The sequence below is a fragment of the Phenylobacterium sp. genome (assembly GCF_036502675.1).
Lineage (GTDB): Bacteria > Pseudomonadota > Alphaproteobacteria > Caulobacterales > Caulobacteraceae > Phenylobacterium.
The window spans coordinates 1-54,541 of the sequence record NZ_DASXYF010000022.1 but is presented as its reverse complement, the minus strand read 5'-3'; the positions used below and the strand labels follow the sequence as shown (position 1 = coordinate 54,541).

Below are 54,541 nucleotides of genomic sequence, written 5' to 3'. Positions count from 1 at the left end.
TCACCTTGCTTTCGCTCGGCCATCGAACAGGTCTCCTGACGGACGCTAGGGCGCCGCCCTTGGGGGATTAGATATGGAAAAGATGCCCGTTTGGAAGGGTCGATTTGTCGCGCCGCCTCGTATTAACGACGACGGGGCGATTTTGATGCACCGCCGCCCCAGGCCGCAACCCTCATTCGGGCGGTGCGGTGCGCGCCCGGAGCGCCCGGCCGGACGTGACCGCGTCCGGGCCGAATCGCGCCCTCAGGGCGTCCACGCTGCGTTCGCCGGCCAGCGCCCGCCGTTCGGCGCCTGCGAACAGGTCGTCCTCCACGGCGCCGGCGTCGAGGAGCTCGGCGATGCCGACGCCGATCAGCCGCCAGCGGCGCGCGCCCACCTCCGGCGCCAGCAGCTCGCGGCCGACGGCGAACAGGGTCCTGGCCGTCTGGGTGGGGGCCGGCAGGGCGCGCCTGCGGGTGATGATGCGGAAATCGTCGGTCTTCAGCTTCAGCGTCACCACCCGCCCCGCCACCCCGCCGGCCCGGGCCTGGCGCGCCACCCGCTCGCACAGCGGGGCCAGCCGGTCTTCCAGGTCGCTCAGGCCCGCCAGGTCCTCGCCGAAGGTGGTCTCCGCGCTGATGCCCTTGCGCGCCTGCCGCGGGTCCACCGGGCGGTTGTCGCGGCCGTGCGCCAGGTCCCATAGGCGCAGGCCGTGGGCGCCGAAGCGGCCGGCCAGGTCGCGCGGCGCGGCGCGGGCCAGGTCGCCGACCGTCGCGAGGCCCGCCACCGCCATGGATTTCACCGTGGCCGGGCCGACGCCGGGCAGGATCGAGACCGGCCGCGGGGCCAGGAAGGCTTGCGCCTCCGCCTGGCCGATCACCGAGAAGCCGCGGGGCTTGTCGAGGTCCGAGGCGATCTTGGCCAGGAACTTGTTGGGCGCCAGGCCGATGGAGACGGTGATTCCCACCTCGGCCTCGATCCTGGCCTGCAGGCGGGCGAGGGTGGCGGCGGGGGCGGCGCCGTGCAGCCGCTCGGTGCCGGAAAGGTCCATCCAGGCCTCGTCCAGCGACAGGGGCTGGATCAGCGGGGTGAGCTCGGCTGCGAAGCCCAGGATGCGCTTGCTCTCCGCGCGGTACTTCGAAAAGTCCGGCTTGATCACCACCGCCTGCGGGCAGGCGCGCAGGGCCTTGAACATCGGCATGGCCGAGCGCACCCCGAAGATGCGGGCGATGTAGCAGCAGGTGGTCACCACCCCCCGCTTGCCGCCGCCCACGATCACCGGCTGGTCGCGCAGCTCCGGCCGGTCGCGCTTCTCCACCGAGGCGTAGAAGGCGTCGCAGTCCATGTGGGCGATGGTGAGCCGGTCGAGCTCCGGGTGGGCGACCACGCGCGGCGAGCCGCAGGCGGCGCAGCGGCGCACCGCCTCCTGGTGGCGCGCGAGGCAGTCGCGGCACAGCGCGCTCATTCCGCCGGCTCCAGCGGCCAGAGCCGCGCCGCGCCGCGCACGCCGGACGAATCGCCGTGCCGCGCCGGGCGCACCGGCGTGGTGAACAGGTCGGAGAAGACGTGCGTCCCGATCGCCGCCGGAAGCCTTTCGTAGAGCGCCTGCACGTTGGACATGCCGCCGCCCAGGACGACAACGTCGGGATCGACCACGTCGCAGATCACCGCCAGGCCGCGGGCGAGGCGGCTCACGTAGCGGTCGAGCGATGCGGCTGCCGCCGCGTCGCCCGTCTCCGCGGCCCGGGCGACGGCCTCGCCGGTCAGGCCGCGCCCGTGGTCGCGGGCGAAGCCCGGGCCGGATATCCACAGCTCCAGGCAGTTGCGCCGTCCGCACCAGCAGCGCGGCCCGGGATATTCGTGGGCGTCGGGCCAGGGCAGAGGCGTGTGGCCCCATTCGCCGCCGATGGCGTTGCGGCCGCTCTGCAGCCGGCCGCGCACCACCAGCCCGCCGCCGCAGCCCGTGCCCAGGATGGCGGCGAACACCACCTCCGCGTCTTCGCCGGCGCCGTCCTGCGCTTCGGAGAGCGCCAGGCAGTCGGCGTCGTTGGCCAGCCGCACCGGCCGTCCCAGGACGGCCTCCAGGTCGCGCCGGAAGGGCTTGCCGTTGAGCTGGTTGGAATTGGCGTTGCGGATCAGCCCGTCCCGCGGCGAGGCCGAGCCCGGGCCGCCGACCCCCACCGGCGCGCCCTCCGCGCCGGCCTCGGCCTCCGCCCGGGCGACGAGGCCGCGCACCGTCGCCAGCGCCTCCGCGTAGTCCGGCGGCGACGGCGCGCGCACCCGGGCCAGGAACCGGCCGTCGGCGCCCAGCGCCGCGGCTTCGATCTTGGTCCCGCCGAAATCCACCCCGATCCGGATCATCAGGCGAGCATACCCGATTTGTTCCGGCCTTGGACCTCACCTCTCCGCCAGCGACGCCGCCACGGCCTCGCCCAGCTCCGTCCAGTCGTCGATGCGCCGGTGGCGGTCGGGCGCGGCGGGGGCCAGGGGCTGCAGGCGCACGTCGGCCACATGCTGGAACCGCGCCACGCCGGGATCGGCCTCGGCCACCGAATCGAGGTTGGAGACCAGGTCGTCCACGAACGCGCAGCGCCGGGTGGTGCGGGCGGCCATGGCGGCGGCCGGCGGTCCCTTGGGCCCGCTGCTCAGCATCAGCGGATAGTCGAGCCCGTGCCGGCCCAGCCAGCGGGCTCGGCCCAGCCGGGCGGGCGCTGGCGCGTTGGACAGCACGACCACCGTGGCCTGGCGCGAGATCCGCCGCAGGGCCTCGGCGGCGCCGGGCGCCGGCTCCATGTCGGCGCAGCCTCGGCGGAAGAACTCGTCGAACAGCCGCCGTCCCTCGGCAAGGTCCAGGTGCTCCGCCGCGCCCGGCGCATAGATGTTCTGGAAGAGGGCGTAGCGGTCGAGGCGTAGCTCCAGGCCGTGGCCCTGTAAAAAGACGCCGAAGCTGGCCATGAACAGTCCCAACACCTCGTCGACGTCGACGATGAACAGGGGCCGCTCGCGATCTATGCCTAGACGCCCCATCTCTATGCGACGGACGTCATCGAGAGGGACGGATATGTGGCCCAGTGGAGCCTCCTTCGCGGCTAACGAAGTTTAAGGATATCCGTGTGATGACTCAGCCACGGGTGGGTGTTGGCGAGTGATTCTCGCCGGCAAATGAAAGATCGTCGAGACGACAATGGCCAAGAAGGTCCTCATCGTCGAGGATAACGAGCTGAATATGAAGCTCTTTCATGACCTGCTCGATGCGCAGGGCTATGAGACCCTTCAGACGCGCGAGGGCCTGCAGGCGCTCGCGCTGGCCCGTGAGCACCGCCCCGACCTGATTCTGATGGACATCCAGTTGCCGGAGATCTCCGGCCTGGAAGTCACCAAGTGGCTGAAGGAAGACGACGACCTGGCGCACATCCCGGTGGTCGCCGTGACGGCCTTCGCCATGAAGGGCGACGAGGAACGCATCCGTGAGGGCGGTTGCGAGGCCTACATCTCAAAGCCCATCTCCGTGACGCATTTCCTCGAAACCATCCGTCGATTGTTGGGTTAGCCCCGCCATGTCCGCGCGTATCCTGGTCGTCGACGACATCGAAGCCAACGTCCGGCTGCTGGAAGCCAAGCTCACCGCGGAATACTACGAGGTGCTGACGGCGAACGACGGGCCGACCGCCCTGGCCATCGCCGCGTCCGAGAAGCCGGACATCGTGCTCCTCGACGTGATGATGCCGGGCATGGACGGCTTCCAGGTCTGCCGCCGGCTGAAGGACGATCCCGAGACGCGCCACATGCCGGTGGTGCTGGTCACGGCCCTGGACGGCCGGGCCGACCGGATCGCCGGGCTGGAGGCGGGCGCCGACGAGTTCCTGACCAAACCCATCGACGACATGATGCTGTTCGCCCGGGTGCGCAGCCTCACGCGCCTGAAGACGGTGATCGACGAGCTGCGCGAGCGCGAGGCCTCCGGCCGGCGCATGGGGGTGATCGCCGGCGCGGCGTCGCGCCTGGGCGGCTCCGGCGGGCGGGTGCTGATCATCGACGACCACGAGCGCCAGGCCGCCCGGGTATGCAGCGAGCTGGCCGTCGAGCACCGGCCGGTGGTGGAATCCGATCCCGAGAAAGCCCTGGTCACCGCCAAGGGGCCGGTCGACCTGGTGATCATCAACGCCGCCGCCCGCGGCTTCGACGGCCTCAGGCTCGCCGCCCAGATCCGCTCGGACGAGGCCACCCGGCACCTCCCGATCCTGGCGATCGTCGACTTCGACGAGCGGCCGCGGCTGGTGAAGGCGCTGGAGATCGGCGTCAACGACATCCTGGCCAGGCCGATCGACCCGCAGGAGCTGGCCGCGCGCGCCCGCACCCAGATCCGCCGCAAGCGCTACACCGACTACCTGCGCGACAACCTCGACCATTCGCTGGAGCTGGCGGTCACCGACCAGCTCACCGGCCTGCACAACCGGCGCTACATGTCCGGCCAGCTCGACGCGCTGGTGAAGCGGGCGGGCCTGGGCGGCGACCCGGTCGCGACCCTGTTGATCGACATCGACCACTTCAAGAAGATCAACGACGGCTTCGGCCACGACGTGGGCGACGAGGTGCTGCGCGAGTTCGCCGTGCGCCTGGCCTCCAACGTGCGCGCCATCGACCTGCCGTGCCGCTACGGCGGCGAGGAGTTCGTGGTGGTCATGCCCGACACGTCCCTGGAGGACGCCCACCGCATCGCCGAGCGCATCCGCCTGCACGTCGCCGGCTCGCCGTTCCGGGTGATGGGCGGGGCGGAACTGCTGACCGTCACCATCTCCATCGGCGTCGCCGCCAGCATCGGCGAACTCGACCGGCCCGACGCCCTGCTCAAGCGCGCCGACGAGGCGGTCTACGAGGCCAAGGCCTCCGGCCGCAACAAGGTCATCGCCCGGGCGGCGTAGGGGGCGGGGCTTCCTTCATTGTGACGTCATGGCCGGCCTTGTGCCGGCCACCCATGATCTCCGCGGTCCAAGGCGGCCCGCCGCATGGCCGCGCGCGCCCGGCGTCCGCCGTGGGCATGGGTCATCGGGACAGGCCCGATGACGACGTCCGCTGTGGTGAACGGCGCCCCCAAAAAATAAAACGCCCGGATATTTCCGGGCGTTCTCAAATCAAATCAGACGTGTAAGCGCCCTACTTGATCTTGCCTTCGCGGAATTCCACATGCTTGCGGACCACGGGGTCGTACTTCTTGACGACCATCTTCTCGGTCTTGGTGCGGGCGTTCTTCTTGGTGACGTAGAAGTAGCCGGTGTCCGCCGAGGAGTTCAGGCGGATCTTGATGGAGGCGGGCTTCGCCATGGTCGGTCCCTAGCGGTCAGGCGGCGCTGAGGCCGGCGGTCGAAAATGAGGCGCGGACAATACGAATCGCGCCCGCAAAGTCAATGCGCCGGCGCGTCGAACATCGGCCAGGCCGCTTGGACGACGAAAGTCCGACGCTATATTGCCGTTTCGCCCCGCGGGTTTCGCGACCACCGCGGGGTCGGCGCCGAGCTGCGCATCCCGCCCGAGGGGCTGCGCCGCCTGGGGGCCGCGCCGAAGACATGAACGCCCCCCCTCGGGAGGGAAGGGCTTCGACTAGAGATGCGTCACCGTCAGCGCCCTGCGGCCCGCGCGCACGAACGGCACGTTGCGGTCGGGAGCCTCCAGCCTCGCCTCCAGCTCCTGCAGTATGAAGCGGGTGACGTTCGGCAGGTCCAGTTTCATCGCCTCCTGCAGGTTCACCCAGGCGATCTCGTCCAGCTCACCGCAGTCGGGCTGGCGCTCCAGGGTGAGCAGCCGTTCCGCGTCGGCCATGAAGAAGCGGGCGTCGAAGCGCTTGGGCAGCGCCGGGGGGGTGATGGCGCGGGCCACCAGGTCCAGGGCGTCCAGGTCGGGCAGGGCGCCCTGGGCCAGGAACTCGCGCCAGGGGCCGGCGGCGCTGCGGGCCGGCGCCGGACGGGCCAGCAACAGCCCCGCCTCCTCGAAGGTCTCGCGCACGGCGGCCAGCGCCACCGCGCGGGCGCGGGCTTCCGGCGTCCTGGCGCGCAGCATGGCGGCCACCTCCGGCCGCAGGTCGGTGGCGTAGGGCGCGCGGGCGTCGCCCGGGTCGACCCGGCCGCCCGGGAACACCCACTTGTCGGGCATGAAGCTGTGGCCGCGGTTGCGGCGGCCCATCAGCACCTGCGGGCGCGCTCCGTCCCGGCGCACCAGGATCAGGGCGCCGGCGTCTTTCGGCCGCACGGCGCGTGTGCCCGCCGGCCGGGTCACGGACGGGTCGTCGATTTGCGGCGGGTCGAAGATCTGCTCGGTCATGCCCGTCCTAATGCACGATCATCCCGTCCCGCGCACCCGCCTCCGGCCCTCCTTCCGGCCCTGTCCCGCAGAGGCCGGGAGGAAAGGGAGTCTACCGCCGCCGCGGCGGGCCGCCCCGGCGCGAATCCGGCCGGGGCGGCGGACCCCGGCGGCGCATGCCGGGCCGCGGGCGCACGCCCCGGGGGTCCGGCGGGGCCGGGTCGCTCAGCATGTCGAACAACAGGCCGCCGGTGATCGGCGTGGCCTCCGCCAGCCGCACCTGCACGGTCATGCCCAGCGGCCAGCGCTGGCCGGTGCGCTCGCCCACCAGGGCGTGGGCGGCCTCGTCGTGCACGAAATACTCCGACCCCAGCCGCGAGACCGGGACCAGGCCGTCGGCCCCGGTCTCCGCCAGCCGCACGAACAGGCCGAAGCGGGTGACGCCGGTGATCCGCCCCTCGAACTCCGCCCCCACCCGGTCGGACAGGAAGGCCGCCACGTAGCGGTCGGTGGCGTCGCGCTCGGCGGCCATGGCGCGGCGCTCGGCGGCGGTGATGCTCTCGGCGGTGTCCTTCAGCCGGGCGATCTCGCGGTCGGTCAGCCCGTCGTCGCCCAGGCCCAGGGCGCGGATCAGCGCCCGGTGGACGATCAGGTCGGCGTAACGGCGGATCGGCGAGGTGAAGTGGGCGTAACGGCCGAGGTTCAGCCCGAAGTGGCCGATGTTGTCGGCGGAATAGACCGCCTGCATCTGGCTGCGCAGCACCACCTCGTTGATGATCTCGCGGTGCGGCCCTTCCCGGGTGTCGGCCAGCAGGCGGTTGAAGCGGTCGGTGCGCGGCGCCTCGCCCTTCGACCACGGCACCCCCAGGGTGGCCAGGAACTCCACCAGCGACTGGATCTTCTCGGGGCTGGGCGTGTCGTGGATGCGGTAGATCAGCGGCGTTTGCTTGCCTTCCAGGGTTTCCGCCGCAGCCACGTTGGCCTGGATCATCATCTCCTCGATCAGCCGGTGCGCCTCCAGCGAGGCGCGCGGCGTGATCGAGGCCACCTTGCCGTCCTCGCCGATGACGATCTTTCGCTCGGGGCTGTCGATGGCCAGCGGCGAGCGGGCGTCGCGGCCCTGCTTCATCACCGCATAGGCCGCATAGAGCGGCTTCAGGATCGGCTCCAGCAGCGGTCGCGTCTGGTCATCCGGCGTCCCGTCGACGGCGGCCTGCGCCTGTTCGTAGGCCAGCTTGGCGGCCGAGCGCATCAGGCCGCGGACGAAGCGGTGCGAACGCTTGCGCCCATCGGCGCCGAACACCATCCGCACCGCCAGGCAGGCGCGGTTCTCGCCTTCGCGCAGGGAACAGAGCCCGTTGGAGAGCCGCTCGGGCAGCATCGGCTCCACCCGGTCGGGGAAGTAGACGCTGTTGCCCTTCTCGCGCGCCTCCTCGTCGAGGGCCGAGCCCGGTCGGACGTAGGCGGCCACGTCGGCGATGGCCACCCAGACGGTCCAGCCGCCCGGGTTCTTCGCGTCGTCGTCGGGGGCGGCGTAGACTGCGTCGTCGTGGTCGCGGGCGTCGGCCGGGTCGATGGTGACGAAGGGGACGTCGCGCAGGTCCTCGCGGTCGGCCAGGGTCGGTGGCTGGGCGGCTTCGGCTTCGGCCTCCGCGGCGGGGGTGAAGCCCATGGGGATCCCATGGGTGTGGATGGCGATCAGCGAGGCGGCGCGAGGCTCGTCCTCCCGGCCCACCACTTCCAGCACCTTGCCGCGGTGCGGACCGAAGCGGCGCTCGGCCGCGCCCACCTGGGCCAGCACCAGGTCGCCGTCGCGCAGGTCGCGGGCGCCCGGATCGGTGAGCACCAGGCTCTGCTTGGAGCGGCGGTCCACCGGCTCCACCCGCACCTCGCGGTTGGATTTCCGCACCACCCCCAGCACCCGGTGGGCGCTCTGGCCCAGGCGCTTGATCAGCCGGGCTTCGAGGTCGCCGCTCTCCGAGCGCTCAAACCGCACCAGCAGGCGGTCGCCCAGGCCCGGCGCGCCGGCGGCCGGCTCATTCCGGTCGGGGACCAGGCGGGCGTTCGGCGTATCCTCGCCCTGGGTCAGGCGCACCCACAGCTCGCCGTCGGCGTCGCGCTCGACCACGTCGGCCACGCCCACCGGGGGCAGGGCGCCGGCCTCCGAAACCCGGCGGCCGCCGCGGCGCACCAGGGCCCCGCTCTCCTCCAGCTCGCGCAGCATCTCCCGCAGGGCGCGCCGGTCGGCGCCCTTCAGCCCGAACGCCTGGGCGATCTCGGCCCGGGCGGCGTCGGGATGCCGCCGCACGTACTCCAGCAGGGCGTCGCGCTCAGGCAACCCCTGCGCCGGGCGGGCGGACTTGAAGCGGGACGCCTTCGGGGCGCGGGTTCTGGCCATGGGTCATCTAACGCGGAATCGGGGGTCTGGGGACGGATACGCCCGCTCATCCGGCGAAAGCGCTATAGGCGCTAACTTTGAGCGCGGCCCTATTTCCTCCCCTGTCCCGCAGAGGACGGGGAAGGGGGACCGCCCGCCGAAGATCGGGTGGTGGAGGGGGCGTAGACTTGGCGCAGTGCGTCGGCTCGCCCCCACCGTCACGTCCTCTGCGGGGCGCGCCTCCTCCCCCGTCCTCTGCGGGACAGGGGAGGAAAAAGGCGTTGGGACGAGTGGAGAAGGCGTCAGCCCGCCGCGGCCTTCTTCTTCGCGGGAGCCTTTCTGGCGGCGGGCTTCTTGGCGGCCGCCTTCTTGGGAGCCGCCGCCTTCGCCGCCGCCGGCTTCTTCGCCCCACGCTTGGGTTTGCCGCCGCCCTTGGCCTCGCGCTCGGCCAGCAGCTTCACCGCCTCCTCCAGCGTCAGGGCCTTGGGGTCGCTGTTGCGCGGCACGTTGGCGTTGGTCGAGCCGTGCTTGACGTAGGGCCCGTAGCGGCCGGGCATCACGCGGACCGGCTGCCCGTCGGCGGGGTGGGCGCCCAGCTCGGCCAGCGGCTGGGCCTCGCCGCGGCCGCGTCCCGGGCCGCCGGCGCGCTTCTCCGCCAGCAGCGCCACGGCGCGGTTCAGCCCCACCTCGAACACCTCGTCCACCGACGGCAGGTTGGCGTAGGTGCCGTTGTGCTGCACGAAGGGGCCGTAGCGGCCGATGCCGGCCAGGATCGCCTGGCCGTCCTCGGGGTGCGCCCCCACCTCGCGCGGCAGGCGCAGCAGGCGCAGGGCCTTCTCCAGGTCCATGACCGCCGGCGACCAGGTCTTGGGCAGGCTGCCGCGCTTGGGCTTCTCGCCTTCGCCCAGCTGCACGTAGGGCCCGAAGCGGCCGGCCTTCAGATAGACCGTCAGGCCGGTCTCCGCATCGACCCCCAGCTCGCGCTCGCCGCTGGCGGTTTCGGCCTCGTCGCCTTCCGATTGGGCCAGCGGGCGGGTGTAGCGGCACTCGGGATAATTGGAGCAGCCGATGAAGGCGCCGAACTTGCCGGTCTTCAGCGACAGCCGCCCCGTCCCGCAGGTCTGGCAGGTCCGGGGGTCGCTTCCGTCGCCTCGGTCGGGGAAGATGTGCGGGCCCAGCGCCTCGTTCAGCGCCTCCAGCACCTGGCCCACCCGAAGGTCGCCGATCTCGCCCACGGCGCCGGAGAAATCCGTCCAGAACTCGCGTAGTAGCACCTTCCAGTCGAGCTCGCCGGCTGAGACCAGGTCGAGCTTCTCCTCCAGTGCGGCGGTGAAGTCGTACTCGACGTACTTGAGGAAGAACTCCTCCAGGAAGGCGGTGACCAGCCGGCCCTTGTCCTCCGGGATGAAGCGGTTCTTGTCCATGCGGACGTATTCGCGGTCGCGCAGCACGGTGAGGATCGAGGCGTAGGTGGAGGGCCGGCCGATGCTCAGCTCCTCCATCTTCTTGACCAGGCTGGCTTCCGAATAGCGCGGCGGCGGTTCGGTGAAGTGCTGGTCGGCGCGGGCGGCGAGCACCCGGGCGTCGGCGCCGTCCCTCACCGCCGGCAAGCGGCCGCCCTCCTCGTCGTCCGGGTCGTCGCGGCCTTCCTCGTAGACGGCCAGGTAGCCGTCGAACAGCACCACCTGGCCGGTGGCGCGCAGGCCGGTCTTCCCGTCGGCGGACTCCAGGTCGATGGTGGTCCGCTCGATGCGGGCGGACTCCATCTGCGAGGCGATCATCCGCTTCCAGATCAGTTCGTAGAGCCGGCCCAGGTCGGCGTCCAGGCGCAGGGAGCCGGGGTTGCGGGCCAGGGCGGTGGGACGGATCGCCTCGTGCGCCTCCTGGGCGTTTTTGGCCTTGGTCTTGTAGATCCGGCCGCTCTCCGGGACATATTCGCGCCCATAGAGGCCGGCGATCACCTCGCGCGTCTCGGCCACCGCCTCGGGCGCCGACTGCACGCCGTCGGTCCGCATGTAGGTGATCAGGCCCACCGTCTCGCCGCCGATGTCGACGCCCTCATAGAGGCGCTGGGCGGCCTGCATGGTGCGCTGGGCGGAGAAGCCCAGCTTGCGGGCGGCCTCCTGCTGCAGGGTGGAGGTGGTGAAGGGGGGGGGCGGGGCCCGGCGGCCGGGCTTCTTCTCGACCGAGGCGACGCGGAAATCGGCGGCCTCGACGGCGGCGCGCGCGGCGTGCGCGGCGGCCTCGTCCGGCAGGTCGAACTTGGTGAGCTTCCGGCCCTGGTGCTTGTTCAGCCGGGCCAGGAACGGCTCGGCGCCGGCCGAGACGTCCGCCTCGACGGTCCAGTACTCCTGGGTGCGGAACCGCTCGATCTCCAGCTCGCGGTCGACGATCAGCCGCAGGGCCACCGACTGCACCCGGCCGGCCGAGCGCGCGCCCGGCAGCTTGCGCCACAGCACCGGCGAGAGGGTGAAGCCCACCAGGTAGTCCAGCGCCCGGCGGGCCAGGTAGGCGTCCACCAGCTCCATGTCGATGTCGCGCGGGTGCTTCATCGCCTCGGTGACGGCGGACTTGGTGATGGCGTTGAACACCACCCGCTGCACGGCGGCGCCCTTCAGGGCGCGCTTCTTCGACAGCACCTCCAGCACGTGCCAGGAGATCGCCTCCCCCTCGCGGTCGGGGTCGGTGGCCAGGATGATGGTCCTGGCACCCTTGGCGGCCTCGGCGATCTCGTTGAGCCGCTTGGCGGACTTGGCGTCCACGTCCCAGCTCATGGCGAAGTCTTCGTCGGGCCGCACCGAGCCGTTCTTCGCCGGCAGGTCGCGAACGTGCCCGTAGGAGGCCAGGACTATATAGTCCGACCCCAGGTACTTGTTGATGGTCTTGGCCTTCGCGGGGCTTTCGACGACGACGACGTTCATGGGGAGGTGACAGCCTGTCCCGGGTGGGAGACCCGTACTTTGTGAAGCCGCGGAAGTTGGGTCGTCGCCTCTGGCATGTCAACGGCGCACGGCTTTGGCTTGTCCCGCGACGGCCAGGCCGCCCGGCAGAAGCTCGGCCCGGCCGGCCAGCGCCAGCTCCACCAGCGCCGCGGAAACCTGCGGCGTCGAGGCGCCCGTCGCACGCACCAGTTCGTCGCGCGACACCGGCGTCGGCGAGAGCAGTCCGGCGATTCGCCGCCGCAGCGCCTCCGCGCCGGGATCGTCCCCGGCGTCGTTCGTCGCCGGCGGGCCGGTGAGGCGCTCCGTCCCCGGCTCGCGGAAGCCTGAGAAGCCGGCCAGGGCGCGCAGCACGTCCTCCGCGCCCTCGCACAGCGCCGCGCCCTGGCGGATGAGGTCGTTGGCGCCGCGGGCGCGAGGATCCAGCGGCGAGCCCGGCACGGCCAGCACCTCGCGGCCCTGCTCGGCGGCGAGCCGGGCGGTGATCAGCGAGCCCGAGCGGATCTCCGCCTCCACCACCACCACGGCGCGCGACAGGCCGGAGATGATCCGGTTGCGTCGCGGGAAGTCGCGGGCCTGGGCCGTGCGGCCCGGCGGATGCTCGGCCACCGCCAGCCCCTGCGCGACGATGCGTTCGTAGAGGCCGCGGTGCTCCGGCGGATAGACGTCGTCGATCCCGCCCGCCAGGACGGCGACCGTGCCGGTGGCGAGGCTTCCCTCGTGGCCGGCCGAATCGATCCCCCGCGCCAGGCCGGAGACGATCACCTGGCCCGCCGCGCCCAGCTCGGCGGCCAGGCCGCGGGCGAAGCGCTGGCCCGCGGCGGAGGCGACCCGCGCGCCGACGATGGCCACGGTGGAGCGTTGCAGCAGCGCCAGGTTCCCGCGGGTCCAGATCAGCGGCGGCGGCGGATCGAGCGCGGCCAGCATCTGCGGAAACTCCGGCTCGCAGGCGGCGATCAGCCGCGCGCCCAGGGCCTCGCCCGCGGCCAGCTCGCGCTCCATCTCGGCGCGGGGCGGGGAGGTCAACGCCTGTCCCCGTCCGCCCCGCCGGGCGAGGTCGGGAATCGCCGCCAGGGCCACGCCGGCGGTTCCGAAGCGGGCGAGCAGCTGGTCGAAGGTGACGGGACCGACGTTCTCGGTGCGGGCCAGCCGCAGCCAGTCCAGCCGCTCGTCGGGCGTCAGCCGGTGGATCACGCGGGCGGGTCCGCCTTGCCGGCGCCGATCCGGGGCTCCCGGCCCCTGACCAGCCGGCGGATGTTCTCCTGGTGGCGCACGAACACCAGGATCGCCATGAACAGCGCCATCAGCGTGATGGGCCGCGGCCCGTGGACCGCGAACACGAACAGCGGCGCCAGCGCCGCGGCGACCAGGGCGGCCAGCGAGGAGATCCGGAACAGGAAGGCGACGGCGATCCACGTCCCCGCCGCCAGCAGGCCCGCCGGCCAGGCCGCGGCCAGCAGGGCGCCCAGGAAGATGGCCACCCCCTTGCCGCCCCTGAACTTCAGCCAGACCGGGAACAGGTGGCCCAGGAACGCCGCCCCGCCGGCCAGGGCGGTCAGCAGCGTCTGGGTCGAGGCCGGCGACCCTCGCGAGGTCAGCCACGCCAGCAGCACCGCCAGCGCCCCCTTGCCGCCGTCGCCGACCAGGGTGATCAGCGCCAGGTCCTTGCGCCCGGTGCGCAGCACGTTGGTGGCCCCGATGTTGCCCGAGCCGATGGCCCGCAGGTCGCCCGCGCCGCCCAGCCGGGTGACGATCACCCCGAAAGGCACGGAGCCTAGCAGATAGCCGCCGACCACCGCGGCGGCGATCTGCGTCGGGCTGATGACGTCCAGCATCGATAGTCCCCCTCGCGCCACCTCCTAGCGTCCGGCGGGCTGCGCGTCACGCGTCGGCGCTGAAGACCGTCCGCCCGTCCACCACCGTGCGCAGTATGCGGCCCTGCAGCCTTCGCCCGTCGAATGGCGAGTTCTTCGACTTCGACACCAGCTTGTCGGCGTCGATCACCTGCGGCGCGTCGAGGTCGCAGAGCACCAGGTCGGCCGGGGCGCCCCTGGCCAGCCGGCCGGCGGGCAGGCCCAGCAGGTCGGCCGGCGCGCAGGTCACCGTGCGGATCAGGTCGATCAGCGGGATACGCCCCTCGTGGTGGAAGGCCAGCAGCGCCGGCAGCAGGGTCTGCAGGCCCACCGCGCCCGGCGCGGCCTCGTCGTAGGGCAGCCGCTTGTCCTCGGCCGGCGCCGGCGCGTGGGCGGAGACCACGATCTTCACCAGGCCGGTGGCCAGGGCCTCGATCAGCGCCTGCCGGTCGTCCTCGTGCCGCAGCGGCGGGTCCAGCTTGCAGAAGGTGCGGTAGTCGCCGATGTCGATCTCGTTGAACGACAGGTGGTTGATCGAAGCGGTGGCGGTCACCGGCAGCCCGCGGGACAGGCCGCGCTGCAGGCTTTCCAGCGCCAGCGCTGTGGTCACCTGATCGACGATCAGCCGCGCGCCGGTCAGCTCGACCAGGGCCAGGTCGCGCTCCAGCATGATCTTCTCGGCCGCGGCCGGCGCGCTGGGCAGGCCCAGGCGGCCGGCGAACTCGCCCTCGCTGGCGGCGGCGCCTGCGGTCAGCCAGGGATCGGCCGGCCGGTGCGCCACCTGCATGCCGAAGCCGGCGGCGTAGGCCAGCACCCGCCGCAGCACCTTGGAATCCACGATCGGCCGGTCGGCGTCGGTGACGTAGACGCAGCCCGCCTCGGCCATCAGGCCGATCTCCGCCATCCGCTCGCCCTTGCAGCCCTTGGTGGCGGCGCCGGCGGGGTAGACGTGGACCAGGTGGATGTCGCGCGCCCGGCGCAGGATGAAGTCGGCCACCGAGGGCTCGTCCACCACCGGGCTGGTGTCCGGCTGCACGACGATGGAGGTGACGCCGCCGGCCGCCGCCGCCAGGGCCGCGGACTTCAGCGTCTCCTTGGTCTCCGCGCCCGGCTCGCCGGTCTTGACCCGCAGGTCCACCAGGCCGGGCAGCAGCATCGCGCCGGCCGCGTCCACCACCTCCACGTCGTCGGACAGCGCGCCCAGGCCGGCGCCCTGCGCCGCCTCGACGATGACGCCGTCGCGCACCAGCACCGCGCCCGGCCCGTCCCAGCCGCTGGCCGGGTCCACCAACCGCGCGTTCACGAAGGCCTGCGGCCGGCTCACCGGTCGTTGTCCAGCCGCGCCGCCAGCGAGGCCAGCACCGCCATGCGCGCGGCCACGCCCATCTCCACCTGGTCCTGGATCAGGCTGACGGCCGGGTCGTCGGCCACGTCGGAATCGATCTCCACCCCGCGGTTCATCGGGCCGGGATGCATCACCCGGGCGTGCGGCGCGGCGTGGGCCAGCTTCTCGCGGTCGAGGCCGTAGAAGCGGAAATACTCCCGCTGCGATGGCGCCATCACCCCGTCCATCCGCTCGAGCTGCAGGCGCAGCGCCATCACCACGTCGCAGCCGGCGATGCCTTCGCGCATGTGGTGATGCACCGCCACGCCCCACCGCTCGGCCTCGGCCGGCATCAGGGTGGCCGGCCCCACCAGCCGCACCTCGGCCCCCAGCATCTGCAGGAGGGCGACGTTGGAGCGGGCGACGCGGCTGTGCAGCACGTCGCCGCAGATCGCCACCTTCAGCCCGGCGATGCGCCCGAAGGCGCGGCGCATGGACAGCGCGTCCAGCAGCGCCTGGGTCGGGTGCTCGTGCTGGCCGTCACCGGCGTTGATCACCGAGCAGCCCACCTTCTGGCTGAGCAGCGAGGCCGCCCCCGACGAGGCGTGCCGCACCACCAATATGTCCGGCTGCATGGCGTTCAGCGTCACCGCCGTGTCGATCAGGGTCTCGCCCTTGGACATCGCCGAGGACCGCGGGCTCATGTTGACCACGTCGGCGCCCAGCCGCTTGCCGGCCAGCTCGAAGGAGCTCTGCGTCCGCGTCGAGTTCTCGAAGAACAGGTTCATCAGCGTGCGACCCTTCAGGAGGTCGAGCTTCTTCGAGGTCTGGCGGTTGAGGCCGACGAAGCCGTCGGCCAGGTCCAGCAGGGCGCCCACCTCGACGACGTTCAGGTCGGTGACGGACAGGAAATGCCGCCGGGGGAAGGGGAATCGCCTTCCGATGACCTCGTCGAGACCTGCCAGCGTCGTCATTAAAGCGCGGTCATAGGCAGGTTCCGCCGCTTAGCCAAGCGCCGATCTGATCCGGTCGAGCGCGCCCTGCAGGATCCAGGCGGCGGCGGCCTTGTCCACCAGTTCCGCCCGCCGCGCCCGGGTCACGTCCGCCTCGTCGATCAGCATGCGGTTGACCGCCATCGAGCTCATCCGCTCGTCCCAGAACGCCACCGGCATCTCGCGCAGCCGCAGCAGGTTGCGCCCGAACGCCCGCACCGACTGGCACCGCGGCCCCTCGCTCCCGTCCATGTTCACCGGCAGGCCGATCACCACCCCGGCCGCCCCGCGCCCGTCCATCAGCTTGAACAGCGCTCCCGCGTCGTCGGTGAACTTCACCCTGCGGATCAGCTCCAGCGGCGTGGCCACCGACAGGCCGATGTCGGAGACCGCCACGCCGATGGTCTTCTCGCCGAGGTCCAGGCCCATGACCGGCGCGTGGCGGGGGAGGAGGGCGGGGAGGGCGAGGAGGTCGACGACGGGCATGAGGGGGTCATAGCAGGAGACGGGCGCGTGCGGGGCATGGTCGGTTTTTGGCTCTTCCGAGACGTCGGAGACGTCCGCTTTCTGGCGCAGAGGTGACCAGAACGACGCCGGGGTAGGTGTCAGACGCCGCGCCGGCCAAACGCGCGCGCGGATCCGGTCTCGAACCCCGGAGGTTGATTGACTGAGGCGGCGGCCGCTGGCGCGGTCGCTCCCGGTGCGGCGGTCCTCGGACTTGCCGGATCGAGCGGCCGGGCCGGTTGCGACGCCCCCGGAGGCGCCGCGGATGCGATCGGCGGGGGTGGGACTCCGCGACCGGCCTGCGCGGCCGCGAGCTCGATCACCAGACCTTCGAGCGTCCGGCCCTCCAGGTCGAGCAGGGCGGACGAAACGCCTACCCGCCCGCCGAACAAGCCGCCCCTCGCCAGGCGCACCATAAGGGAGCGCTGCGTGGCGACCTTCAGCAGGCCGTAGAAGGCGTAGGTGTTGACCCGCTGGATGTCGATGCTGGCCACCTGCGACCAGGCCAGTTCGCGCTGGGAGAACAGGGTCCGGACGCTCAGCCCCCGACTGTCCCAGCGTAGCGCCGTCAGGTCGCCGAAAGCGCGGCGCGCGGCGCCCAGGGACATGAGCGCAAAGACCGGGATCAGGACGGTCATGATGATCCGCAGCGGCCCGCCCAGATGGCCGACGCCCCAGACCGCAAACAGCACGGCGAATAGGCCGAAGCCTGCATGTGCCAGGAGCTTGCCGCGCGAATAGGCGAGGGCGGTGACGGGACCCGCAGCAGCGGGGACGAAGCGGGGGCCGGCGGTCGGGCGGGCGGGCGTCGCACCATCCAGGGCGCGAGGCCCACGCATGATTCGCAGCCCCACGGCGATGGTCAGGAGGCCAAGCCCGCCCGCGCCGATCAGGGTGGGGAGGCTGCCGGAGAGACCGGCGGCGAGTCCCGCGAAGGTCCAAAGGCCGCCAACGGCGCAGAGGCCGAGCCCGCGAACGGCGCGGCCGCCGGTGACGACCACATCCTTCCCGCGGGCCGCAGCGGTGCGCACCGTTGCGACGGCGGCGCTTTCGCGCCCCCAGCCTTCGGCCGGCTTGCGGATCATCAGGCCGCCGCCCCGGCCTTCAAGGCGGCCAGCCGCTCGGCCACCGACGCGCTCTTCTGAAGGCCATCGATCTCGGCCACGCGATTGATGGTTTCGGCGTCGGCGCGGGTGAAGCCCACGCCGCCTGCGCCGCTCATGGCGCGGTCGAAGGCCTGCTCGGCGGCGTCGACCTTCTTCTCGGCCGAGCGTTCGGGGCGGCTCGGGCCGTCGCCGCCCAGCGCGGCGTCGCGCCGCGCGATGGCGTAGGCTGAGAGCGCGTCCTCCATCTGCGCCTTGCGCGCCTTCAGCGAAGCCTGGCCGTCTTCGAGCCGGGCCTCCTCCTCGCGCGCCTGGGCCTGGATTTCGTCGAGCTTCCCAGCCTGTCCTTCCATGTCGATCTGGCGCGACAGGGCGGCCTCCGCGAGGTCATCGCGGCCTTCCTTCAGGGCGAACTTCGCCTTTTCGGTCAGTTCCTCGAGCCGCTGGGCCAGCATCTGCCTCTGCCGGGCGGCCTGCAGCCGCCGAGCCATGACAGCCTCGAGTTGGGCCTTCACCTGGTCGATGGCGCGATCGGCCTCGCGAACCGCCTCCCGCATGACGACCTCGCCGCCCGCCTCCTCCATGCGGTCGACTCCGTCTTCGACGTGAGCCGAAACAATGCGTGAAACGCGGGCGAAGATCGACTCGGCCATCGCCTGTCTCCAGATCTGTTGTCGTGTAATCCTGCGACGCCTCCACTTAAGCACAAGTTAAGCGGTGAAGTTTCGATTCTACATTTAATCTTCTTCAATCCTGGGCGGCTATAATTGTAGTTAACAGCTCGTGGATGGTGAGTTAGATGACTTTGATCTTGGTGATTGTCGGCTTCGTGGCATTGGCGGCGCTGACGCCCGTCGTCGTGTTCCTGGCGACGGGCAACCGCCTTGTGGCGCTTGACCAGCGCTGCGATACGGCCTTCTCCGACATCGACGTGCATCTGAAGCACCGTCACAACCTGATCCCCGGGCTGGTGGAGACCGTCCGCGGCGTCGCAAGCCACGAGCGCGACATCCTGCTCGGGATCACCGAGGCTCGCGCCGAAGCGATGCGCGCGTCCACGCCCGACATCCGCTTGGAAGCCGAGAAGAACATCAGCCAGCAGATCAACGCGCTGATGAGCTTGGCCGAGCGCTATCCCGAGCTGCAGGCGTCCAGCCACTTTGCCGACCTGCGCGCCGAGCTGGTCGCGGCCGAGAACCGGATCACCGCCTCGCGCCGCTTCTACAACCTCGCCGTCGGCGAGTACGGCGCGACTCTGCGGCAGTTCCCCGGCAGCCTCGTCGGCAAGATCCGGCGGATGAACCTGCGCCTGCCGTTCGACCTGGGCTTCGAGCGGGTGCTGATCGACGAGCCGGCGGCTTTCAAGTTCTGATCCGCCGCAAGAGCCGCCACGCATGCTCGCCGTCAACGGCCTGTTCGGCTGGATCCAGGCCAACGACCGACGCTCGATCGCGCTGTTCGGCGGGTTCGCCCTTGCCCTGCAGCTGGCGGCGGCGCTCACCCTTTATCTGCCGCTCGCGGGATTCGACGAGACGCACGCACCGTTCCTGAACTGGGACGGCTATGCGGTGCGGTACGTTCCGCTTGTCGCCCTGGCGGCGGCCGCGATCTTCGCTCTGCAGATGGCTTGGCACGTCCATTCGGTGCGCAGGGTGGCGGCGTTCGACTTCGTCGACCACCAAGAGGAGCCCAGGCTGTGCGACATCGTCGAAGCGCTGGCGATCGCGCGCGGCCTTCCGACCCCTTACGTCGGCGTGATCGACTCCGCGGCGCTGAACGCCTTCGCCTGCGGGATCCGCCAGGGTGACGCCGTCGTGGTGGTCACGCGCGGCCTGATCGCCGGGCTCGACGACGAGGAACTGGCGGCGGTCGTCGCCCACGAGCTCGCCCACATCGGCAACGGCGACATCCGGTTGATGGCGGCGGCGAACATCTGCCTGTCCATACTGCGCCGGCTGATGCTGCCCCGGCGGCCCAAGCCGGTGAATCCGCTCATCGAGCTGATCGGGCTGCCGCTCGTGATCTTCGTGGCGCCGCCGCTGTTCGTGGCGGTGATGATCCTGGCCTTCCTGTCGCAATGCGCGGTGCGCGCGGGCCATGGGGTGAGGGCGCTGATCGGCGCCTCGCGCGAGTTCGTGGCCGACGCGGCGGCGGTCGAGGCGACGCAAAATCCGGCGGCGCTGGTCTCGGCGCTGAAGAAGATCGAGGGCCGCAGCCGGATCGCCGGCCTGCCGGCCCTCCATGAGTCCATGATGATCGACGGGGCGGCGGCCGGGCCGTACGCCACCCATCCCTCGATCGGCCAGCGTGTGAAGGCCTTGATCGCGGTGACCGGCTCGATGGCCCTGATCGCGCCGTCACGCCGCGACACGCGCCGGACGGACGTGCGCGGGCAAGGGTTCGGCCGACGCTCTCCAGGACATCCGGCCCAGGAGGCGCCCGCGCACGACGGACGCTTCGACGTGGGCGACGGGCGCAACTGGCTGGGCCTGAGCCGCATGGCCACGCTCGGCGCGGCGGTGGGTCTCATTGCTTTCGTCGGCTGGCGCGGCGCGCAGCTGCACGATCCCCGACGGCTGCTCGCCGAGTTCGATCCCCGTCCGGCCACGGCGGTGGGGGTGGTGGTCAGTCGCAACGCCGTCTGCGGCCTCGGCCAGATGGTCGGCCGTCCGATGTGCGCGCCGGACGAGATGGACCGGCTGACCCGCCGCTATGCGAGCCAGCCGGGGGCGCTCGGGCGCATGTTCGCCAGCATGGCGTCCGAAGCCGACATGCGATACCGCGGCTACGACGGGACGCTGCGGGACAGCGCGCCCGCCGAGATGGTCGTCGCCGAGGAGAAGGCCAAGCGCTGCTTCGTCACCGACAGCTATGTCGTCGGCCAGTTCGGCCTGCATCCGGTTGTTCCCGGCGACCACCCGGACGACAAGTTCGCCATCGACCATTGGATCGACGCGGGCGACGTCCGGGCGCAGGCGGTGGTCCGGACCGCGGACCATCCGGACGTCGCGCTGGCCGGCTATCTCGCCGAACGCAAAGAGCGGCTGCGCATGGTCCACGCCTACTTCGCAGCGCCGGGCCTGACCTATGCCCTCAGCCACTTTGACGGCGGCGACCACCCGGCGGCGGTTGCTGTGCTGCGGCGGCGGCTTCAGGATCCAGCCTACGTCGCCGCCCTGGCGCCGATCGCCCGGGCGGAGATGCAATTGCTGGCTGAGGCCCCTGACGCCTTCGTCCCTTGCCGCGCCCGCGTCGGCGCGGGCGGGCCGGTCGCCCGAACCTCGACCGGTTCACCTGATCCCTCGAACGTGAAGTGAAGCGAACCTGTTCGCTCATCGGCGCCGCCTAGCGCTTGCGGAACCGTTTGGCGTCGGCCTCCAGCTTGGAGACCCAGGCTTCCGGCTCGCGGCTCTCGGCCTGGAAGGGCAGGGTCCCGGCCACGCCGCGCACGGCCAACCACAGCGGCGCGCTGAAATGGCCCAGCACCCGCAGCGGCCGGCGCTTGTCGTCGGTGACGTCCCAGCCCTCGGCCTCGAACGCGGCGACCTGCACGGCCGGGGCCTTGCATTCGATGTCGTCCCACCCCTGCGGCCGCGGCGCCGCCTCGGCCTCGTCGGCCGTCAGCCCGAACAGGGCGGCGGCGCACGCGTCGATCTCCGGAAACTCGGCCCGGGCCTCCGGCTCCGCGAAATCCCGCTTCAGGATCGCCCGGTACTCCAGGTCGTTCACGCCGGGCAGGTCAATCAGGCGCCGCAGCGCGTCAGGCTTGCTTGTCATGCGCCCGGCCTATCGCGTATCGCCCACGCTGGCGAGGCTTGCGGGCGTGGTCTTCGGCCGCACACGCGAACGTCATGGGGAGCAGGCCGCCGCTTCGGGCGCCGGAAAATGTTCCCCATTCGTTCCAATCGTGGTAGTCTTCGCAGTTCCTGCTCATGCCACCGAAACCGCTGTTTACGACCCCCCGAAACCGCTAATGATGTTCACCCCTCTAAGCGCTTCCGCCCTGCCGCCGCCGCTCCCGCACGCCACTCCGCTTGCCAGACGCGCCCCCGCGCTGCAAACCCCTGCGCCAGCAGATCAAGGAGCCTCCCCATGGCCATCGACGTGGCGACCGTGCGCAAGGTCGCCAGGCTGGCGCGCATCGCCGAGCCCGAGGAACGGCTGGCCTCGCTGGCCCAGGAGCTGAACGGCATCATCGCCTGGATCGAGCAGCTTGGGGAGGTGGACACCGACGGCGTCGAGCCGATGACCTCGGCGGTGCGCGCCACCCTGCCGATGCGCGACGACGTGGTCACCGAGGGGGGCGATCCCGAGAAGGTGCTGTCCAACGCGCCGAAGCGGGCCGGGGACTTCTTCGTGGCGCCGAAGGTGGTGGAGTGATGGCCGGCCTCACCGACCTGACCCTGAAGGCGGCCCTGGACGGCCTGGCCGCCAAGGCCTTCTCCTCCGAGGAAATCACCCGCGCCCACCTGGAGGCCGTGGAGGCGGCCCGGCCGCTGAACGCCTTCGTGCTGGAGACGCCGGAGCGGGCCCTCGACATGGCCCGCGCCGCCGACGCCCGCCGCGCTCGCGGCGAGGCGGGGCCGCTGGAGGGCGCGCCCATCGGGATCAAGGACCTGTTCTGCACCGAGGGCGTGCGGACGACGGCCTGCTCCGACATCCTGGCCGACTTCACGCCGACCTATGAGTCCACCGTCACCGCCAACCTGTTCCGGGACGGGGCGGTGATGCTGGGCAAGCTCAACATGGACCAGTTCGCCATGGGCTCGTCCAACGAGACCTCGTCCTTCGGGCCGGTGGTCAATCCCTGGCGGCGCGCCGGCGGCGGCCCCGACCTGACGCCGGGCGGTTCCTCCGGCGGCTCGGCCGCGGCGGTGGCGGCCCGGCTGTGCCTCGGCGCCACGGCTACCGACACCGGCGGCTCGATCCGCCAGCCGGCCGCCTTCACCGGCACGGTCGGCATCAAGCCCACCTACGGCCGCTGCTCCCGCTGGGGGATCGTGGCCTTCGCCTCGTCCCTCGACCAGGCCGGGCCGATCGCGCGCACGGTGGAGGACGCGGCGATCCTGCTCACCTCCATGGCCGGCCACGACCCGCGCGATTCCACCAGCCTGCCGGTGGAGACCCCGGACTTCGCCGGCTTCGTCGGCAAGTCGGTCAAGGGCCTGCGCATCGGCGTGCCGAAGGAATACCGGGTCGACGGCATGCCCGCCGAGATCGATGCCCTGTGGGAACAGGGCATCGCCTGGCTGAAGGACGCCGGCTGCGAGATCGTCGAGGTGGCCCTGCCGCACACCAGATACGCCCTGCCGGCCTACTACATCGTGGCCCCGGCGGAGGCCTCGTCGAACCTCGCCCGTTACGACGGCATGCGCTACGGCCTGCGGGTCGAGGGCGCCAACCTGCTGGAAACCTACGAGCAGACCCGCGCCAGGGGCTTCGGGGAGGAGGTCAAGCGCCGGATACTCATCGGCGCCTATGTGCTCTCGGCCGGCTATTACGACGCCTATTACCTGAAGGCGCTGAAGGTCCGCCGGCGCATCGCCGAGGACTTCGACCGGGCGTTCGAGAAGGTCGACGCCCTCTTGACCCCCACGGCTCCCAGCGCCGCCTTCGCCCTGGGCGAGAACGCGTCCGATCCAGTGGCCATGTACCTCAACGACATCTTCACGGTGACGGTGAACCTGGCGGGCCTGCCGGGCATGAGCCTGCCGGCGGGCGTCGACGCCGCCGGCCTGCCGCTCGGCCTGCAGCTGATCGGCCGCGCCCTCGACGAGGGTACGCTGTTCTCGCTGGGCGGCGCGCTGGAGAAGGCGGCCGACTTCCGGGGGCGTCCCGAACGCTGGTGGTGACTTGGGTGCGGGGACAGGATTTGAACCTGTGTGTCTCGGGTTATGAGCTTACGGCGCGAACGTCGGCGTCGTGTTGGGCGCGGGCGCCGGCTCGGGCGCGGCGTCCAGGGGCAGGATCTCGCCATACACCGGCAGGGCGGGCCCGATCCACAGCGCGTGCTGCAGGTGGTCGGCTCGCGGGTGGCCGGTGTCGGGATGCACCAGCACGCTGAGCGGCCCGTGGTTCAGCATCAGCCAGGGCGTCAGCGCCGGGAACACCTCGGGCGCGAACGCCACCTGGTACATGGCCCGGTCGTGCGGGCCGACCTTGGTTTCATGCCAGCGGCCCAGGGTCACGGGGAACCGCTCGCCGATCGCGGCGCGCAGCCGTTCGGCGTGGTCGCGCGTCGCTGCGGAGTCGAAATAGATGTGGGCGTGGTAGCTGGCGATCTCGGCGATCGGCCGTGGCGCGTCGGGCATTGCGGGACTCCGGCGGGAGGGCGTCCGGGACATCTGGCGACGCCGGCCGGAAAGGTAAAGCCGGCGGTCCGGGCGGCGCGGGGCCGGGCGTCGCAGATTTTTCGCGCTCGGCGGGTGCTTTCCCATTTTCGAGCGGGCCGGAAGGCGCCAAGATATGGGCATGAGCCTTTCCCTCGGATCGACGGTCGAAATCCTCTGGTGGGCGTTCTTCGCGACGCTGCTGGCGGCGTTCGCCCTGCGGTCGCTGCGGGACGGGCTGGCGCGCCGCGCCCGCCGGCGCCGCGCGAAGAACGAATCGTCGATCGCCCCGGTGGTCCGGCGCTTCGAGGAAGAGCAGCTGGCGCGCATGGAGGCCGACGGGGTGACCCTCTGGCGGCCCGACCCGGCCAAGCTGAAGCGGATTTCTGAACGCCAGGACTGAGCGGCGCCGTTCCTGCAGTCGGATCTTTCACCTGCCTCTTCATTCCAGTGTGGGACAGGTACGCAGGCCTGGGCTGGATCTCCGGATCGCGTCGGCCCGGGCCTGCGGCGTACCGCTTTCCGGACGCGCGGATCTCCGACCCCGGCGGGGGCTTCCAGCCGGCGGCGGTGTGTGGTTGTCTCCCCGCCCGAGGGACAGGTGCGAGGAAACACACGATGAAGTTTGCGGCGATCTTGACGGCGGGCGCGATGCTCGGTTTGGCCGGGCCGGCTCTGGCGGATGCGGCCTGCACGCGGCCCGAGGCGCCGGCGCCGGTGGACGGGACGACCGCCACCATGGAGCAGCTCCTGGCCGCGAAGGCCGCCGTCACCACCTTCATCACCGCGTCCGACGCCTACCAGACCTGCGTGCTCGACGACCTGGAGGCGCGGAAGAAGGCGGCCAAGGCGGCCAGGGCCAAGCTCGATCCGGCCGTCGCCAAGGCGGCTGACGCCGGCGTGAGCGAAAACCAGGTCGACAAGGAACGTGTGGGCCAGGCGTTCAACACCGCCGCCAAGGCCTACAAGGCCGCGCACCCCTCCTGACCGGAGGGGTGGGGCCGCAAGGCCAGGCTCCATTTCAAAGACATGCCCTAGGTCCGGCGGCCCTCGAAGGTCTCGCAGGTGGCGAGGTTGCCCTTCAGGGGCGCGCCGTGCGACCAGGCGCCGCCGGTGTTGGTGAACTCCACGAAGGCTGAGGCCGGCGTCGTTTCCGCACGCTTGGCGTCCCAGGCCAGCCAGGTCATGCCGGCGACGACCTTGGCCGCCACCCCGCGGGCCTGCTCCTCCGTGGCCACGCTGCGCTCGGCCTTGCAGGTCACCTCGAAGTTCTGGCAGCCCTTGCCGGCGCCCCCGTCCCGGCAGGCCGCCTCGGTCTTGCGGATGTCGTTGCGCCAGGAGAGGATCGCCTGATCCAGGCCGGCGAACTTGGCCTGGTCCCCTTGCGCCGCCGGCGCGGCCTTCTGCTGGCAACCGGCCAGCGTCATCGCCGCCACCGCCGCCAGGATCGCAAGTCTCGCCACGTCTTCGCTCCGTTCCGGGTCGCACAGGGGGCCGGCTTTCACCCGTGAATGAAGGCGGATGCGTGACCCGCCTGCGACGGCTTCGTGATAAACGCGCCCGCTTCCGCTTCGGTGCGCCGCGGACTACATGTCAGGCCATGAGCGACACATCCAACCTGATCGCCGGCCGCACGGGGCCGTGGGAAATCGTCCTGGGCCTGGAGGTGCACGCCCAGGTGGCCTCCAACGCCAAGCTGTTCTCCGGCGCTGCGGTGGGCGCCGGCGCGCCGCCCAACAGCCAGGTCAGCCTGGTGGACGCCGCCATGCCCGGCATGCTGCCGGTGATCAACCGCCATTGCGTCGAGCAGGCGGTGCGCACCGGCCTGGGGCTGAACGCCCAGATCAACCTGAAGAGCCATTTCGACCGTAAGAACTACTTCTACCCAGACCTGCCCCAGGGCTACCAGATCAGCCAGTTCAAGCATCCCGTCGTGGGGGAGGGTGAGATCGTCGTCGAGCACGACGACGGTTCGACCTTCACGGTCGGCATCGAGCGCCTGCACCTCGAGCAGGACGCCGGCAAGAGCCTGCACGACCAGGACCCCGGCGCGACCTACGTCGATCTGAACCGCGCCGGCACCGCCCTGATGGAGATCGTATCGCGGCCGGACATGCGCTCGTCGGCCCAGGCCGCGGCCTATGTGAAGAAGCTGCGCACCATCCTCGTCTACCTCGGCTCCTGCGATGGGGACATGGAGAAGGGCAACCTGCGCGCCGACGTCAACGTCTCGGTCCGCCGGCCGGGCGAGGGCCTGGGCACGCGCTGCGAGATCAAGAACGTCAACTCCTACCGCTACATCCAGGCCGCCATCGAGTACGAGGCCCGCCGCCAGATCGAAATCCTCGAGGACGGCGGCAAGATCGATCAGGAGACCCGCCTGTTCGACCCGGGCAAGGGCGAAACCCGCCCGATGCGCTCCAAGGAGGAGGCGCACGACTACCGCTACTTTCCCGATCCCGACCTGCTTCCGCTGGAGCTCGACCCGGCGTGGGTGAAACGGATCCGGGATTCGCTGCCGGAACTGCCCGACGCCAAGAAGGCCCGCCTGCAGTCGCAGTACGGCCTGTCGGCCTATGACGCCGGCGTGCTGATCTCCGAGCAGGACAAGGCCGACTTCTACGAGGCGGCGGTCAAGGGGCGCGATCCGAAGCTCACCGCCAACTGGGTGACCAACGACCTGGCCGCCCGGCTGTCGGCGGCCGGCCTGGCGTTCAGCGAAAGCCCGTTCGGGCCCGAGGTGATCGCCGAGCTCACCGGCCTGATCGAGGAGAACGTCATCTCCTCGAAGATCGCCAAGGACGTCTTCGAGCGGATGTGGGCCGGCGAGGGCGGCCCGCGCCAGATCGTCGAGACGCAGGGCCTGCAGCAGGTCAGCGACACCGGCGCCCTGGAGGCGATCATCGACAGGCTGATCGCGGCCAACCCCGGCCAGGCCGAGGCGGTGAAGACCAGGCCGCAGGCCATCGGATGGTTCGTGGGCCAGGTGATGAAGGAGACCGGCGGCAAGGCCAACCCGGGCGCCATCAACCAGCTGCTGCGCGCGAAGCTGGGCGGCTAGAGGACCCTCAATCCCCCGGGATGATGTCGAAGATCACGCCGCTGGCGATCGCCGCCAGCAGGTAGTTGTTGTCCACCCTGTACCAGGCGTAGCCCCGCGGCGGCGGCCGCAGGCGGTAGCGCGGATAGTCGTGGATCACATAGCCGCGGTAGGTCGGCGGCAGGGAGGCCCCGCGGCGCCAGGCGGAATAGCCGGGCCGGTAGTACGGATCGCCGTAGTAGGCCGCAGGCGGCGGCCCATAGAACCAGCGCCGGTTGTAGTAGTAGCCGTTGTGCCGGCTGCGGTCCCAGCCATTGCCTTCCCACCTGCGCCGCTCCCACTCTTCGCGACGCTCGTAGTGCTCCTCACCCCGCTCCCAGCGATCCTCGCGCGACCAGCGGCCCTGGGCCTCGGCAGGCGTGGCGGCCCCGGCCAGAGGTCCTGCGACCGTCGCCGCGGCGGCGAGGCTGAGGATCAGACGCTTCATCCGTTACGCCTCCAATCGGCCGGGCCCGGCTTCGTAACAGTCCGTCGACCCGCATAGGCTGCACGCCCGCGCCTGAACTCGACCTGAACGCCCGGCCCGGGGACCGCAACATGAAGTGCGACTCGCCCCGCACAAGAAATCTCAAACCGGTCGCTGCGATGTAAAGTTCGGCTTGCCCGGGGCGATCCGAAGCCGTTTAAGCCCGGTATGCGCCCGCCTGGGGCAGGAGGTCCCGATGGCTGCCCCGATCGACGTCCACTACTGGCCGACCCCCAACGGGCACAAGGTCGTCATCGCCCTGGAGGAGATGGGCCTGCCCTACAACATCGTGGCGGTGCGCATCGGCCGCGGCGACCAGTTCGAGCCGGGGTTCCAGGCGATCAGCCCCAACGGGCGGATGCCGGCCATCGTCGATCCCGACGGCCCGGACGGCCAGCCGATCTCGGTTTTCGAGTCCGGCGCCATCCTGCAGTACCTGGGCCGCAAGACCGGCAAGTTCTATCCGACGGACGAGCGCGCCCGCGTGCGGGTGGACGAGTGGGCGTTCTGGCAGATGGCGGGCCTCGGCCCCATGGCCGGGCAGCGCAACCACTTCCGCAACTATTCGCCCATGTTCCTGGCCGATCAGCGATATTCGGCCTATGGCGCCAACCGCTACACCAATGAAGTCCACAGGCTTTACGGCGTCCTCAACCGGCGCCTTCAGGCGCGTGACTTCGTCGCAGACGAGTATTCGATCGCCGACATGCTCTGCTGGCCCTGGGTGCAGGGACGTTCCGACGCAGCCCTGGACGTCGACGAGTTTCCGCACCTCAAGGCCTGGAAGGCGCGGGTGGGTGAGCGTCCCGCGGTGCAGCGCGCCCTCGAGGAGGGCAAAAAGGTGAGCGAGGACTTGCGGTTGCAGCAATCCGGCCCAGGCGGGGACGAGGCGCGGCGGATGCTGTTCAACCAGCGCGCCCGTTAATCCTCCGGCGAGACAGGTTTCGCGAGTGTGAAGGCTGCGGCGCCGGCGGCTGTTGCTATGACGCCACGCTGCTTTTGCGATTAACTGTATGTTCAGGCGGGGCCGCCTCTCTTTGCGCCCGGGATGATCGACTTGGATGTCCAGAACGGATGTCATCGATCGGAATGGGGTAAGGAACATGCTCATGAGCATGGAAACGCAAATATCCGCTGGGTTGCCGCTGCCGGCGCCCGAGGCCACCGGCGACGATCTCTTCCGCCTGGGGCTGCTCTACTCGACCGGTCAGGGCGGCGCGCCGCTCGACTACGTCTCCGCGCACATGCTGTTCAATCTGGCGGCGATGCGCGGGTCGATCGAGGCCAAGGTCTACCGCAAGGAGCTGAGCCAGGAGATGGCCTCGGAAGATGTCGCCGAGGCCCAGCGCGCCGCGCGGGAATGGCTGGCCCACGGCTGAGGCGGCGCCGGCTGCGTCCGGCGGCTTCGCCGATCAGCGGATCGACGGGCTGCCCAGCGCGTAGCTGAACCCGAACTGCACGGGCGTCAGGTCCCGGATGTACTGCTGGATGAACAGTCCGGCCGCCGCGACGCCGGTGCGCGGCACGTAGACGATGTCGAAGCGCCGGAGCGGCGCCAGGTCCGCGCCCTCGGCGTGCAGACCTCGCGACAGATCGACCCTGCGGATCATGCCCCGGCCGTCAGGACCGCGCCGCAGGATGATCACCCGCCGGGTGTCGGCGGTGGGCTTGAAGCCCCCGGCCTGGACGATGGCCCGCAGCGCGTCGACGTCCCCGTTCATGTCGTAGACGGCCGGGGTTCCGACTTCGCCGCCCACGAACACCTTCATCGGCGCGGCCTTGACCGCCACATTGATCTCCGGCCGCAGCAGCTGGGCCGCATAGGCCTGGCCGAGCGCCGCCCTGACGTCCTCGACGGTGCGGTCGGCGACCATCACCGGGGCGATCAGCGAGGGCGCGATCCGCCCATCCGGCTGCACCGGCACCGTCTTGTTGAGCTCCGGCGCCGAGAGCACCGACACCTCCACCTCGTCGCCGGGGTAGAACCGGTAGGGCGGCTCGTAGTCCGACCAGTCGGCGTAGGGGATGTTCGAGAAGCCCTGGCCGTTCGGCCCTGGCGCCGGGGCGCCGCTTGAGGCGCAGGCGCTCAGCAGCAGGCTCCCGAGGAGCATCAGACGGCGGGCGGGACGAAGGGAAGCGGCCATGTCCCAAAGGTTAAGGAGAATGGGTAACGGACCGTTAATCGCGCGCGACGAGGGTGAGCTGCAAGTCTTCAGGACAGTGGAATCAGCATGGCTTCGCCTGGCGCGTGGACATCGAGGCGGGAGGCTCCGGCGACGTCGGCGGACGGCGTCCGCCTGCGTTACGACTGGTGGGACCTGCCGGCGCTGCTCTGGCGCGAGCGGTGGCTGATGGCGCTGGTGTTCCTGGTGATCTTCGTGCTCGGGGCGCTGGTCGCCTTCACCATGAAGACCAGCTACCCGGCCTCCTCCAGCGTGCTGGTCCGCCTGGGCCAGGAGTACGTCTACGAGCCGCGGGCCGGCGACGCGGGCCGCGGCGCGGTGCCGGATGCGGACTCGGTGATCCAGTCCGAAACCGAGATCCTCTCCAGCGCCCACCTGAAGCAGCGGGTGATCGAGCGGCTGGGTCTCGGCCTGATCTATCCGGAGATGGCCAGGAAATACGCTGTCGCCGCGCCGGACGAGAAGCGCAAGATCATGGGCCAGGCCATCCAGAGCCTCACCGCCGATTTCAAGGTCGAGACCGCGCCCAGCACCCCGATCATCCGGGTGAGCTTCTCCCACGAGAAGCCGGAGGTGGCCGCCCGGGTGCTGAACACCCTTCTGGAAGAATACCTGATCTACCGCCGCAACGTGCTGTCCGAGGTGACCTCGCCGGCGCTGGAGGCGCAGCGCCGCGGCTTCGAGCAGCAGCTTGCCAAGGCCGACGACGCCTACGAGCAGTTCCTGAACGCCAACCGCATCGGCGACTTCACGGCCGAGAAGACCTCGCTGTCGCAGCTGCAGGCGCAGATCGAGCAGCAGAAGTACCAGACCGACGCCCAGCTGCAGGACCGCCTGGGTCGGCTGGCGACGCTGGCCGGCCAGCTCGGCCAGGTGTCGCCGGAGATCGGCCTGTTCCGCGACCAGAACAACGGCTCCGACAAGCTGGTGCAGCTGAAGGTGCAGCGCGAGGACCTGCTCGCCCGCTACAAGCCCGACGCCCGGCCGGTGAAGGAGCTCGACGCCCAGATCGCCCAGCTGGAGGCGGGCGTCGCGTCCGGCCGCACCACCGGGGACGGAACCAAGCGCTTCGGGGTCAACCCCGTCTACCAGACGGTGCAGACCGATAAGATCCAGCTCGCCGCCGAGGTGCAGGCGCTGCGCAAGGCCCGCGCCGAGCTCGACCAGCAGCTCCAGCAGATCACCGACCGGCGGATCAGGTTCGCGGCCCTGGAGCCGCAGTACCAGGAGCTCAGCCTCGACCGCGACGTGCTGCAGACCAACGTCCGCGACTTCACGGTCCGCGAACAGCAGAGCCGCGCAGCCCAGGAGATCGCCGCCTATTCCAACGATTCGATCCGCATCGTGGAGCGGGCGCTGCCGCCCACCCGCGGCAAGAGCCTGAAGAAGCCGCTGTTCGTGCTGTCCGTCCTGTTCGCAGGGTTCACCGCGCTGTGCGCCGGCCTGCTGCGCGCCTTCCTGCGGCCCGGGATGCCCACGCCGCGGTCGGCGGCGCGCACGCTGGACCTGCCGGTGCTGGGCGCCGCGCCGATGAAGGCTTGAGCCGCTATGGCCCCGCCCGCGGCGGCGGCACATGCGCTAGCTTGAGGCTCTTGCGGCTACGGCGATTCGAACCATGGTGGATTTAAGCGCCGAGATGATGGAGCTCTGGACGTCGCTGGGCGCACCCGCCCAGGGGCGGCCCAGGGTCATCCAGGTGGTCGCTGCGCGGCAGGGGGAGGGGACCTCCACCGTCGCCCGCGAGCTGGCGCTCTACGCCTCGATGGGTGCGCGCCGGTCGGTGTGGCTGGTGGACATGGACCTGCTGGCCTCGCCGCAGCATGCGGTGATCCGCTCCGATCCCGGCCGCTACGGGGCGCTGGGCGAGGCGGTGGCCGCCACGCCCGACGGATCGATGTTCTTCACTGTCCAGCCCGGCGCCCGCACCTCCGAGGGCAAGCCCTGGCCGGACGCCGGCTACCTGGCCGCCCACCGGGTGGGCCTGGGCCGCTGGTGGGCGACCCGCTTCCGCCGCGAGGTGCTGCGGGCCGGCCAGACCGTCCACGTCCTGGCCCGCGGCGATTACTGGCATGCGATGCGCAACCACGCCGAGGTGGTGATCGTCGATTGTCCGGCGGCCGACCGCTCCCAGGCCGCGGTGACCATCGCCCCCTATATGGACCAGACCGTGTTGGTGGTGGCCGCCGACCAGGCCGACGTGAAGCCGCCGGCGGTGCTGCGCGACGCCGTCGCCGGCGCCGGCGGGGCGGTCTCGGGCCTGTTCTTCAACCGCGCCACCGTCAGCACCCCCAGGTTCCTCAGGGGCCTGATCCCATGAGCGAGGCGGCCTGGGATCGTCGCGCCCACGCCGGCGAGATCCGTCCCGAGGCGCTGCTCAGGGGCGCCGCGGCGGTCGCCTCGGTGGGGATGCTGGTGATCTACAGCCAGGCCTGGGTCTTCCCGCTGATCGGCGAGGGCGCCGGGGCTGCAGCGGCCGGCGGGCTGGTGCGGACGCTGTTCTTCCCGGCCTACCTGGTCGGCGCCGCGCTGTTCCTGCGCGCGCCGGCCGCGGCGGTGAAGGCCGTGGCGCGGCAACCGTTCCTGATCGTGCTGATGCTGATCGTCGGGGTCTCGGTCCTGTGGTCGATCGCGCCGGACCAGACGGCGCGGCGGGCCTTCGCCGTCTACTGCACAACGCTCAGCGGGGCGATTCTGGCGGTCCGCTACCGCTGGGCGCAGATGGCGGAGATCATGGCCGCCTGTTTCGCGGTGATGGCGGTGGTGGGGCTGCTGGCCGCGCTGCTGGTCCCGTCGGTGGGGGTGATGCACGAGCTGTTCCCCGGCGCCTGGCGAGGCGTCTGGGAGGAGAAGAACGCATTCGGCGGCAACATGGCCCTGGGCTTCGTGGTGCTGGCGGCCGCCGCTGCGCTGAACCGGCGGCGGGCGAAGATCTGGCTGCCGTTTGCGGCCCTGACCCTGTTCCTGGTGCTGATGTCGACATCGAAGACCTCGCTGGTCTCGCTGCTGCTCGGCCTGGGCGTGCTGGCCTTCGTGGCGGCGGCCAGGCGCGGGCCGGCGGCGGGTGTGGCCAGCGTCTGGCTGGCGATGCTGGGGCTGACGATGTTCGCAGGCCTGCTGCTGTTCGCCGCCGACCTGTTCTTCGCGGTGCTGGGCAAGGACGCCACCTTCACCGGCCGGACCCGGATCTGGTCGGCGGCGCTGCGCCAGATCGCCGAGCGGCCGTGGACCGGCTACGGCTACGGGGTGGTCTGGGACCAGAAGGGGGCCTGGGGGCCGCTGGCCTGGATCGTCCGCGACGCCGGCTTCAAGCCGCAGCACGCCCACAACGCCTGGATCGAGCAGTGGCTGGGGCTGGGGGTGTTCGGGCTGGCGGCCTACGCGCTCACCATGCTGCAGACCCTGGTGCTGGCGGTGGTCGCGGTGTTCCGGACCCGGGGCGCCTATCTCGCCGCGCCCTACCTGATGGTCTACGGCCTGATGACGCTGACCGAGAGCGTCAGCGTCGTCTACAACGACCTGCGCTGGGTGCTGTTCGTGGCCCTCGCCGTCAAGCTGGCGTGGCCTGACGAGGCTTCGGACACGTCCCGCGTCGGCATGTAATTCGGTGATGCTTTCGTTTTTCCCGTAGGGAAAGAACGAAAGCATCACCGAATTACTCGGCACAGCGCTTCGCGAATTACGCGTCGCCGCTCAGCTTTCGCGCGCCCTCCACCACCGTCACGACCTCGAAGCCCTCGGAAACCGCGTGGTCGATCAGCCGCGCCAGCACTGCGGGCGTGCAGCCCCAGGGGGACGGGTCTTCGCGCACGTCGTGCGTGTAGAGGACGAGCCAGGCCTTGCGGCGCAGGGCGGCGGCCATCCAGCGGCGGGCGACGGCCTCGCCACCGCCGCCTTCGATGCCCACGGCGGGGGCCTGGGCGAGGTCCGCGCCCTGCTCGACCAGGCCGTGGTGCAGGGCGCGCAGCAGGCGGAAGCGGGGGCTGAGCGCCTGCTTGGCCGCGACGGCCACGTCGCCGTAGGGATAGGCGAAGGTCTCCGGCGCGGGGGCGCCCCAGGCGGCCAGGGCCCGGGCGTTGGCGGCCACGTCGGCGAGGGCTTCGGGGCCGGAGGCCCGGCCGCAGTCGAGGTGGGAGAAGGTGTGGCAGGCGATCTCGTGGCCGGCCCCGGCGAGGCGGCGGTAGTCGGCGCCCTCGGCGCAGACGCCCATCGGGGCTTCGCCGCCGGCCAGGCCCGCGGCCACGTAGAAGGTCCCGCGCAGGCCGCGCGCCTCCAGCGCCGCCGCGCCGGCCCGGGCGGCGGTGGCCGGGGCGTCGTCGAAGCTGAAGGAGATCATCGGCCGGCCGGGGGACGCCGCCAGCGGGCGGCGGTGGACCAGGCGCACGGCGCGCCGGCGCAGCTTGCCCTTCAGCGAGCGGTCCGGCTGGTAGGCCTCGGCGTAGGCCATCACACCGCCTCCGCGTAGAGGGCGGCGCGATAGAGGCGCATGGCGAAGGCGCGGGCCGGCAGGGGGGCCGCGTCGGCCAGGGCGAAGGCCTTCAAGAGCGGCCGCCACAGGCCCCGCAGCGGCGCGCGCTTCAGCAGGCGGGCGGCGCGGTAGCTGGGATAGGCGGCGACCACCTCGGGGTGGCTGGCCACCACGCGGGCGAAATTGCCGGCCGACTGCTCGTACTTGGCGGCCAGCGTGCGGGCGGTGTCGAGGCCCAGGTGGGTGGCGGGGTTGTCGACGTGCCGGATCGGCCAGCGGCGGGCCACCCGCATGCCCCACTCCACGTCCTCCCAACCCCAGCCGGCGAAGCCCTCGTCGAAGGCCTCGGCGGCGAAGACGTCGCGGCGGACCAGCAGGTTGGAGGTGAAGATATGCTTCTCCGGGGTCAGGCGGCGGACCTCGGAGGGCAGGCAGTCGGAGTGGGCCGCCATGCGGCGGTGCAGCGCCTGGTCGCGGCGCGGCGGCGCCTGCTTCAGCGAGAAGCCGCCGAAGGCCACGGGGGCGTCCTCGGCGGCGGCCAGCGCCAGCCAGCGGGCCAGGAAGGTCTCGTCGTCCGGCGCCATGTCGCTGTCCAGGAACAGGAAGTGGCGGGCGCGGGCATGGGCCACTAGCCGGTTGCGGCCCTTGGCGCGGCCGACGTTGCGGGCCAGCAGCACCAGGCGGGCGGGCAGGGGGCAGGCCTGCACGGCCTCGGTCGCGCGCCGGGCGAGGGCCGGATCGGCGGAGCCGTCGTCGAGCACGACCACCTCGGCGGCGACCGCCTCGCGCCCGAGCATCGCCAGCAGGCCGCTGGGATCGTCGCCCTTGAAGGGGATCAGCACCGAGAGACTGGGCGCGCCGGCGGCCCAGGCGGCGTTGTCGACCAGGGTTTCGGCGGCAGCGCTCATGCGGCCGCCCGGGCGCGAAGCATGCGGACGGCCGCGCCGCCGCGGCTGCGCAGGCCTCCAGCGTCCAGGGCGAAGACGACGGCGCCGTAGACCAGGGCGCCGACCCCGGCCTTCAGGCCCAGTTCGAGGACGCCGCCCGGGGCGGGCAGGCGGCTGACGGCCAGGGCCATCGCCGCCGTGGCGAACGCCGCCTCGCCCAGCGCGCGCCAGGGGATGGGCAGGGCCAGCGGGCCGCGGCCCAGGGCGAGCGAGGCGGCGAGGCCCAGGCCGTAGCTGATCACCGTGGCGGCCATGGCCCCGGTCAGTCCCATGCGCGGGATCAGCACCAGGTTGAGGGCGACGTTGGCCAGCGCTGGGATGGCCATGGCGGCCAGCAGCAGGCGGGTGCGCCGGGCCAGGGTGAAGGCCTGGGCGAAGTAGTAGGTGGTGACGCCGGAGAGGAAGGCGCTCGCGGCGACCCAGGGGGTGACCCGGGCGGCGCCGTCGCGCAGGGCGGGGCCGACCAGCAGCTCGGACAGGGGGGAGGCGACCAGGGCCAGGCCGGCGGCGGCGGGCAGGGTGACCAGCACCATGAACGCCGCCTGCTCCCGGGCGGCGGCCTTCAGCGCCGGGGCTCCGCCGCGCTCCAGCGCCATGATCAGGGCTGGGCCGCCGGCGGCGCCCAGCCAGATGAAGGCCACGTCCAGGGTGCGGTTCGCGAGGCTGTAGCCCGAGTGGTAGACGCCCACCGAAGCCTGGTCGAGGAAGCCTGCGATCAGGAACCGGTCGGTGGTGGAGAGCACCAGGGCCAGGACCAGCGACAGCGCCACCGGGGCGCCGTAGGCCGCGTAGCGCCGCGCGCGGTCGGCCTCGTAGCGGCCGCCGGCGGCCTTGCCCCACTCCCTGGGCAACACGAAGGCCACGCAGAGGGCCGCCGCCAGTCCGCCGCCGAACAGCGGGGCCGAGCCGCCGAGCCCCGCCCAGGCGAAGGCCGCGCCCAGCAGGAAACCGCCGAGGGTCTGGCCGATGTCGAGGGCGACGGCGCCGCGCACCTCGCCCGCCGCGCGGCGCCGCTCCTGCGCCAGCTTGGCCAGGGTGCGCGGCAGGATGGCGGCCAGGCCCGCCAGGACGGCCAGGCGGATGTCGGGCTTCATGGGCCAGAGGAACACCACGACGGCCGCCGCCGGCAGGGCGCCCAGCAGCAGCAGCCACAGCCGATAGAGGGTGGCCAGGTGGTGGCGGACGTTCCCCTTGATCTCCTCGCCGGCCCAGAAGCGGGCCATGGCGGCCTCGTTCCAGGTGAACAGCAGGGTGTGGGTGAGCGTCATCAGCGAGAAGCCGAGTGCGTAGTCGCCGTACTGTTCCGGCGTGAGCAGGCGCGTGAAGGTGACGATGGCGCCCAGGCCCACGAAGGCCTGCACCAGGTTGGCCGGCAGGTATCCGATCACGCCTCGCCAGAACATCGACGCCCTTCCGTGAGGCTCGCGGGGTGCAGCTTAGCGCACGGCCTGCCGGTCCCCGACAAGGCAGGGGAGCGTCATGGCCATGATGTAGAGGTCGAGCCAGAAGGACTGCCGCTCGATGTACTCGATGTCGAGGGCGACGCGGCGGCGGACCAGCTCAGGCGTGTCCACCGGCCCGCGCGAGCCGTTGATGGCGGCCCAGCCGGTGAGGCCGGGCTTCATGCGGTGGCGGTGGGCGTATTCGGCGACCAGCTTGGCGGACTGCACGTCGCCGGTGCGCATGCCGACCGCGTGCGGCCGGGGACCCACCAGCGACATCTCGCCGGTGAGCACGTTGATCAGTTGCGGCAGCTCGTCGAGGCTGGTGCGGCGAATGAATCGGCCGACCCGGGTCACCCGGTCGTCGCCCACGCAGACCTGGCGCGAGGCGGTGGCGTCGGCGGTCTCCACCCGCATGGAGCGGAACTTCCAGACCACGATCTCCTCGTTGTTGAAGCCGTGGCGGCGCTGGCGGAACATGGCCGGGCCGGGGCTGTCGAGGCGGACGGCGAGCGCGATCAGCGCCATGACCGGCGCTGCGAGCGCCAGGGCCAGGGCGCCCAGCGCCAGGTCCTGGGTGCGCTTGACGACGGCCCTGACGTCGTTGGTGGAATGGCCGCAGATGCGGGCCAGGGGCACGTCGGCGACGCGGGAGATGGCGGCGGCCTCGTAGGCTGGGTCCTGGCCGTCGAGCAGCAGGGCGATCTCGTTGGGCAGCACCGCCAGGCGCTCGATGAGCTGGCCCACCCGCGTCCGCGCGCGCGAGGGCACGGTGATCACGATGCGGTCGACGTAGGGCATGATCCGGTGGCCGACCAGGGCCTCGGTGTCGCCCAGCACCGGGACGCCATGCACCTGGCCCGGCGCGCGGGCCGCCCGGTCGTCGAAGACGCCCAGGATGTTGACCTCGCGGCGCTTGAGCCCGGCGGCGATCAGGCGCGCGGCCGCGCCGGTGGCGCCCACCACGACGATGTTGGGGGTGAGCCGGCCGTCCTCCCGCCAGCGGCGGACGCAGAACCACCAGACGCAGTGCAGGCCGGCGAGCGCCGCCAGGCTGATCGGGAACCAGGCGGCCAGCGCCGCCTGGAAGCCCGCGCGGCCCACGAAGGGGTAGAGCGCCAGCGCCGTGACGGCGGCGGCGACGCAGGCGCCGACGGCGAGGCGGCCCAGGTGGATGGGCAGGCTCTCGCGGCGGCCGAAGCCGTAGGCGCGGAAGAGCGCCAGGCCGGCGACCAGCGCCAGCGGCGCGGCGAAGAAGGGCGCCTGGGCGGCCTGCGGCGGGGCCAGGGCGCGCGCCGCCAGGTCGGCGGCCAGGACGGCCACGACGTCCCCGGCCTGGAACATGTGGGCGACCAGGGGGCCGCGCAGGCGCGCGCGCGTGGAGACCAGCCGCCTGGGCCGGAACGGCCCACGGCGGTCGGCGGCCCGCTTCGGGGCCTGCGCCGGGCCGGTGAGCGCCGGCTCCAGCAGGACGCGCTGCAATCTTGAAGTGTACGCCATGACTCGCGAGGCTGACCGAAACTCCGGGGTGCCTACAGTGGCGCCTCGATCTGAGCACGCCGTTAACGGTCGCGGCGAAAAGGCGGCCCCCCGCAGCGATGCGCCGCATGCCCCTGGCGGGGGGAATGGGGCGCGGTGGGCGGCGTGGTCTCCAACGGCAACAAGCCCGCCTTCGGCCAGGCGGTGGTGCAGATCGCCGGCGCCGCCTTCAAGATCCCCACCGAGAAGCTGGACAAGGTGAAGAGCGAGTCGCCGCGGGTGGCCGACCTGTTCGCCCGCTACTCCGACGCCCCTGCTCGCCCAGATGATGCAGTCGGCGGCCTGCAACGCCCTGCACTCGATCGAGCAGCGATGCTGCCGCTGGCTGCTGGCGGCGCACGACCGGGCCGGCGACCACAGCTTCCACCTGACCCAGCAGGCGCTGGCCGAGATGCTCGGGGTGCAGCGCACGACGGTGACGGCGGTGAGCAGCAAGCTGCAGGCCCGCGGCCCGATCGCCTACCACCGGGGGGCGGTGGAGGTGCTGGACCGGCCGGGCATCGAGAAGGCGGCCTGCGAATGCTACGCCGCCGTGGAGGGCCATTTGCCCGCCTGCTGCCGGACGTGAGCGCGGCGGACGAGGAGTAGGGGCGGGGAGGGGCGTGGCGACCGTCTGCGATCGCGGCTTTGCAAGCGCCCGCGACCTCCGCTAGAAACCCCTTCCGCCCGGCGCATCCCCTTCCCAGGGGGCTACGGACGGCGACGCGGGTGATCCCTCACCTTGCGAGCGGGTGACGTGGCCGAGTGGCTGAAGGCAACGGTTTGCTAAATCGTCATACCCGAAAGGGTATCCAGGGTTCGAATCCCTGCGTCACCGCCAACCTGCCCGGCCTCTGGGACCGGGCGGCGCCTTAAGCCGCGCACCGCTTCGGCAATTTCAGCAACTGCCGTCCCCACGGCGGGCAAGGCTGCGCGATCCTGTCGCGGTTGCCAGGGGTCCCGGCAGGTGTATTCAGAGTACGGAAATTCGCCTGGAGCGCGAATATGGCGCGTCGAATCCTGACCTCCGCGGCGCGCAAGCGCATCGACGAGGCGCTGCGGGAGATGATCGCCGCCATCAGCGCCCAGCCCGTTCCCGACCGGCTGCTGTCGATCATCGACCAGATCGACGACGAGGCCCCGCCCGCGCCCCGCAAGGTCGGGCGCCAGGGCTAGCTTACCTGCCGACGGCTGCGCCGGTCGGCTCGAAGGTGATCACGTCGCTGGCCTCGTCCACGTCCATCAGCCGCAGCAGCTTGGCCCGCGCGCGGTTCACGCGGCTCTTGATGGTGCCCAGCGCACAGCCGCAGACGGCGGCGGCCTCCTCGTAGCTGAGCCCCGCCGCGGCCACCAGGATCAGCGCCTCGCGGTGCTTGGCCGGCAGTTCGGCCAGGGCGGCCTGCAGGGTGCGGACGGCGAGGCTCCAGTCCTGCATCGGCCCGCACCGCAACGTTGAGGCGTAGGCGCCGGTCTCGTCGCGCACCTCGCGCCGGCGGCGCAGGAGGTGAGTATAGTAGGTGTTGCGCAGGATCGTGAACAGCCAGGCGCGCAGGTTGGTGCCCGGCTCGAACCGCGCGCGGTTGGACCAGGCCTTGATCAGGGTCTCCTGCACCAGGTCGTCGGCGTCGGCCCCGTTGTGGCTGAGCGACCAGGCGAAGGCGCGCAGGGTCGGTATCAATCCGACCACCTCTTCGCGCCAACCTTGAACCGCTGACATTCCGACATGTTTCCCGCCGCGCCCAGGCGAATTCCGCCAAGAAGACGGCTGGATTTGGAACGCGTCCCCATTGCATCTGTTCCGGGTTGCGGCGGGGCGCAAAACCCCCACGTTTCGGGAACCCGGCGCAAGGCGCCACGTTGCGGCGAAGCCAGGTGCGGCCACATCGGCCGAGGCCGGAGGCTCTCGGCGAGAGTTCAGCGGATGACGAGGAGCACGCCATGGCGTTCGCCGACGATGCTGCGGGTCGCGCCCGACTGGAGGCCGCCGGCGACGCGCCGGCGGACGGGCCGTCGCGCTACCTGGCGGTGCGCCTGGCCACCGAGGGGCTCACCCGGCCGCTGACGGCGGAAGACCAGCTCGCCCAGTCGATGCCCGACGCCAGCCCGACAAAATGGCATCTGGCGCACACCACCTGGTTCTTCGAGACCTTCCTGCTGGTCCCGGGCCTGGCGGACTACAGGCCCTTCGACCCGCGGTTCGGCTACCTGTTCAACTCCTACTACGAGGCGGCGGGGCCGCGGCATCCGCGCCCGGAGCGCGGGCTGATCACCCGGCCGTCGCTCGACGACGTGCTGGCCTACCGGGCGCATGTGGACGCCGGGATGCGGCGGCTGCTGGCCGACGGCGCCCGGGCGGGGCCGCTGCTGGACTTGGGGCTGGCGCACGAGGAGCAGCATCAGGAGCTGATCCTGATGGACATCCTGCACCTGTTCGCCCGGTCGCCGCTGAAGCCGGCCTATGCGCCGCCGCGCGCGCATTCGCCGGCGGCCGACCCGGGGCCGGCCGGATTCGTGCGCCTGGCCGGCGGCCTGGTGGAGATCGGCCACGGCGGCCAGGGCTTCGCCTTCGACAACGAGGGCCCGCGGCACAAGGTGTTCCTGCAGCCCTACGCGCTCGCCGACCGGCTGGTGACCAATGCGGAGTGGCTGGCCTTCATGGCGGCCGGCGGCTACCGCCGCCCGGAGTTCTGGCTCTCGGCCGGCTGGGACGCGGTGCGTGCGGAGGGCTGGCGCGCGCCGCTCTACTGGCAGGAGGAGGACGGCGGCTGGGGGACCATGACCCTGCGGGGGCTGCGGCCGGTGGACCCGCACGCGCCGGTGGTGCACGTGAGCTTCTACGAGGCTGAGGCCTACGCCGCCTGGGCGGGCGCGCGCCTGCCGACCGAGGCGGAGTGGGAGCATGCGGCGGCGGGCGTGGCGCGCACGGGCGAGCTGCTCGACCGGGCCCGCCTGGAGCCGGCGGCGGCGGGGCCCGCTGGCGGGCTCCGGCAGATGTCCGGCGAGGTCTGGGAATGGACCCGCAGCGCCTATTCGCCCTATCCCGGGTTCCACCCCGCCGCCGGCGCGGTGGGAGAATACAACGGCAAGTTCATGGCCGGGCAGTTCGTGCTGCGCGGCGCGTCCTGCGTGACCCCGGCCGGCCACGCGCGGGCCAGCTACCGCAACTTCTTCGCCCCTCACCAGCGGTGGGTGTTCGCCGGCCTGCGGCTGGCGCGCGACGCCGGGCCGGCAGGGGCGGCGGCCGAGCCGGAGTCGGCGTTCGCCGCGGACGTGCTGCGGGGCCTGGCCCTGCCGCAGAAGGCGATCCCGCCCAAGTACTTCTACGACGCCGAGGGCTCGCGGCTGTTCGAGGCGATCTGCGAGCTGCCGGAGTACTATCCGACCCGCACGGAGATCGCGCTGCTGCGCAAGGCCGCGCCGGAGATCGCCGGGGAGATCCCCGACGGCGCGGCCCTGGTGGAGTTCGGCAGCGGGGCCAGCGTGAAGACCCGCATCCTGCTGGACGCCGCGCCGCAGACCGCCGTCTACGCCCCTATCGACATCAGCCCGGACGCCCTGGCCGAGGCCGCGGCGTCGATCCGCCGGGACTACCCGCACCTGACGGTCGCGCCGTTGGCGGAGGACTTCACCGCCGCTCTGGAGCTGCCCGCCGAGACCACGGGCCGGCCGCGGGTGGGCTTCTTCCCCGGCTCGACCATCGGCAACTTCACCCCGGCCGAGGCCAGGCGCTTCCTGGAGGGCGCGCGGCGGCTGCTGGGCGCGGGCGCGGGCTTCCTGGTGGGCGTCGACCTGGTGAAGGACGCGGCCGACCTCGTGGCGGCCTATGACGACGCCCAGGGGGTGACGGCGGCGTTCAACCGCAACCTGCTGGTCCGCATCAACCGCGAGCTGGGCGGCGACTTCGATCTCGGCCGGTTCGCGCACCGGGCGATGTGGAACGCCCGGGAGAGCCGCATGGAGATGCACTTGGTCAGCTTGGCGGAGCAGCGGGCGACGGTGAAGGGTCGCAGGTTCGACTTCGCCCGGGGCGAGACGATCCACACGGAGAACTCCTGCAAGTTCACCGTGGAGGGCTTCGAGGCCTTGGCGGCGGAGGCCGGCTGGCGGCTGGAGCGGGCGTGGCGCAACGACGCGCCCGGGTTCGCGGTGGTGCTGCTGCGGGGGTGATCCCGATCCTTCTCCCGCAGCGGGGAAGGAGTCAGGAAATCCTGCGCCCAGGCTGACGCCGCCGTCTCCGGTGGGAAGGCGGCGGCTCGGTCGCGGCGGCCCTCCGGGGGAAGGGCCGCATCGGACCGCGTCGTTAGCTTTCGAGGTCTTTGCCGGCTACGCGGCCGCCGCCCCGCGAGGCTTCGCCGCCCTTGCGGCCGGCCGCGGCGGCCAGGTCGCGGTCCTTGGCGAAGCTGCGCTTTTCGCCGGGAACGCTCGCGCCGCCCTTGCGGGCGATCTCCCGCCGGCGTTCCGGGTTCATCGCGGCGAAACCACGGCGTGCGCGCGGCTTGGTGTTCGTTTCGAGGGCCATGAGCTGCTCCTGGGCTACAAAACAGGGAGCGCGTGCGCGGAGTCGGGAGGAGGCTGCGCAACGGCTGTGGTCTGCAAACCCTTGAGGTGCGGCAGAGGTTGCGAGAAAAAACGCGCGCGAGGCGAATTCTTACTCGCGGCGCAGCGCCTCGATGGGATCGAGCCGCGCCGCGCGCCAGGACGGATAGGCTCCGAACGCCAGTCCCACCAGCATGGAGAAACCCAGCGCCAGCGGTCCCGCCCAGGCGGGGATGGCCGCGGGCCAGGCGCCCAGCCTCGCCATGGCCAGCGCCCCGGCCACGCCGATCACCAGGCCGATGAGGCCGCCCACCAGGGACAGCGCCACCGCCTCCAGGGCGAACTGCGCCAGGATGTCGCTGCGCCGGGCGCCCACCGCCATCCGCAGGCCGATCTCGCGGGTGCGCTCGGTCACCGCCACCAGCATGATGTTCATGATGCCGACGCCGCCCACCACCAAGGACACCGCCGCCACGGCGGCCAGCAGAATGGTGAAGGTGGCGACCGCGGCCTGGGAGGCCTCCAGGATCGAGGCCATGTTCTGGGTCTGGAAGTCGTCGTCCTCGCCGGGGCGGATCTTGTGCTGCTGGCGCACGACCTTGGTCACGTCCTCCTGCACCCGGTCGAGGATGTCGTCGGAGGCGGCCTTGACGTAGATGGTCATCACCGTGTCGCCGCGCAGCCGGCGGCCCACCAGGCGCGAGCGGACGGCCGGCAGCGGCGCCACGATCACGTCGTCCTGGTCCTGGCCGAAGCTGGACTGGCCCTTGGAGGCCAGGACGCCGATCACCTCGAAGGGAATGGCGCGCACGCGAATCCTCTGGCCGACCGGATCGCCGGCGCCGAACAGATTGGTCGCCACGGTCTGGCCGATCACCGCCACCTTGCGGCCCTGGCGGGCCTCGCGGGCGTCGAACATGCGGCCTGCGGCGATCTGCAGGTCGCGGGCGACGACGTAGTCCGGCGTCGCGCCTTCGATGCGGGTGTTCCAGTTGGCGGCCCCGGCGGCGACCTGCGCCTGGCTGCGCACCAGGGGGGCCACCGCGACGACGCCCTCCACCTGCCGGGCGATGGCGTCCACGTCGCCGTCGCGCAGCGAGACGCTGCTGCCGGCGCCCTGGAAGACCAGGCCGCCGCCGCCGCCCGACCGGGCCGCGCCCGGCTGGACGATGATCAGGTTGGAGCCCAGGCTGGAGATGGCCGCGGTGACCCGCTGCTGCGCGCCGAGGCCGATGGAGGTCATCATCACCACGGCGGCGACGCCGATCACCACCCCCAGGGAGGTGAGCACGCTGCGCAGCGGATGGGCCACGATGGCGCCGGCGGCGAAGCGGACGAGCTCGACGCTCCTCATGCGGGCGCGCCCGGCTGGTCCTGGACGATGCGGCCGTCGCGGAAGGCGATGCGGCGGGCCGCCTGGGCGGCGACCTCGGCGTCGTGGGTGACGACCACCAGGGTGAGCCCCTCGGCGTTGAGCTGGCGGAACAGCGCCAGCACCTCCTGGCCGGTGTGGGTGTCCAGCGCGCCGGTCGGCTCGTCGGCCAGCAGCAGGTCCGGGCCGTTGGCCAGGGCGCGGGCGATGGCCACCCGCTGCTGCTGGCCGCCGGAGAGCTGGGTCGGCCTGTGGCCCATGCGCGGGCCCAGGCCGACGCGCTCCAGCATGGCCGCGGCCCGCGCGCGCCGTTCGGCCGGCGGCGCGCCGGCGTAGACCATCGGCAGCTCGACGTTCTGCAGGGCGGTCAGCCGCGGCAGCAGCTGGAAGGACTGGAAGACGAAGCCGATCCGCCGGCGGCGGAAGGCGGCCAGCTGGTCGTCGTCGAACCCGCCCACATCCTCGCCCTCAAAGCGGTAGGTTCCGGCGGTGGGCCGGTCGAGGCCGCCCAGGATGTTCATCAGCGAGGACTTGCCGGAGCCGGAGGGGCCGACCACCGCCACGTGCTCGCCGCGGGCGATGTCGAGGGTGACGTCGTCCAGCGCCGCCACCTCCTCGTCGCCCATGACGTAGACCTTGCGCAGGTCCTGGAAGGCGATCATCGCCCGGCGCCTAGATGCGGTTGCGGAACTGGCCGCCGGCGCCGCCTGGGCCGCCCGGAGGCGGGCCGCCGAAGGGCGAACGGCTCTGCGCCTTGGCCCTGGGGCCGCCGCCCACGATCACCTGGTCGCCGGCCTTCAGCGCATCGGTGCGGATTTCGGTGAAGCTGCCGTCGCTGGCCCCGACCCGGACCGGCAACGGCGTGGGCTTGCCGTCGCGCAGCACCCACAGCACGCCGCCGGCCATGCCGTCGCGGCGGCCGCCACGGCCCTCGGCCATCGTCGCGCGCAGGGCGGCGAGCTTGGTCTTCTGTTCCGGCTTCAGGCCGGGCTCCAGCCGGGCGAAGGCCTCGTCGATGATCTTGCGCGTTGTCTCGCGCATGGCCTTGCGGTCGCCGCCGGCGGCGGAGAAGGCCGCGGCCATCTTCGGGCGCACGTCGGCCTGGATGGCCTCCCAGGCCTTCTGCTGGCGCGCGTCGAGGTCGAGCTGCTGGACCAGCCTGGCGCCCATCATGCCGCGCTGGCCGCCCTGGCGCTGGCCGCCGCCGCCCGGGCTCGGTGGGCCCATCCCGCCGGGAGCGCGAGCCTGCGCCTGGTCGGGCGGGTTCCAGCGCAGCGCCGCGGCCGGCGCCTTCAGCACGTCGGGATGGGTGTCGATGATGATGTCGGCGTTGGCGGTCATGCCGGGCAGCAGCTTGCCCGCCGGGTTGTCGGCCTCGGCCATCACCAGATAGGCCACCACGTTCTGCTCGGTGACCGGCTGCTTGCGCACCTGGGTGACGATTCCCTCGTAAGTCTCGTCCGGGAAGGCGTCGACGGTGAAGCGGACCCGCTGGCCCTCCTGCACCTGGCCGATGTCGGCCTCGTCGATGGAGATCTTCACCTGCACCTTCGACAGGTCCTGGGCGATGCGGAACAGCACCGGCGCCTGCAGGCTGGCGGCCACGGTCTGGCCGGGCTCGATCTGGCGGTCGACCACCACGCCGTCGATCGGCGAGACGATCACCGTGCGCGACAGGTCGATGCGGTTGGAGTCCAGCGCGGCCCGGCTTTGGCGGATCTTCGCCCGCTGGGCGTCGATGGCCGCCGCGGCGTTGAGCCAGGCCGCCTTGGCCACGTCCAGGGTCGAGGGCGAATAGATCCCCTGGCCCACCAGCGTCCGCTTGCGCGCGTAGTCGGCTTCGGCGGCCGCGGCCTGGGCCTGCGCCTGGCGCAGGGCGGCGGCGCCGGCGGCGATGTCGGCCTGGCCCTGCGCCAGGCGCGACTGGTAGGTCTGGGGGTCGAGTTCGGCCAGCACCTGGCCCTTGCGGACGTCGTCGTTGAAGTCCACCAGCACCTTGCGGATCTGGCCGGAGATCTGCGAGCCGACCTCCACCGTCACCAGGGCCTCCAGGGAGCCGGAGGCCGAGACCGAACGGGTGACGGAGCCCTGCTCGAGGGCGGCGGTGCGGTAGGGGTCCTTGGGCGCCTTGGGCCTGAGCTGCCAGGCCGCGACCCCCGCCACGGCGACGGCCAGGGCCACCAGGCCTGCGACCAGCCGCGGCGACTGGCGCGGCTTGCGTTTCGCAGGGACGGGCTTGGTGACGATCATCGAGCGGGAACTCCGGGCCGGCGGCGGGAACTATGGGCAGGGGTTTGCTGAACCGGGCCTGACGTCCGCGGATGGCGCGTCGCGGGGTTCAACGGCCGATGCGCTCGAATCCGGCGGCGGGCCTCGCGCATCAGATCGGCAGCAGCACCCGGGCGGTCAGGCCGCCGCCCTGGCGGTTGATCAACGACACGTCGCCGCCGTGTCCGCGCGCCACCGAGCGGACCACCGCCAGGCCCAGGCCGATGCCGCCGGTTTCGCGGTTGCGGGAGGGTTCGCGCCGGTAGAAGGGCTCGAACACCCGCTCGGCGTCCTGCGGCGGGATGCCCGGGCCGTCGTCGTCGATCTCCACCACGGCGCTGGAGTCCTGGCGGTAGACCCGGGTGCGGGCCCCGCCGCCGAACTTCACGGCGTTTTCCAGCAGGTTGGTGAACAGGCGGCGCAGGGCCACGGGATCACCCTTCAGGATCACCTTCTCGCCTACCGCGACCTCGGTGCGTTGGCCGGTCTCGGCCATCTCGTCGCAGAGGCTCTCCAAGAGGGAGGACAGCTCCAGGGGGGTCCGCTCGCTGGGGCGCGAGGCGTCGCGGACGAAGGTCAGGGTGGCGGCGATCATCGCCTCCATCTGGTCGATGTCGGCGGCCATCTTGGCGCGGACCTCCTCCGGCGCGCTCTCGGCCCGGAACCGCAGGCGGGTCAGCGGCGTGCGCAGGTCGTGGGCGACGGCCCCGACCATGCCGGTGTGGTAGACCACGTAGCGGCGCAGGCGTTCCTGCATCTCGTTGAAGGCGCGCACTGCGGTGTCGATCTCCGCCGAGCCCATCAGCGCCAGCGGCGGGGCGCCCGGGTCGCGGCCGATCCGCTCGGCGGCGTCGGCGAACAGTCGGATCGGCGCGGAGAGCCTGCGGGCGAACAGGTAGGCGACCGGCGCCATGGCGAGCGTCGAGAGCAGGAACCACAGCACTACCCGCTGCTGCCAGGCGGTGAGCCCGATGCCGGGGTCCGGACGCACGGCGCGCCAGCGCCCGTCCGACTGGCGCACCGCCACCTCGAAGGGCGCCACCAGGAAATGCTCCTCCTGCGCGCCTTCCCGCGCCATGCGGTCACGCAGGATGCGGAAGGTCCGCCGGTCGGCGAAGGTGGAGGCTTCGGAGCCGATCACCACGCGGTCCACCGTGGCGCCCAGTTCGGCGGCCAGCGCCTTGCGGATGGCCGGGGCGAAGCGGCTGTCCAGCTGGCGCTCCGGCGGGACGTCCAGGGTGCGCAGCATCAGCGGCCGGCGTTCGCCCATCGGCGGCGAGGCGCCGTGGAAGGTCTGCACCACCTCGCTCAGGCGATAGAAGTCCGGCACCGGCGGCGGCAGGTTGAAGATCAGGAAGACGGTGATGGCCTGGGCCGCCGCCAGGGCGATGCCGATCAGCGCCAGCAACTGGGCGAACAGCGAGGCCGTGGGCCGGGTCCGCCAGCGGAACGTCACGACAGCTTCACCTCGGGCCAGCGGGCGGTCACGACCGTTTTACCTTGGGCCAGCGGGCGGTCACGACCGTTTTACCTTAGGCCAGCGGGCGGTCACGACCGTTTTACCTTAGGCCAGCGGGCGGTCACGACCGTTTTACCTTAGGCATGAACATGTAGCCTTCGTTGCGCACGGTGCGGATCAGGTCGTGGCCGCCGCCGTCGTCGAGCTTGCGGCGCAGGCGGCTGATCTGCACGTCGATGGCCCGGTCGAAGGCGTCGGAATCCGGGCCGCGGGCGAAGTCGAGCAGCTGGTCGCGGGTCAGCACCCGCTGCGGCCGCTCGATGAAGGCGCGCAGCAGGTTGAACTCGCCGGACGACAGGTTGACGATCACGCCGCGCGGCGAGCGCAGCTCGCGGCGGACGAGGTCGAAGCGCCAGCCGGCGAACTCGCACCCCGCGCCGACCCCGGAGCTGGCGGCGCGCTGCTCGGCCCGGCGCAGCACCGCGCGGACCCGGGCCAGCAGCTCGCGCGGATTGCAGGGCTTGGCCAGGTAGTCGTCGGCGCCCAGCTCCAGGCCGACGATGCGGTCGGTGTCCTCGCCCATGGCCGAGAGCATGATGACCGGCGGGCCCTCGGCGGCCAGCCGGCGGCAGACCGCCAGCCCGTCCTCGCCCGGCATCATGACGTCGAGCACGATGAGGTCGACGGCGCCGCGGGCGATGGCCTGGTCCATCTCGCGGGCGTCGGCGGCGGTCTCGACATGGTAGCCGTGCTTGCCCAGGAAGTCGGCGACCACGTCGCGGATGCCGGGGTCGTCGTCCACCATCAGGATCCGCGCGGCGGCGGGCTGTTCGGTCTCTGTTTCCATGCGGTCCATCGTCACCGCCTCGCGTAACGGCTGGATTTCACGGCTGAAAGAAGCGTCGACATGCCTCACCGGCCCAGCACGGCGTCGGCGACGAAGGGATTGCTGCGCCGCTCCGCCCCGAAGGTGGACATCGGCCCGTGGCCGGGCACGAAGGCCACGTCGTCGCCCAGCGGCCAGAGCTTGCCGGTGATGGAGGCGACCAGCGCCGCGTGGTCGCCGCGGGGAAAGTCGCTGCGCCCGACCGAGCCCTGGAACAGCACGTCGCCGACCTGGGCGAAGCGGGCCTCGCGGTGAAAGAAGATCACGTGGCCGGGGGTGTGGCCGGGACAGTGGCGCACCTCGAACTCGGTCTCCCCCAGGGTGACCACGTCGCCGTCGTCCAGCCAGCGGTCGGGGGTGAAGCTGCGGGCGTCGGGCATGCCCCATTTGGCGGCGGACTCGTCCATCTGGTCGATCCAGAAGGCGTCCTCCGGGTGCGGGCCCTCGATCGGCGCGCCGGTGGCCTCGTGCAGGGCGGCGGTCCCGCCGGCGTGATCCAGGTGGCCGTGGGTGATCCAGATCTTCTCGAGGGTCAGGTCATGGTCCGCCAGCGCCTTGAGGAGCCGGGGAGTCTCCCCGCCGGGGTCGATGACCGCCGCCTTCATCGTCTTCACGCAGAAGACCAGGGTGCAGTTCTGCTGCAGGGGCGTCACCGGCGTGATCATGGCGCGGATGGGCATGGCGGTCGCGGTCAAGAGCTGGTCCTTCGAAGATCTGCGCTGAAGATCGGTTATTCCGGCGCATTGTGGAAGGCCCGCGCCCCGCGACGTTGCCGCAGGCCGCGGCGCATGCCTAATCTTCGGCGCCTGGCTGGAGTCGGGGCCCGGGGGATCACCGTCCATGAAGCTGTTCACCAAGAAGCCGATCGACGTCATCCTGGCCGAGGGTGTCGACGAGAGCGAGTACGCCCTGAAGCGCGGCCTGGGCCCGATCGGCCTGACCTCGCTGGGCGTCGGCTCGATCATCGGCGCGGGGATTTTCGTGCTCACCGGCCAGGCGGCCGCCACCCACGCCGGGCCGGCCATCGTCTTGTCCTTCATCCTGGCCGGCGTGGTCTGCGCGCTGGCGGCGCTCTGTTATGCGGAGCTGGCGTCGATGATCCCGGTGGCCGGCTCGGCCTACACCTACACCTACGCCACCCTGGGCGAGTTCGTGGCCTGGCTGATCGCCTGGGACCTGATCATCGAATACCTGTTCGCCGCCTCGACCGTATCGGTCGGCTGGTCGGGCTATTTCACCGGGCTGATGGAGCAGTTGGGCGTGACCATACCCCATGCGCTCAGCCAGGCGCCGTTCACGGTGGAGCAGGGCTTCCACCTGGCCCCGACCGGGGCGCTGCTCAACGTGCCGGCGGTCGGCATCATCATGCTGATGGCCCTGGTGCTGGTCGCCGGCATCACGGAATCGGCCAACGTCAACAACGTGATCGTGGCCATCAAGGTGGGCGTCGTCCTCTTGGTGATCGGTTTCGGATTCCTTTACGTGAACCCCGCGAACTGGGTCCCGCTGATCCCCGCCGAGGTGGTCGACCCGGCCACCGGCGCCCACCGCTACGGCCTGCCGGGGATCTTCACCGCCGCCGGCGTGATCTTCTTCGCCTACATCGGCTTCGAGACCGTCTCCACCGCCGGGCAGGAATGCCGCAATCCGCAGCGGAACATGCCGATCGGCATCCTGGCGGCGCTGGGAATCTGCACCGTCCTCTACATCCTGATGAGCCTGGTGATCACCGGCCTTGCGCCCTACACCATCCTGAACACCGCCCGGCCGGTGTACGCCGCCGTCGACCATGTGGGCGCGCAGCTGGCCTGGCTGAAGCCGGTGGTGACCGTCGGGGCGACGGTGGGCCTGGCCTCGACCATCCTGACCCTGCTCTACGGCCAGTCGCGGATCTTCTACGCCATGTCGCGCGATGGCCTGCTGCCGCCGATGTTCTCGGCGGTCAACCGCAACCGGCGCACCCCCTGGCTCGGCACCCTGCTGACCGCCGCCTTCGCGGCCCTGCTGGGCGGGCTGTTCCCCATCGGCCTGCTGGGCGAGCTGGTTTCGATGGGCACGCTGCTGGCCTTCGCCCTGATCTGCGGCGGGGTCATCTACCTGCGGATCAAGGAGCCCAACCTGAAGCGCACGTTCAAGACGCCGTTCATCTGGGTCGTCGCCCCGCTCGGCGTGTTGTCGTGCCTGTACCTGGTGTCCAGCCTGCCCGCGGCCACCTGGATCCGGCTGTTCGTCTGGATGGCCGTCGGCCTGGTGGTCTACTTCGGCTACGCCTACCACCACTCCCGCTTCCACGAGGCGAAGAAGCTGGCCGCCGCCGCCCCCGCGGAGTGACGCGGGGCCTGCGGCCGGGCTAGACCGGCCGCATGCTGCCGATCCACGACGTCCTCGACGCGCTGCACGCCGCCCTGGCCGCGGGGACCAGCGCCGTGCTCGTCGCCCCGCCCGGCGCGGGCAAGTCCACCGGCGTGCCGCTGGCCTTGCTGCAGGCGCCCTGGCTGGCCGGCGGCAAGATCGTCATGCTGGAGCCCCGGCGGCTGGCGGCGCGGGCGGCGGCCGAGCGGATGGCGTCCACGCTGGGCGAGCGGGTGGGGCAGACCGTGGGCTTCCGGGTGCGGCTGCAGTCGCGGGTCTCGGCGGCCACGCGGATCGAGGTGGTCACCGAAGGGGTGTTCGCCCGGATGATCCTCGGTGATCCCGGCCTCCCGGGCGTGGCCTGCGTGATCTTCGACGAGTTCCACGAGCGCAGCCTGGACGCCGACCTCGGCCTGGCGCTGGCCCGCGACAGCCAGGCGGTGCTGCGCGAGGACCTGCGGATCCTGGTGATGTCCGCCACCCTCGACGGGGCGGCGGTGGCGCGGCTGCTGGACGGGGCGCCGGTGGTGGAAAGCCTGGGCCGGGCGTTTCCCGTCGAGACCCGCTATCTGGGCCGCGACGAGCGCCTGCGCCTGGAGGACCGCGCCGCCCGCGCCGTCGAGCGGGCGCTGGCCGAGGAGACCGGCGGCGTGCTGGTGTTCCTGCCTGGGCAGGCGGAGATCCGCCGCACCGCCGAGCGGCTGCAGGAGCGGCTGAAACGTCCCGATGTGGAGGTCGCCCCGCTCTACGGCGCCCTCGATTCCGCCGCCCAGGACCGAGCCATCGCGCCGGCGCCGGCGGGCCTGCGCAAGGTGGTGCTGGCCACCGCCATCGCCGAGACCAGCCTGACGCTGCAGGGAATCCGGGTGGTGGTCGACGCCGGCCTGGCCCGCGTGCCCCGCTACGATCCGGCCAGCGGCCTGACCCGGCTGGCCACCGTGCGGGTGAGCCGGGCGGCGGCCGACCAGCGGCGCGGGCGGGCGGGACGCACCGCGCCCGGGGTCTGCTACCGCCTGTGGGACGAGGCCGAGACCCGGGCGCTGCCGGCCTATGCCGACCCGGAGATCCTCGACGCCGACCTCTCGGGCCTGGCGCTGGACCTGGCCCGCTGGGGCGTCCAGGACCCGGCGGCGCTGGCCTTCCTCGACCCGCCGCCGGCCGCCGCCTTCGCCGAGGCCCGCGCGCTGTTGCGGCGGCTGGAGGCGACCGACGCCGCCGGCGTGCTCACCGCCCACGGGGAGGCGCTGGCGGCCTTTCCGCTGGCCCCGCGCCTGGCGCACATGGTGCTGAAGGCGGCGCAGACCGGCCAGGGCCTCCGCGCGGCGCAGATCGCGGCCCTGCTCACCGAGACCGGGCTGGGCGGGCGCGACGCGGACCTGCGCCACCGGCTGGAGGCCTTCGCCCGCGACCGCTCGCCCCGCGCCCGCGACGCCCGGACGCTGGCCGATCGCTGGGCGGGACTGGCGGGGAGGGGCGGCGGGGGCGCGGCCCTGGAGGACGGGCTGCTGCTGGCCTTCGCCTATCCCGAACGGATCGCCAGGGCGCGGGGACCGCTGGGCGAGTTCCAGCTGGTGAGCGGCCGCGGCGCCTTCGTCGAACCCACCGACGTTCTGGCCCGGGAGCCCTGGCTGGCGGTGGCCGAACTGGGCGGCGGCGAGCGCCGCGACCGGATCCTGCTCGCGGCGCCCGTGGCCGAGGGGCCGTTGCTGGCGGCCTTCGCCGGCCAGCTGGAAACCGAGAGCCGGCTGGAGGAGGGGCCTGGCGGGCGGCTGCGGGCCAAGACCCTGACGCGGCTGGGCCGGATCGTGGTGCGCGAAGGCCTGGACGAGACGCCCGACCCCGTCCGCATCGCCGGGGCCCTGCTCGACCGGGTGCGGGCCGAAGGCCTGACGGGCCTGCCCTGGGGCGAGGCGGCCGCCGCCTGGCGCGAGCGCCTGGGCTTCCTGCACGCCCGCGCGCCGCGGGACTGGCCGGACCTGTCCGACGCCGCCCTGACGGCGCGGCTGGACGAATGGCTCGCGCCGCTGCTGCCCGGCGTGCGGTCGCTGGCGGGCCTGGACGCGGGCGCGCTCGACGGCGCCCTGCGTGCGCTGGTCCCCTGGGAGGTGCAGCAGCGGGCGGCGGCGGCGCCCTCGCACTGGACCGCGCCCACCGGCCAGCGCCATCCGATCGACTACGCCGCCGAGGGCGGACCCCGCGTGTCGGTGCGGGTGCAGGAGGTGTTCGGGCTCGCCGTCCACCCGACGGTGGCCGGCGAGCCGTTGACGCTGTCGCTGCTGTCGCCGGCGCACCGGCCCATCCAGACGACGCGCGACCTGCCGGGCTTCTGGCGCGGCTCGTGGAAGGATGTGCGCGCCGACATGCGCGGCCGCTATCCCAAGCACCCCTGGCCGGAGGACCCGCAGGCCGCCGCGCCCACCACCCGGGCCAAGCCACGGAACTGAGGTGGGCGCGTTGGCCTTGAAGGCAAATCGGCGTTTGTAGGACCCATGGCGCCAGAAAGCTTCCCGCCGGCCACGCCGCCCGCGACCGCCTCGTCGCTCTCCGCAGTGCTCGACGCCCTGACCCGGGGCGACGGCGAGCGGCTGTCCATGCAGCAGGCGCTGACGGCGCTGGAGGACCGTTCGTTCGGCGGGGTGATCCTGCTGCTCACCCTGGTTGCGCTCTGCCTGCCGCCGGGGCTCTCGGCGGTCCCGGGGGCGCCGTTGTTCCTGGTGGGGCTGCAGATGCTGCTGGGGCGGGAGCATCCCTGGCTGCCGCGCTTCATCCGCCGCCGCAGCTTCGACCGGGCGCGGGCGGCGCGTGTGGCGGCCAAGGCCCGGCCGATCGTAGCCAGGGTGGAGCGGGTGCTGCGGCCCAGGCTGGGGAGCCTGATCCGGCCGGGGCATTCCAGGCTGGTGGGCCTCGCCTGCGTGGGGCTGTCGGTGTTCATGATCGTGCCGCTGCCGCTCCTGCATGGAACCGCGGGCATGGGGTTGCTGGCCTTTGCGGCGGGGCTGCTGGCGCGGGATGGCTTGGCGCTGCTGGCGGGCTGGGCGCTCACCGTCGGCTGCGGCGGGGTGCTGGCGGTGATGGTCGCCGCGGCGCGGCTGGGCGCGCGCCACTTCCTCTGAGCGGCGCTCTTCCGAGAAGGGGAGCCATTTTCCGGTGTGGCCGTTCCGGCGAGAAGGAGCCCCACCATGCACGTCGACCGCACCTTTTCCACCTTCGCCAACGCCACCGCCAAGGCGACCGGCAGCCCGTGGGCTTTCGTGGTCTGCGTGACGGTGGTCGTGCTCTGGGCGGTCACCGGACCGCTGTTCCACTTTTCCGACACCTGGCAGCTGGTGATCAACACCGGCACCACGATCATCACCTTCCTGATGGTGTTCCTAATCCAGAACACGCAGAACCGCGATGGCGCGGCGCTGCAAGCCAAGCTCGACGAACTGATCCGCGTGACGAAAGAAGCGCGCAACGATCTCGTCGGCATCGAAAATAAGCCGGAAGAAGTGCTTGAAGAGGTGCGTGCCACTGGTGACGAGGATGTGCACCAAGGCGTGCAGGACTGACGGCAATCCCCGAGCGTGATAATCATATGGATATCACGCTGTTGGTTGGGGGATTCAATGCTTCATTTCCGTTTGGCGCTCGCAGCGTTATTTTCTTCTTTTATCGCGCTGGCAGCTGTGCCGGCGACTGCCGCCGACAATGGCACGATCACCGTATTTGCGGCGGCCTCGCTGACCGATGCACTGAAAGAAGTCGGCAAGGCGTATGAAGCCAAGACCGGTCAGCATGTGGTATTCTCGTTCGCAGCATCGTCGGTGCTTGCCCGGCAAATCGAGTCTTCGGCGGGCGCCGACATATTCCT

54 protein-coding genes and 1 tRNA gene (1 of these 55 cut by a window edge) are annotated in these 54,541 nt (G+C 71.8%); 23 read left to right on the top strand and 32 right to left on the bottom strand.

Annotated elements, in window-relative coordinates; genetic code table 11:
- From clpS to VGL30_RS02975, 4 genes are all read right to left on the bottom strand, one after another.
- A protein-coding gene (gene clpS / locus VGL30_RS02990; RefSeq protein ID WP_331536621.1) for an ATP-dependent Clp protease adapter ClpS crosses the window boundary here: on the bottom strand, positions 1–23 show its start. Its footprint begins 307 nt before the window's first position; 23 of the gene's 330 nt are visible here — the first part of the coding sequence; it begins with the start codon at positions 21–23; its stop codon lies beyond the left edge, outside the window.
- A 149-nt stretch (positions 24–172) separates the two neighbouring features.
- Positions 173–1,444, bottom strand: coding sequence for a DNA polymerase IV (locus tag VGL30_RS02985; RefSeq protein ID WP_331536619.1), 1,272 nt, complete (start codon positions 1,442–1,444; stop codon positions 173–175).
- Positions 1,441–2,340, bottom strand: a complete 900-nt coding sequence (locus tag VGL30_RS02980) for an ROK family protein (protein ID WP_331536617.1) — start codon at positions 2,338–2,340, stop codon at positions 1,441–1,443. The genes VGL30_RS02985 and VGL30_RS02980 overlap by 4 nt, the downstream gene beginning before the upstream one ends.
- Positions 2,341–2,376: 36 nt before the next feature.
- Positions 2,377–3,006 carry a hypothetical protein gene (locus VGL30_RS02975; protein ID WP_331536615.1) on the bottom strand — a complete coding sequence of 210 codons (630 nt, stop codon included), beginning with the start codon at positions 3,004–3,006 and terminating at the stop codon, positions 2,377–2,379.
- 157 nt (positions 3,007–3,163) lie between these two features.
- Here VGL30_RS02975 and VGL30_RS02970 point away from each other — a divergent pair, with 157 nt between their 5' ends.
- Both VGL30_RS02970 and VGL30_RS02965 read left to right on the top strand, forming a co-directional pair.
- A complete protein-coding gene (locus tag VGL30_RS02970; protein WP_331536613.1) occupies positions 3,164–3,529 on the top strand; it encodes a response regulator in 366 nt (121 codons plus the stop codon).
- A gap of 7 nt (positions 3,530–3,536) precedes the next feature.
- Positions 3,537–4,901: a PleD family two-component system response regulator gene (locus VGL30_RS02965; RefSeq protein ID WP_331536611.1), complete on the top strand. Its 1,365-nt coding sequence runs from the start codon at positions 3,537–3,539 to the stop codon at positions 4,899–4,901.
- 232 nt (positions 4,902–5,133) lie between these two features.
- On the opposite strand, the gene rpmG is transcribed toward VGL30_RS02965, so the two are convergent.
- The 11 genes from rpmG to VGL30_RS02910 form a co-directional block, all read right to left on the bottom strand.
- A complete protein-coding gene (gene rpmG / locus VGL30_RS02960) occupies positions 5,134–5,301 on the bottom strand; it encodes a 50S ribosomal protein L33 (protein WP_331536609.1) in 168 nt (55 codons plus the stop codon).
- A 276-nt stretch (positions 5,302–5,577) separates the two neighbouring features.
- On the bottom strand, positions 5,578–6,294 hold the full coding sequence (locus VGL30_RS02955; RefSeq protein ID WP_331536607.1) for an NUDIX hydrolase: 717 nt from the start codon (positions 6,292–6,294) through the stop codon (positions 5,578–5,580).
- A gap of 91 nt (positions 6,295–6,385) precedes the next feature.
- Entirely contained in the window at positions 6,386–8,671 is a 2,286-nt protein-coding gene (gene rnr / locus VGL30_RS02950) for a ribonuclease R (RefSeq protein WP_331536605.1), read from the bottom strand.
- 281 nt (positions 8,672–8,952) lie between these two features.
- Positions 8,953–11,571, bottom strand: coding sequence for a type I DNA topoisomerase (gene topA, locus VGL30_RS02945; protein ID WP_331536603.1), 2,619 nt, complete (start codon positions 11,569–11,571; stop codon positions 8,953–8,955).
- A gap of 78 nt (positions 11,572–11,649) precedes the next feature.
- Positions 11,650–12,783, bottom strand: a complete 1,134-nt coding sequence (gene dprA, locus VGL30_RS02940; protein ID WP_331536600.1) for a DNA-processing protein DprA — start codon at positions 12,781–12,783, stop codon at positions 11,650–11,652.
- Positions 12,780–13,424: a glycerol-3-phosphate 1-O-acyltransferase PlsY gene (gene plsY / locus VGL30_RS02935; protein ID WP_331536598.1), complete on the bottom strand. Its 645-nt coding sequence runs from the start codon at positions 13,422–13,424 to the stop codon at positions 12,780–12,782. The genes dprA and plsY overlap by 4 nt, the downstream gene beginning before the upstream one ends.
- Positions 13,425–13,470: 46 nt before the next feature.
- Positions 13,471–14,766, bottom strand: coding sequence for a dihydroorotase (gene pyrC / locus VGL30_RS02930; RefSeq protein ID WP_331536596.1), 1,296 nt, complete (start codon positions 14,764–14,766; stop codon positions 13,471–13,473).
- Complete coding sequence (locus VGL30_RS02925; RefSeq protein WP_331536594.1) at positions 14,763–15,740, bottom strand: aspartate carbamoyltransferase catalytic subunit; 978 nt, start codon at positions 15,738–15,740, stop codon at positions 14,763–14,765. Before VGL30_RS02925 ends, pyrC begins: the two co-directional genes overlap by 4 nt.
- 30 nt (positions 15,741–15,770) lie before the next feature.
- Positions 15,771–16,244 (bottom strand): Holliday junction resolvase RuvX, encoded by a 474-nt coding sequence (ruvX, locus tag VGL30_RS02920; protein WP_331536592.1) that lies wholly within the window; start codon positions 16,242–16,244, stop codon positions 15,771–15,773.
- A 119-nt stretch (positions 16,245–16,363) separates the two neighbouring features.
- Positions 16,364–17,347 carry a hypothetical protein gene (locus VGL30_RS02915; RefSeq protein ID WP_331536589.1) on the bottom strand — a complete coding sequence of 328 codons (984 nt, stop codon included), beginning with the start codon at positions 17,345–17,347 and terminating at the stop codon, positions 16,364–16,366.
- Positions 17,347–18,018: a PspA/IM30 family protein gene (locus tag VGL30_RS02910; protein WP_331536587.1), complete on the bottom strand. Its 672-nt coding sequence runs from the start codon at positions 18,016–18,018 to the stop codon at positions 17,347–17,349. The genes VGL30_RS02915 and VGL30_RS02910 overlap by 1 nt, the downstream gene beginning before the upstream one ends.
- 146 nt (positions 18,019–18,164) lie before the next feature.
- On the opposite strand from VGL30_RS02910, the gene VGL30_RS02905 reads away from it, so the two are divergent.
- Positions 18,165–18,737, top strand: coding sequence for a LemA family protein (locus VGL30_RS02905; RefSeq protein ID WP_331536585.1), 573 nt, complete (start codon positions 18,165–18,167; stop codon positions 18,735–18,737).
- 22 nt (positions 18,738–18,759) lie between these two features.
- On the top strand, positions 18,760–20,682 hold the full coding sequence (locus VGL30_RS02900; RefSeq protein WP_331536583.1) for a M48 family metalloprotease: 1,923 nt from the start codon (positions 18,760–18,762) through the stop codon (positions 20,680–20,682).
- 28 nt (positions 20,683–20,710) lie between these two features.
- On the opposite strand, the gene VGL30_RS02895 is transcribed toward VGL30_RS02900, so the two are convergent.
- Positions 20,711–21,142 (bottom strand): hypothetical protein, encoded by a 432-nt coding sequence (locus VGL30_RS02895; RefSeq protein WP_331536581.1) that lies wholly within the window; start codon positions 21,140–21,142, stop codon positions 20,711–20,713.
- Positions 21,143–21,457: 315 nt separating this feature from the next.
- On the opposite strand from VGL30_RS02895, the gene gatC reads away from it, so the two are divergent.
- Both gatC and gatA read left to right on the top strand, forming a co-directional pair.
- Positions 21,458–21,745, top strand: a complete 288-nt coding sequence (gene gatC / locus VGL30_RS02890; protein ID WP_331536579.1) for an Asp-tRNA(Asn)/Glu-tRNA(Gln) amidotransferase subunit GatC — start codon at positions 21,458–21,460, stop codon at positions 21,743–21,745.
- Positions 21,745–23,217 carry an Asp-tRNA(Asn)/Glu-tRNA(Gln) amidotransferase subunit GatA gene (gatA, locus tag VGL30_RS02885; protein ID WP_331536577.1) on the top strand — a complete coding sequence of 491 codons (1,473 nt, stop codon included), beginning with the start codon at positions 21,745–21,747 and terminating at the stop codon, positions 23,215–23,217. Before gatC ends, gatA begins: the two co-directional genes overlap by 1 nt.
- Before the next feature lie 48 nt (positions 23,218–23,265).
- Here gatA and VGL30_RS02880 read toward each other — a convergent pair whose 3' ends face one another.
- Positions 23,266–23,676 carry a DOPA 4,5-dioxygenase family protein gene (locus VGL30_RS02880; RefSeq protein ID WP_331536575.1) on the bottom strand — a complete coding sequence of 137 codons (411 nt, stop codon included), beginning with the start codon at positions 23,674–23,676 and terminating at the stop codon, positions 23,266–23,268.
- A 160-nt stretch (positions 23,677–23,836) separates the two neighbouring features.
- Here VGL30_RS02880 and VGL30_RS02875 point away from each other — a divergent pair, with 160 nt between their 5' ends.
- Both VGL30_RS02875 and VGL30_RS02870 read left to right on the top strand, forming a co-directional pair.
- The gene (locus VGL30_RS02875) at positions 23,837–24,097 is read left to right on the top strand and encodes a hypothetical protein (RefSeq protein WP_331536573.1); all 261 of its coding nucleotides are present in this window, start codon (positions 23,837–23,839) and stop codon (positions 24,095–24,097) included.
- A 248-nt stretch (positions 24,098–24,345) separates the two neighbouring features.
- Positions 24,346–24,681: a hypothetical protein gene (locus VGL30_RS02870; protein WP_331536570.1), complete on the top strand. Its 336-nt coding sequence runs from the start codon at positions 24,346–24,348 to the stop codon at positions 24,679–24,681.
- A gap of 47 nt (positions 24,682–24,728) precedes the next feature.
- Here the strand turns inward: VGL30_RS02870 and VGL30_RS02865 are convergent, their stop codons facing one another.
- Positions 24,729–25,157 carry a hypothetical protein gene (locus VGL30_RS02865; RefSeq protein ID WP_331536568.1) on the bottom strand — a complete coding sequence of 143 codons (429 nt, stop codon included), beginning with the start codon at positions 25,155–25,157 and terminating at the stop codon, positions 24,729–24,731.
- Between the two features lie 137 nt (positions 25,158–25,294).
- Here VGL30_RS02865 and gatB point away from each other — a divergent pair, with 137 nt between their 5' ends.
- Positions 25,295–26,755 carry an Asp-tRNA(Asn)/Glu-tRNA(Gln) amidotransferase subunit GatB gene (gene gatB / locus VGL30_RS02860; protein ID WP_331536565.1) on the top strand — a complete coding sequence of 487 codons (1,461 nt, stop codon included), beginning with the start codon at positions 25,295–25,297 and terminating at the stop codon, positions 26,753–26,755.
- A gap of 7 nt (positions 26,756–26,762) precedes the next feature.
- Here gatB and VGL30_RS02855 read toward each other — a convergent pair whose 3' ends face one another.
- Positions 26,763–27,221, bottom strand: coding sequence for an RcnB family protein (locus VGL30_RS02855; RefSeq protein ID WP_331536563.1), 459 nt, complete (start codon positions 27,219–27,221; stop codon positions 26,763–26,765).
- Between the two features lie 235 nt (positions 27,222–27,456).
- On the opposite strand from VGL30_RS02855, the gene VGL30_RS02850 reads away from it, so the two are divergent.
- Positions 27,457–28,185: a glutathione S-transferase N-terminal domain-containing protein gene (locus VGL30_RS02850; protein ID WP_331536561.1), complete on the top strand. Its 729-nt coding sequence runs from the start codon at positions 27,457–27,459 to the stop codon at positions 28,183–28,185.
- A gap of 178 nt (positions 28,186–28,363) precedes the next feature.
- A complete protein-coding gene (locus VGL30_RS02845) occupies positions 28,364–28,639 on the top strand; it encodes a sel1 repeat family protein (RefSeq protein ID WP_331536559.1) in 276 nt (91 codons plus the stop codon).
- 33 nt (positions 28,640–28,672) lie between these two features.
- Here VGL30_RS02845 and VGL30_RS02840 read toward each other — a convergent pair whose 3' ends face one another.
- A complete protein-coding gene (locus VGL30_RS02840; protein ID WP_331536557.1) occupies positions 28,673–29,371 on the bottom strand; it encodes a polysaccharide biosynthesis/export family protein in 699 nt (232 codons plus the stop codon).
- Between the two features lie 120 nt (positions 29,372–29,491).
- Between VGL30_RS02840 and VGL30_RS02835 the strand changes: the two genes are divergently transcribed.
- The 3 genes from VGL30_RS02835 (at position 29,492) to VGL30_RS02825 (ending at position 33,043) form a co-directional block, all read left to right on the top strand.
- Entirely contained in the window at positions 29,492–30,985 is a 1,494-nt protein-coding gene (locus tag VGL30_RS02835; RefSeq protein ID WP_331536555.1) for a GumC family protein, read from the top strand.
- 73 nt (positions 30,986–31,058) lie between these two features.
- Positions 31,059–31,760: a sugar kinase gene (locus tag VGL30_RS02830; protein ID WP_331536553.1), complete on the top strand. Its 702-nt coding sequence runs from the start codon at positions 31,059–31,061 to the stop codon at positions 31,758–31,760.
- Entirely contained in the window at positions 31,757–33,043 is a 1,287-nt protein-coding gene (locus VGL30_RS02825) for an O-antigen ligase (protein ID WP_331536551.1), read from the top strand. Before VGL30_RS02830 ends, VGL30_RS02825 begins: the two co-directional genes overlap by 4 nt.
- Positions 33,044–33,119: 76 nt before the next feature.
- Here VGL30_RS02825 and VGL30_RS02820 read toward each other — a convergent pair whose 3' ends face one another.
- Genes VGL30_RS02820 through VGL30_RS02805 form a run of 4 tightly spaced genes read right to left on the bottom strand, consistent with a single transcriptional unit; the run spans position 33,120 to position 37,779 of the window.
- The gene (locus VGL30_RS02820) at positions 33,120–33,887 is read right to left on the bottom strand and encodes a polysaccharide deacetylase family protein (RefSeq protein WP_331536549.1); all 768 of its coding nucleotides are present in this window, start codon (positions 33,885–33,887) and stop codon (positions 33,120–33,122) included.
- Positions 33,887–34,816 carry a glycosyltransferase family A protein gene (locus VGL30_RS02815; RefSeq protein WP_331536547.1) on the bottom strand — a complete coding sequence of 310 codons (930 nt, stop codon included), beginning with the start codon at positions 34,814–34,816 and terminating at the stop codon, positions 33,887–33,889. The genes VGL30_RS02820 and VGL30_RS02815 overlap by 1 nt, the downstream gene beginning before the upstream one ends.
- Positions 34,813–36,258: a lipopolysaccharide biosynthesis protein gene (locus VGL30_RS02810; RefSeq protein ID WP_331536545.1), complete on the bottom strand. Its 1,446-nt coding sequence runs from the start codon at positions 36,256–36,258 to the stop codon at positions 34,813–34,815. The genes VGL30_RS02815 and VGL30_RS02810 overlap by 4 nt, the downstream gene beginning before the upstream one ends.
- A 33-nt stretch (positions 36,259–36,291) precedes the next feature.
- The gene (locus tag VGL30_RS02805; protein WP_331536543.1) at positions 36,292–37,779 is read right to left on the bottom strand and encodes an exopolysaccharide biosynthesis polyprenyl glycosylphosphotransferase; all 1,488 of its coding nucleotides are present in this window, start codon (positions 37,777–37,779) and stop codon (positions 36,292–36,294) included.
- Positions 37,780–38,101: 322 nt separating this feature from the next.
- On the opposite strand from VGL30_RS02805, the gene VGL30_RS02800 reads away from it, so the two are divergent.
- The 3 genes from VGL30_RS02800 to VGL30_RS02790 all read left to right on the top strand — a co-directional run bounded on the left by VGL30_RS02800 (position 38,102) and on the right by VGL30_RS02790 (position 38,991).
- A complete protein-coding gene (locus VGL30_RS02800) occupies positions 38,102–38,404 on the top strand; it encodes a helix-turn-helix domain-containing protein (protein WP_331536541.1) in 303 nt (100 codons plus the stop codon).
- 162 nt (positions 38,405–38,566) lie between these two features.
- Positions 38,567–38,656, top strand: a tRNA-Ser gene (locus VGL30_RS02795).
- A gap of 164 nt (positions 38,657–38,820) precedes the next feature.
- The gene (locus VGL30_RS02790; RefSeq protein ID WP_331536539.1) at positions 38,821–38,991 is read left to right on the top strand and encodes a NepR family anti-sigma factor; all 171 of its coding nucleotides are present in this window, start codon (positions 38,821–38,823) and stop codon (positions 38,989–38,991) included.
- A gap of 1 nt (position 38,992) precedes the next feature.
- On the opposite strand, the gene VGL30_RS02785 is transcribed toward VGL30_RS02790, so the two are convergent.
- Entirely contained in the window at positions 38,993–39,532 is a 540-nt protein-coding gene (locus VGL30_RS02785; RefSeq protein ID WP_331536537.1) for a sigma-70 family RNA polymerase sigma factor, read from the bottom strand.
- Between the two features lie 221 nt (positions 39,533–39,753).
- On the opposite strand from VGL30_RS02785, the gene egtB reads away from it, so the two are divergent.
- Positions 39,754–41,982, top strand: coding sequence for an ergothioneine biosynthesis protein EgtB (gene egtB, locus VGL30_RS02780; RefSeq protein WP_331536535.1), 2,229 nt, complete (start codon positions 39,754–39,756; stop codon positions 41,980–41,982).
- 133 nt (positions 41,983–42,115) lie between these two features.
- Here the strand turns inward: egtB and VGL30_RS02775 are convergent, their stop codons facing one another.
- The 7 genes from VGL30_RS02775 to VGL30_RS02745 all read right to left on the bottom strand — a co-directional run bounded on the left by VGL30_RS02775 (position 42,116) and on the right by VGL30_RS02745 (position 49,016).
- Complete coding sequence (locus VGL30_RS02775) at positions 42,116–42,334, bottom strand: general stress protein (protein WP_331536533.1); 219 nt, start codon at positions 42,332–42,334, stop codon at positions 42,116–42,118.
- 129 nt (positions 42,335–42,463) lie between these two features.
- On the bottom strand, positions 42,464–43,705 hold the full coding sequence (locus tag VGL30_RS02770) for an ABC transporter permease (RefSeq protein WP_331536531.1): 1,242 nt from the start codon (positions 43,703–43,705) through the stop codon (positions 42,464–42,466).
- Positions 43,702–44,385, bottom strand: a complete 684-nt coding sequence (locus tag VGL30_RS02765; protein ID WP_331536529.1) for an ABC transporter ATP-binding protein — start codon at positions 44,383–44,385, stop codon at positions 43,702–43,704. The genes VGL30_RS02770 and VGL30_RS02765 overlap by 4 nt, the downstream gene beginning before the upstream one ends.
- 10 nt (positions 44,386–44,395) lie before the next feature.
- A complete protein-coding gene (locus VGL30_RS02760) occupies positions 44,396–45,973 on the bottom strand; it encodes an efflux RND transporter periplasmic adaptor subunit (RefSeq protein WP_331536527.1) in 1,578 nt (525 codons plus the stop codon).
- 130 nt (positions 45,974–46,103) lie between these two features.
- Positions 46,104–47,447: a HAMP domain-containing sensor histidine kinase gene (locus VGL30_RS02755; protein ID WP_331536525.1), complete on the bottom strand. Its 1,344-nt coding sequence runs from the start codon at positions 47,445–47,447 to the stop codon at positions 46,104–46,106.
- Between the two features lie 124 nt (positions 47,448–47,571).
- Positions 47,572–48,297 (bottom strand): response regulator, encoded by a 726-nt coding sequence (locus VGL30_RS02750; RefSeq protein WP_331536523.1) that lies wholly within the window; start codon positions 48,295–48,297, stop codon positions 47,572–47,574.
- Positions 48,298–48,362: 65 nt separating this feature from the next.
- Positions 48,363–49,016, bottom strand: a complete 654-nt coding sequence (locus VGL30_RS02745; protein WP_414694948.1) for an MBL fold metallo-hydrolase — start codon at positions 49,014–49,016, stop codon at positions 48,363–48,365.
- A 160-nt stretch (positions 49,017–49,176) separates the two neighbouring features.
- Between VGL30_RS02745 and VGL30_RS02740 the strand changes: the two genes are divergently transcribed.
- From VGL30_RS02740 to VGL30_RS02720, 5 genes are all read left to right on the top strand, one after another.
- Positions 49,177–50,667, top strand: coding sequence for an amino acid permease (locus tag VGL30_RS02740; protein WP_331536519.1), 1,491 nt, complete (start codon positions 49,177–49,179; stop codon positions 50,665–50,667).
- Positions 50,668–50,699: 32 nt separating this feature from the next.
- A complete protein-coding gene (gene hrpB, locus VGL30_RS02735) occupies positions 50,700–53,132 on the top strand; it encodes an ATP-dependent helicase HrpB (protein ID WP_331536517.1) in 2,433 nt (810 codons plus the stop codon).
- A 45-nt stretch (positions 53,133–53,177) separates the two neighbouring features.
- Positions 53,178–53,801 (top strand): exopolysaccharide biosynthesis protein, encoded by a 624-nt coding sequence (locus VGL30_RS02730; RefSeq protein ID WP_331536515.1) that lies wholly within the window; start codon positions 53,178–53,180, stop codon positions 53,799–53,801.
- 66 nt (positions 53,802–53,867) lie between these two features.
- Entirely contained in the window at positions 53,868–54,239 is a 372-nt protein-coding gene (locus VGL30_RS02725; protein ID WP_331536513.1) for a low affinity iron permease family protein, read from the top strand.
- Positions 54,240–54,296: 57 nt separating this feature from the next.
- Positions 54,297–54,541 (top strand): substrate-binding domain-containing protein (locus VGL30_RS02720; RefSeq protein ID WP_331536511.1); only part of this gene is annotated, 245 nt, incomplete at its 3' end.

Bases quoted from the DNA above. Each gene is read 5' to 3' on its own strand.
- VGL30_RS02985 (WP_331536619.1), bottom strand. From the start codon at position 1,444: ATGAGCGCGCTGTGCCGCGACTGCCTCGCGCGCCACCAGGAGGCGGTG.
- VGL30_RS02980 (WP_331536617.1), bottom strand. From the start codon at position 2,340: ATGATCCGGATCGGGGTGGATTTCGGCGGGACCAAGATCGAAGCCGCG.
- VGL30_RS02975 (WP_331536615.1), bottom strand. From the start codon at position 3,006: ATGGGGCGTCTAGGCATAGATCGCGAGCGGCCCCTGTTCATCGTCGAC.
- VGL30_RS02970 (WP_331536613.1), top strand. From the start codon at position 3,164: ATGGCCAAGAAGGTCCTCATCGTCGAGGATAACGAGCTGAATATGAAG.
- VGL30_RS02965 (WP_331536611.1), top strand. From the start codon at position 3,537: ATGTCCGCGCGTATCCTGGTCGTCGACGACATCGAAGCCAACGTCCGG.
- rpmG (WP_331536609.1), bottom strand. From the start codon at position 5,301: ATGGCGAAGCCCGCCTCCATCAAGATCCGCCTGAACTCCTCGGCGGAC.
- VGL30_RS02955 (WP_331536607.1), bottom strand. From the start codon at position 6,294: ATGACCGAGCAGATCTTCGACCCGCCGCAAATCGACGACCCGTCCGTG.
- rnr (WP_331536605.1), bottom strand. From the start codon at position 8,671: ATGGCCAGAACCCGCGCCCCGAAGGCGTCCCGCTTCAAGTCCGCCCGC.
- topA (WP_331536603.1), bottom strand. From the start codon at position 11,571: ATGAACGTCGTCGTCGTCGAAAGCCCCGCGAAGGCCAAGACCATCAAC.
- plsY (WP_331536598.1), bottom strand. From the start codon at position 13,424: ATGCTGGACGTCATCAGCCCGACGCAGATCGCCGCCGCGGTGGTCGGC.
- VGL30_RS02925 (WP_331536594.1), bottom strand. From the start codon at position 15,740: ATGACGACGCTGGCAGGTCTCGACGAGGTCATCGGAAGGCGATTCCCC.
- ruvX (WP_331536592.1), bottom strand. From the start codon at position 16,244: ATGCCCGTCGTCGACCTCCTCGCCCTCCCCGCCCTCCTCCCCCGCCAC.
- VGL30_RS02915 (WP_331536589.1), bottom strand. From the start codon at position 17,347: ATGATCCGCAAGCCGGCCGAAGGCTGGGGGCGCGAAAGCGCCGCCGTC.
- VGL30_RS02910 (WP_331536587.1), bottom strand. From the start codon at position 18,018: ATGGCCGAGTCGATCTTCGCCCGCGTTTCACGCATTGTTTCGGCTCAC.
- VGL30_RS02905 (WP_331536585.1), top strand. From the start codon at position 18,165: ATGACTTTGATCTTGGTGATTGTCGGCTTCGTGGCATTGGCGGCGCTG.
- VGL30_RS02900 (WP_331536583.1), top strand. From the start codon at position 18,760: ATGCTCGCCGTCAACGGCCTGTTCGGCTGGATCCAGGCCAACGACCGA.
- VGL30_RS02895 (WP_331536581.1), bottom strand. From the start codon at position 21,142: ATGACAAGCAAGCCTGACGCGCTGCGGCGCCTGATTGACCTGCCCGGC.
- gatC (WP_331536579.1), top strand. From the start codon at position 21,458: ATGGCCATCGACGTGGCGACCGTGCGCAAGGTCGCCAGGCTGGCGCGC.
- gatA (WP_331536577.1), top strand. From the start codon at position 21,745: ATGGCCGGCCTCACCGACCTGACCCTGAAGGCGGCCCTGGACGGCCTG.
- VGL30_RS02880 (WP_331536575.1), bottom strand. From the start codon at position 23,676: ATGCCCGACGCGCCACGGCCGATCGCCGAGATCGCCAGCTACCACGCC.
- VGL30_RS02875 (WP_331536573.1), top strand. From the start codon at position 23,837: ATGAGCCTTTCCCTCGGATCGACGGTCGAAATCCTCTGGTGGGCGTTC.
- VGL30_RS02870 (WP_331536570.1), top strand. From the start codon at position 24,346: ATGCTCGGTTTGGCCGGGCCGGCTCTGGCGGATGCGGCCTGCACGCGG.
- gatB (WP_331536565.1), top strand. From the start codon at position 25,295: ATGAGCGACACATCCAACCTGATCGCCGGCCGCACGGGGCCGTGGGAA.
- VGL30_RS02855 (WP_331536563.1), bottom strand. From the start codon at position 27,221: ATGAAGCGTCTGATCCTCAGCCTCGCCGCCGCGGCGACGGTCGCAGGA.
- VGL30_RS02850 (WP_331536561.1), top strand. From the start codon at position 27,457: ATGGCTGCCCCGATCGACGTCCACTACTGGCCGACCCCCAACGGGCAC.
- VGL30_RS02845 (WP_331536559.1), top strand. From the start codon at position 28,364: ATGCTCATGAGCATGGAAACGCAAATATCCGCTGGGTTGCCGCTGCCG.
- VGL30_RS02840 (WP_331536557.1), bottom strand. From the start codon at position 29,371: ATGCTCCTCGGGAGCCTGCTGCTGAGCGCCTGCGCCTCAAGCGGCGCC.
- VGL30_RS02835 (WP_331536555.1), top strand. From the start codon at position 29,492: ATGGCTTCGCCTGGCGCGTGGACATCGAGGCGGGAGGCTCCGGCGACG.
- VGL30_RS02830 (WP_331536553.1), top strand. From the start codon at position 31,059: ATGGTGGATTTAAGCGCCGAGATGATGGAGCTCTGGACGTCGCTGGGC.
- VGL30_RS02825 (WP_331536551.1), top strand. From the start codon at position 31,757: ATGAGCGAGGCGGCCTGGGATCGTCGCGCCCACGCCGGCGAGATCCGT.
- VGL30_RS02820 (WP_331536549.1), bottom strand. From the start codon at position 33,887: ATGGCCTACGCCGAGGCCTACCAGCCGGACCGCTCGCTGAAGGGCAAG.
- VGL30_RS02815 (WP_331536547.1), bottom strand. From the start codon at position 34,816: ATGAGCGCTGCCGCCGAAACCCTGGTCGACAACGCCGCCTGGGCCGCC.
- VGL30_RS02810 (WP_331536545.1), bottom strand. From the start codon at position 36,258: ATGTTCTGGCGAGGCGTGATCGGATACCTGCCGGCCAACCTGGTGCAG.
- VGL30_RS02800 (WP_331536541.1), top strand. From the start codon at position 38,102: ATGATGCAGTCGGCGGCCTGCAACGCCCTGCACTCGATCGAGCAGCGA.
- VGL30_RS02790 (WP_331536539.1), top strand. From the start codon at position 38,821: ATGGCGCGTCGAATCCTGACCTCCGCGGCGCGCAAGCGCATCGACGAG.
- VGL30_RS02785 (WP_331536537.1), bottom strand. From the start codon at position 39,532: ATGTCAGCGGTTCAAGGTTGGCGCGAAGAGGTGGTCGGATTGATACCG.
- egtB (WP_331536535.1), top strand. From the start codon at position 39,754: ATGGCGTTCGCCGACGATGCTGCGGGTCGCGCCCGACTGGAGGCCGCC.
- VGL30_RS02775 (WP_331536533.1), bottom strand. From the start codon at position 42,334: ATGGCCCTCGAAACGAACACCAAGCCGCGCGCACGCCGTGGTTTCGCC.
- VGL30_RS02770 (WP_331536531.1), bottom strand. From the start codon at position 43,705: ATGAGGAGCGTCGAGCTCGTCCGCTTCGCCGCCGGCGCCATCGTGGCC.
- VGL30_RS02765 (WP_331536529.1), bottom strand. From the start codon at position 44,385: ATGATCGCCTTCCAGGACCTGCGCAAGGTCTACGTCATGGGCGACGAG.
- VGL30_RS02760 (WP_331536527.1), bottom strand. From the start codon at position 45,973: ATGATCGTCACCAAGCCCGTCCCTGCGAAACGCAAGCCGCGCCAGTCG.
- VGL30_RS02750 (WP_331536523.1), bottom strand. From the start codon at position 48,297: ATGGAAACAGAGACCGAACAGCCCGCCGCCGCGCGGATCCTGATGGTG.
- VGL30_RS02745 (WP_414694948.1), bottom strand. From the start codon at position 49,016: ATGCCCATCCGCGCCATGATCACGCCGGTGACGCCCCTGCAGCAGAAC.
- VGL30_RS02740 (WP_331536519.1), top strand. From the start codon at position 49,177: ATGAAGCTGTTCACCAAGAAGCCGATCGACGTCATCCTGGCCGAGGGT.
- hrpB (WP_331536517.1), top strand. From the start codon at position 50,700: ATGCTGCCGATCCACGACGTCCTCGACGCGCTGCACGCCGCCCTGGCC.
- VGL30_RS02730 (WP_331536515.1), top strand. From the start codon at position 53,178: ATGGCGCCAGAAAGCTTCCCGCCGGCCACGCCGCCCGCGACCGCCTCG.
- VGL30_RS02725 (WP_331536513.1), top strand. From the start codon at position 53,868: ATGCACGTCGACCGCACCTTTTCCACCTTCGCCAACGCCACCGCCAAG.